Origin of the sequence: Pseudonocardia sediminis, from assembly GCF_004217185.1 — a bacterium.
GTDB lineage: Bacteria > Actinomycetota > Actinomycetes > Mycobacteriales > Pseudonocardiaceae > Pseudonocardia > Pseudonocardia sediminis.
In genome coordinates this window covers 495,001-552,671 of the sequence record NZ_SHKL01000001.1, presented here as the reverse complement: position 1 = coordinate 552,671, position 57,671 = coordinate 495,001, and the positions used below count along the sequence as shown (strand labels likewise).

43 protein-coding genes, 3 tRNA genes and 2 rRNA genes (1 of these 48 running past the window's edge) are annotated in these 57,671 nt (G+C 70.8%); 30 read left to right on the top strand and 18 right to left on the bottom strand.

The genetic code is table 11. The annotated features are described in order from the left end of the window. Window positions 1–813, bottom strand: partial view of an acyl-CoA dehydrogenase family protein gene (locus EV383_RS02715; protein WP_242622857.1) — the 5' portion only. Its footprint begins 423 nt before the window's first position; the window shows 813 of its 1,236 coding nt (coding positions 1–813); the start codon lies at window positions 811–813; its stop codon lies off the left edge, out of view. 110 nt (window positions 814–923) lie between these two features. Between EV383_RS02715 and EV383_RS02710 the strand changes: the two genes are divergently transcribed. Both EV383_RS02710 and EV383_RS02705 read left to right on the top strand, forming a co-directional pair. Next, window positions 924–1,571 (top strand): MerR family transcriptional regulator, encoded by a 648-nt coding sequence (locus tag EV383_RS02710; protein WP_130288441.1) that lies wholly within the window; start codon window positions 924–926, stop codon window positions 1,569–1,571. Then, window positions 1,568–2,566 carry a hypothetical protein gene (locus tag EV383_RS02705; RefSeq protein WP_130288440.1) on the top strand — a complete coding sequence of 333 codons (999 nt, stop codon included), beginning with the start codon at window positions 1,568–1,570 and terminating at the stop codon, window positions 2,564–2,566. Before EV383_RS02710 ends, EV383_RS02705 begins: the two co-directional genes overlap by 4 nt. On the opposite strand, the gene EV383_RS02700 is transcribed toward EV383_RS02705, so the two are convergent. After that, window positions 2,538–3,512, bottom strand: a complete 975-nt coding sequence (locus tag EV383_RS02700; RefSeq protein WP_130288439.1) for an endonuclease/exonuclease/phosphatase family protein — start codon at window positions 3,510–3,512, stop codon at window positions 2,538–2,540. The two genes, EV383_RS02705 and EV383_RS02700, sit on opposite strands and share 29 nt — an antisense overlap. Window positions 3,513–3,785: 273 nt before the next feature. Here EV383_RS02700 and EV383_RS02695 point away from each other — a divergent pair, with 273 nt between their 5' ends. The 3 genes from EV383_RS02695 to EV383_RS02680 all read left to right on the top strand — a co-directional run bounded on the left by EV383_RS02695 (window position 3,786) and on the right by EV383_RS02680 (window position 10,143). Beyond that, complete coding sequence (locus EV383_RS02695; protein ID WP_207223412.1) at window positions 3,786–4,250, top strand: SSI family serine proteinase inhibitor; 465 nt, start codon at window positions 3,786–3,788, stop codon at window positions 4,248–4,250. Between the two features lie 821 nt (window positions 4,251–5,071). Continuing rightward, window positions 5,072–6,055, top strand: coding sequence for a rolling circle replication-associated protein (locus EV383_RS02690; RefSeq protein WP_130288437.1), 984 nt, complete (start codon window positions 5,072–5,074; stop codon window positions 6,053–6,055). Window positions 6,056–8,181: 2,126 nt separating this feature from the next. Beyond that, the gene (locus EV383_RS02680; RefSeq protein WP_130288436.1) at window positions 8,182–10,143 is read left to right on the top strand and encodes an AAA family ATPase; all 1,962 of its coding nucleotides are present in this window, start codon (window positions 8,182–8,184) and stop codon (window positions 10,141–10,143) included. Here the strand turns inward: EV383_RS02680 and EV383_RS02675 are convergent. Continuing rightward, window positions 10,140–10,592 carry an NUDIX hydrolase gene (locus EV383_RS02675; RefSeq protein WP_242622856.1) on the bottom strand — a complete coding sequence of 151 codons (453 nt, stop codon included), beginning with the start codon at window positions 10,590–10,592 and terminating at the stop codon, window positions 10,140–10,142. The genes EV383_RS02680 and EV383_RS02675 overlap by 4 nt on opposite strands. 55 nt (window positions 10,593–10,647) lie before the next feature. Between EV383_RS02675 and EV383_RS02670 the strand changes: the two genes are divergently transcribed. The 5 genes from EV383_RS02670 (at window position 10,648) to EV383_RS02650 (ending at window position 14,760) form a co-directional block, all read left to right on the top strand. Then, window positions 10,648–11,424, top strand: coding sequence for a GntR family transcriptional regulator (locus EV383_RS02670; RefSeq protein WP_130288435.1), 777 nt, complete (start codon window positions 10,648–10,650; stop codon window positions 11,422–11,424). A 113-nt stretch (window positions 11,425–11,537) separates the two neighbouring features. Next, on the top strand, window positions 11,538–11,924 hold the full coding sequence (locus tag EV383_RS02665) for a hypothetical protein (protein WP_130288434.1): 387 nt from the start codon (window positions 11,538–11,540) through the stop codon (window positions 11,922–11,924). Window positions 11,925–12,129: 205 nt separating this feature from the next. Beyond that, window positions 12,130–13,332, top strand: coding sequence for a hypothetical protein (locus tag EV383_RS02660; RefSeq protein ID WP_130288433.1), 1,203 nt, complete (start codon window positions 12,130–12,132; stop codon window positions 13,330–13,332). 1 nt (window position 13,333) lies between these two features. After that, entirely contained in the window at window positions 13,334–13,516 is a 183-nt protein-coding gene (locus EV383_RS02655) for a helix-turn-helix domain-containing protein (RefSeq protein ID WP_130288432.1), read from the top strand. After that, window positions 13,513–14,760, top strand: coding sequence for a site-specific integrase (locus EV383_RS02650; RefSeq protein ID WP_130288431.1), 1,248 nt, complete (start codon window positions 13,513–13,515; stop codon window positions 14,758–14,760). The genes EV383_RS02655 and EV383_RS02650 overlap by 4 nt, the downstream gene beginning before the upstream one ends. A gap of 77 nt (window positions 14,761–14,837) precedes the next feature. Here the strand turns inward: EV383_RS02650 and EV383_RS02645 are convergent. From EV383_RS02645 to EV383_RS02630, 4 genes are all read right to left on the bottom strand, one after another. Further along, window positions 14,838–14,911 (bottom strand) — tRNA-Phe (locus tag EV383_RS02645). Between the two features lie 38 nt (window positions 14,912–14,949). Further along, window positions 14,950–15,023 (bottom strand) — tRNA-Asp (locus tag EV383_RS02640). Between the two features lie 24 nt (window positions 15,024–15,047). Then, window positions 15,048–15,120 (bottom strand) — tRNA-Glu (locus EV383_RS02635). 141 nt (window positions 15,121–15,261) lie between these two features. After that, a complete protein-coding gene (locus tag EV383_RS02630; RefSeq protein WP_130288430.1) occupies window positions 15,262–15,489 on the bottom strand; it encodes a hypothetical protein in 228 nt (75 codons plus the stop codon). 275 nt (window positions 15,490–15,764) lie between these two features. Here EV383_RS02630 and EV383_RS02625 point away from each other — a divergent pair, with 275 nt between their 5' ends. Together EV383_RS02625 and EV383_RS02620 are read left to right on the top strand one after the other, a co-directional pair. Then, complete coding sequence (locus EV383_RS02625; RefSeq protein WP_130288429.1) at window positions 15,765–16,046, top strand: metal-sensitive transcriptional regulator; 282 nt, start codon at window positions 15,765–15,767, stop codon at window positions 16,044–16,046. 34 nt (window positions 16,047–16,080) lie between these two features. Continuing rightward, a complete protein-coding gene (locus tag EV383_RS02620; protein WP_479725231.1) occupies window positions 16,081–16,299 on the top strand; it encodes a heavy-metal-associated domain-containing protein in 219 nt (72 codons plus the stop codon). Window positions 16,300–16,316: 17 nt separating this feature from the next. Here the strand turns inward: EV383_RS02620 and EV383_RS02615 are convergent, their stop codons facing one another. Further along, complete coding sequence (locus tag EV383_RS02615) at window positions 16,317–17,609, bottom strand: GDSL-type esterase/lipase family protein (RefSeq protein ID WP_130288428.1); 1,293 nt, start codon at window positions 17,607–17,609, stop codon at window positions 16,317–16,319. Window positions 17,610–17,826: 217 nt separating this feature from the next. Here EV383_RS02615 and EV383_RS02610 point away from each other — a divergent pair, with 217 nt between their 5' ends. The 7 genes from EV383_RS02610 to EV383_RS02580 all read left to right on the top strand — a co-directional run bounded on the left by EV383_RS02610 (window position 17,827) and on the right by EV383_RS02580 (window position 25,547). After that, a complete protein-coding gene (locus EV383_RS02610) occupies window positions 17,827–19,746 on the top strand; it encodes a propionyl-CoA synthetase (RefSeq protein WP_130288427.1) in 1,920 nt (639 codons plus the stop codon). A gap of 174 nt (window positions 19,747–19,920) precedes the next feature. Further along, window positions 19,921–20,208 carry a hypothetical protein gene (locus EV383_RS02605; protein WP_130288426.1) on the top strand — a complete coding sequence of 96 codons (288 nt, stop codon included), beginning with the start codon at window positions 19,921–19,923 and terminating at the stop codon, window positions 20,206–20,208. Between the two features lie 83 nt (window positions 20,209–20,291). Beyond that, complete coding sequence (locus tag EV383_RS02600; RefSeq protein WP_130288425.1) at window positions 20,292–20,486, top strand: ferredoxin; 195 nt, start codon at window positions 20,292–20,294, stop codon at window positions 20,484–20,486. A gap of 92 nt (window positions 20,487–20,578) precedes the next feature. After that, complete coding sequence (locus EV383_RS02595) at window positions 20,579–22,189, top strand: acyl--CoA ligase family protein (RefSeq protein ID WP_130288424.1); 1,611 nt, start codon at window positions 20,579–20,581, stop codon at window positions 22,187–22,189. Between the two features lie 240 nt (window positions 22,190–22,429). Then, window positions 22,430–23,650 carry an MFS transporter gene (locus EV383_RS02590; protein ID WP_242622855.1) on the top strand — a complete coding sequence of 407 codons (1,221 nt, stop codon included), beginning with the start codon at window positions 22,430–22,432 and terminating at the stop codon, window positions 23,648–23,650. Between the two features lie 98 nt (window positions 23,651–23,748). Further along, window positions 23,749–24,738: an ATP-binding cassette domain-containing protein gene (locus tag EV383_RS02585; protein ID WP_130288422.1), complete on the top strand. Its 990-nt coding sequence runs from the start codon at window positions 23,749–23,751 to the stop codon at window positions 24,736–24,738. Continuing rightward, window positions 24,735–25,547, top strand: a complete 813-nt coding sequence (locus EV383_RS02580) for an ABC transporter permease (RefSeq protein ID WP_130288421.1) — start codon at window positions 24,735–24,737, stop codon at window positions 25,545–25,547. Before EV383_RS02585 ends, EV383_RS02580 begins: the two co-directional genes overlap by 4 nt. Window positions 25,548–25,695: 148 nt before the next feature. Here the strand turns inward: EV383_RS02580 and EV383_RS31555 are convergent, their stop codons facing one another. Both EV383_RS31555 and EV383_RS02570 read right to left on the bottom strand, forming a co-directional pair. Then, entirely contained in the window at window positions 25,696–26,937 is a 1,242-nt protein-coding gene (locus EV383_RS31555; protein WP_207223411.1) for a DUF4190 domain-containing protein, read from the bottom strand. Between the two features lie 135 nt (window positions 26,938–27,072). Next, on the bottom strand, window positions 27,073–27,861 hold the full coding sequence (locus tag EV383_RS02570; RefSeq protein WP_130288420.1) for an alpha/beta fold hydrolase: 789 nt from the start codon (window positions 27,859–27,861) through the stop codon (window positions 27,073–27,075). A 120-nt stretch (window positions 27,862–27,981) separates the two neighbouring features. Between EV383_RS02570 and EV383_RS02565 the strand changes: the two genes are divergently transcribed. The 5 genes from EV383_RS02565 (at window position 27,982) to EV383_RS02540 (ending at window position 36,403) form a co-directional block, all read left to right on the top strand. Next, window positions 27,982–28,803, top strand: a complete 822-nt coding sequence (locus EV383_RS02565) for a serine hydrolase domain-containing protein (protein ID WP_130288419.1) — start codon at window positions 27,982–27,984, stop codon at window positions 28,801–28,803. Window positions 28,804–28,927: 124 nt separating this feature from the next. Continuing rightward, the gene (locus EV383_RS02560; RefSeq protein WP_130288418.1) at window positions 28,928–29,776 is read left to right on the top strand and encodes an SDR family NAD(P)-dependent oxidoreductase; all 849 of its coding nucleotides are present in this window, start codon (window positions 28,928–28,930) and stop codon (window positions 29,774–29,776) included. A gap of 896 nt (window positions 29,777–30,672) precedes the next feature. Then, window positions 30,673–34,644: an ATP-dependent RNA helicase HrpA gene (gene hrpA / locus EV383_RS02550; protein WP_423213625.1), complete on the top strand. Its 3,972-nt coding sequence runs from the start codon at window positions 30,673–30,675 to the stop codon at window positions 34,642–34,644. Between the two features lie 87 nt (window positions 34,645–34,731). After that, window positions 34,732–35,106, top strand: a complete 375-nt coding sequence (locus EV383_RS02545) for a VOC family protein (protein WP_130288417.1) — start codon at window positions 34,732–34,734, stop codon at window positions 35,104–35,106. 103 nt (window positions 35,107–35,209) lie between these two features. After that, on the top strand, window positions 35,210–36,403 hold the full coding sequence (locus EV383_RS02540) for an acyl-CoA dehydrogenase family protein (RefSeq protein WP_130288416.1): 1,194 nt from the start codon (window positions 35,210–35,212) through the stop codon (window positions 36,401–36,403). 31 nt (window positions 36,404–36,434) lie between these two features. On the opposite strand, the gene EV383_RS02535 is transcribed toward EV383_RS02540, so the two are convergent. The 3 genes from EV383_RS02535 to EV383_RS02525 form a co-directional block, all read right to left on the bottom strand. Then, window positions 36,435–36,830 (bottom strand): rhodanese-like domain-containing protein, encoded by a 396-nt coding sequence (locus EV383_RS02535; protein WP_130288415.1) that lies wholly within the window; start codon window positions 36,828–36,830, stop codon window positions 36,435–36,437. Beyond that, window positions 36,827–37,408, bottom strand: a complete 582-nt coding sequence (locus tag EV383_RS02530) for a cysteine dioxygenase (RefSeq protein ID WP_130288414.1) — start codon at window positions 37,406–37,408, stop codon at window positions 36,827–36,829. Before EV383_RS02530 ends, EV383_RS02535 begins: the two co-directional genes overlap by 4 nt. A gap of 274 nt (window positions 37,409–37,682) precedes the next feature. Further along, window positions 37,683–43,220: a SpoIIE family protein phosphatase gene (locus EV383_RS02525; RefSeq protein ID WP_165438209.1), complete on the bottom strand. Its 5,538-nt coding sequence runs from the start codon at window positions 43,218–43,220 to the stop codon at window positions 37,683–37,685. A gap of 172 nt (window positions 43,221–43,392) precedes the next feature. Here EV383_RS02525 and EV383_RS02520 point away from each other — a divergent pair, with 172 nt between their 5' ends. Next, entirely contained in the window at window positions 43,393–44,121 is a 729-nt protein-coding gene (locus EV383_RS02520) for an acetoacetate decarboxylase family protein (RefSeq protein ID WP_165438208.1), read from the top strand. A 12-nt stretch (window positions 44,122–44,133) separates the two neighbouring features. Here the strand turns inward: EV383_RS02520 and EV383_RS02515 are convergent, their stop codons facing one another. Both EV383_RS02515 and EV383_RS02510 read right to left on the bottom strand, forming a co-directional pair. Further along, window positions 44,134–44,982, bottom strand: coding sequence for an alpha/beta hydrolase (locus EV383_RS02515; RefSeq protein WP_130288411.1), 849 nt, complete (start codon window positions 44,980–44,982; stop codon window positions 44,134–44,136). Between the two features lie 33 nt (window positions 44,983–45,015). Then, window positions 45,016–47,661 carry a carboxypeptidase regulatory-like domain-containing protein gene (locus EV383_RS02510; protein WP_130288410.1) on the bottom strand — a complete coding sequence of 882 codons (2,646 nt, stop codon included), beginning with the start codon at window positions 47,659–47,661 and terminating at the stop codon, window positions 45,016–45,018. A gap of 247 nt (window positions 47,662–47,908) precedes the next feature. Here EV383_RS02510 and malQ point away from each other — a divergent pair, with 247 nt between their 5' ends. Together malQ and EV383_RS02500 are read left to right on the top strand one after the other, a co-directional pair. Beyond that, on the top strand, window positions 47,909–49,906 hold the full coding sequence (gene malQ, locus EV383_RS02505) for a 4-alpha-glucanotransferase (protein WP_130288409.1): 1,998 nt from the start codon (window positions 47,909–47,911) through the stop codon (window positions 49,904–49,906). Between the two features lie 34 nt (window positions 49,907–49,940). After that, window positions 49,941–50,759, top strand: coding sequence for a 2-keto-4-pentenoate hydratase (locus EV383_RS02500; protein WP_130288408.1), 819 nt, complete (start codon window positions 49,941–49,943; stop codon window positions 50,757–50,759). 4 nt (window positions 50,760–50,763) lie between these two features. Here the strand turns inward: EV383_RS02500 and EV383_RS02495 are convergent, their stop codons facing one another. Next, complete coding sequence (locus tag EV383_RS02495) at window positions 50,764–51,639, bottom strand: diacylglycerol/lipid kinase family protein (protein WP_130288407.1); 876 nt, start codon at window positions 51,637–51,639, stop codon at window positions 50,764–50,766. Between the two features lie 95 nt (window positions 51,640–51,734). Here EV383_RS02495 and EV383_RS02490 point away from each other — a divergent pair, with 95 nt between their 5' ends. From EV383_RS02490 to EV383_RS02480, 3 genes are read left to right on the top strand one after another with little or no spacing between them, the layout of a single operon-like run. Continuing rightward, complete coding sequence (locus EV383_RS02490; RefSeq protein WP_130288406.1) at window positions 51,735–52,535, top strand: SDR family NAD(P)-dependent oxidoreductase; 801 nt, start codon at window positions 51,735–51,737, stop codon at window positions 52,533–52,535. A 47-nt stretch (window positions 52,536–52,582) separates the two neighbouring features. After that, window positions 52,583–52,954, top strand: a complete 372-nt coding sequence (locus EV383_RS02485; RefSeq protein WP_130288405.1) for an RNA-binding S4 domain-containing protein — start codon at window positions 52,583–52,585, stop codon at window positions 52,952–52,954. Window positions 52,955–52,974: 20 nt separating this feature from the next. Next, window positions 52,975–54,078 (top strand): quinone-dependent dihydroorotate dehydrogenase, encoded by a 1,104-nt coding sequence (locus tag EV383_RS02480; RefSeq protein WP_130288404.1) that lies wholly within the window; start codon window positions 52,975–52,977, stop codon window positions 54,076–54,078. A 125-nt stretch (window positions 54,079–54,203) separates the two neighbouring features. Here the strand turns inward: EV383_RS02480 and rrf are convergent. After that, window positions 54,204–54,320: ribosomal RNA gene (gene rrf, locus EV383_RS02475) — 5S ribosomal RNA — on the bottom strand. Window positions 54,321–54,459: 139 nt separating this feature from the next. Next, window positions 54,460–57,545, bottom strand: a 23S ribosomal RNA gene (locus tag EV383_RS02470). Between the last annotated feature and the right edge of the window lie 126 nt (window positions 57,546–57,671).

Sequence of the window (57,671 nt, the reverse complement as noted above, 5' to 3'; positions counted from 1 at the left end):
GCCGCCCCGGCACAGCCGCCGCCAGTTGATCCACGACATGGCCAGCGCGAACCCGTCGCCGACCTCGCGCACCACGTTCTCGGCCGGCACCCGGACGCCGTCGAATCCGAGCTCGCCGGTGAGCCCGTCGCCGAGCATCGTGGGGATGTCGCGGCCGCGGGTGACGCCGGGCGCGTCCGCGTCGACCAGGAACATCGTCAGCGAGCGGGTCCCGGCTCCGGGCTCGGTGACGGCGACGACCTGCAGGACGTCGGCGAAGTGCGCGTTGGTGATCCAGGCCTTGTTCCCGTCGAGGATCCAGTCCGAGCCGTCGCGGCGCGCGGAGGTCTCCATCGCGAGCACGTCGGTGCCGACCGAGGTCTCGGTGTTCGCGAACGCCGCGGAGATCTCGCCGGCCATCAGCGGGTCGAGGTAGCGGCCGCGCGCGGCGTCGGAGCAGTGCTCGATCGCCGGGTTGGCGCCCTCGGTCCAGGCCAGCCCGCACAGGCCCAGCCCGAGCCCGGCGGTGCGGTAGACGTACTCCTCGACGTGCTGCATCTCGACCCGGGTGAATCCGCCACCACCCACGTCGGCGCTCACGTGCGGGTTGTAGAGCCCGGCCGCGGCGGAGCGGCGCTGCACCTCGCGCCGGGTCTCCCAGACGTCGCGGTGCATGCGGCCCGCGTCGTCGAGCGCCGGCGCCCAGACGGTGCCGAGGCCCTTCGTGGCGAGCTCGGCCTCCAGCGGTTCGACCTGCTCGGCCAGGAACCGGCCGAACCGGGCCGTGTAGTCCTGCACCCGTTCGCTCGGCCCGAGGGCCCGCTCGCCTGCCATCGTCGGCGTCCTTCCCCGGAGACTGGAATGTCGATCCCGCCCCATCCTGCATGCTCGATCGCCGGAACGATGAGTGGACATTCTCACTATCGGATAGTTAAGGTATCCGTATGCGCGTGTCCGAGCTCTCCCGCACCTCCGGCGTCCCCGTCGCGACGATCAAGTACTACCTGCGCGAGGGGCTGCTGCACCGGGGCGAGACGACGTCGCCGAACCAGGCCCGTTACGACGACACCCACGTCCGGCGGCTGCGGCTGATCCGCTCGCTGGTCGAGGTCGGCGGCCTGCCGATCGGGACCGTGCGCGAGGTGCTGGCCGCCGTCGACGACCCCGGGCTCCCGGTGCACACCATGCTCGGCCGGGCCGTCTACGCGGTCACCCCCGACATCGAGGACGAGCACGACCACCACCACGACCGGGCCCTCGGCGAGGTCGAGGCGATGCTCGCGCGCACCGGCTGGCACGTCAGCCAGCACGCCCCGGCCCGCCGCTCGGCGGTCTCGGTACTGGCCCGCATGCACCGGCTCGGGCAGGACCGCTTCACCGACGACCTCGACGACTACGCCCGTGCCGCCGAGCGCATCGCCGAGACCGACCTCGCCCCGGTCGCCGGCCTCCACGGCCGCGAGGAGCGGGCCGAGGCCGTCCTCGTCGGCGGTGTCCTCGGCGACGCACTGCTCGCCGCCCTGCGCCGGATGGCCCAGGAGAGCTTCTCCGCCCAGCACTTCCCGCCCACCATGCTCCGGGAGTCGCCATGACCGTCCTCGCTCCGCCGATCCGGAACCTCCCCTCCGTCCGGGACGCCCTGCGCTGGCACCGGCCGTTGATGATCCTCGCGGTCGCGATGGTGGCGCTGACCGTCGTCGGGCTGGTCGGGATGGTCGTCGACCCGCGCACGATCACCGGTCTCGCCGCGTGGGACAAGCCGACCAAGTTCGCGATCTCGATCGCGATCTACGCGGTGACGTGGGCGTGGCTGGCCGACCAGATCCGGTCCCGCCGGGGACGTGCCCGTGGGGTGCACGTCGCCGGGACGGTGGCCGCGGTCCTGCTCGGGGTGGAGATGGTGGCGCTCGTCGTGCAGGCGACACGGGGTACGACCAGCCACTTCAACGTGTCCACACCGTTCGACAGCGCCCTGTGGACCTCGATGGCGGTCTCCATCGTCGTCATCTGGCTGGCCACGATGTACCTGGCCGCCGGCCTGTTCGGGCTGCGCGGCGGCGACCCGGCCCGGGCACTCGCCATCCGGGCCGGTGCCGTCGTCGCGGTCGTCGGGATGGGCCTCGGGTACCTGATGACGAGCCCGACGCGCGCCCAGCTCGCCGACTTCCAGGGCGTCATCGGCGCGCACACGGTCGGTCTGCCCGACGGCGGACCGGGCCTGCCGATCCTCGGCTGGAGCACCGTGGGTGGGGACCTGCGCGTGCCGCACTTCCTGGGCATGCACGCGCTGCAGGCGATCCCGTTGCTGCTGATCGTGCTGGAGCTGCTGGCGGCCCGGTTCGGGGCGCTGGGCTCGTCGGTGACGCGGCTGCGGCTCGTCGCCGTCGGCGCCCTCGCCTACGTGGCAGTGGTCGCGCTCGCGACCTGGCAGGCGCTGCGCGGGCAGTCGATCGTCGCGCCGGACACCCTCACGCTCGTCTGTCTCGTGGCGATCCTGGTCGCCTCCCTCGCCGCGGCGGCCCTGGTCCTCCGTGCGCCCGGCCCGCGACCCGAGCAGGTCAGCCCGGCGGCAGGTGGACGGTCGTGAGCACGGCCCGATGATCGGTGCCCGGGAGGTCGAGCACCTCGAACCGGGCGGTCACGGCGTCACGTGGGACGAGCACGTGGTCGATCTGGATGCCGAACCAGCGCGGGGCCGACGACGGGTACGTCCCGACCAGGCCGAGCCCGGTCCCCTCGGCCGCGCTGCGGCAGCGCCCGAGGGCCGCCCGGAGACGGGAATGGTCGAGCGTCGCGTTCAGGTCTCCGACGACGAGTGGTGCGACCGGCCCGGTCGTCCAGCCGCGGATGACGTCCATCTCCCGGCACCACGCCGTGGTGAACCGCGGCTGCACCGGCGCCGAGGTGTGCACCGCGAACAGGCGCCGCCGCCCGAGGATCCCGCCGGACACCTCGAGGTGGCGCAGCCGCATCGCGTGGTCGGCGACGACGGCGACGTCACCCGCCCGCCCCGAGACCAGGACGGTCACGCCCCGGCCGTCGTCCGTGCCGGGTGCGGTGGAGGTCCAGGACCGGTAGTCGGTCTCGCCGAGCATCGGGACGAGCTTGTCCCGGAAGTCCGGCCCGGCCTCGGGCAGCACCACGACATCGGGTCGCTCGCGGGCGATCACCGCGGCCAGCGCGCCGGTGTCACCGCGTCCGACCAGCACGTTCGCGGACAGGATGGTGACGGGCTCCCCCACCGGCTCCGGACGCCGGCGGCGCAGCGCCCGTCCGGCCACCGAGGCCAGGCCCGCCAGCCCGACCGCGCCCACCGCCGCCGCGGCCGGCCGGGTGGCCCTCGCGAGACCGAGCAGGCCCGCACCACCGAGGGCCAGGACCGAGGCCTGCGGGCGCCACGCGACCATGTCGACGATCGGGAACCGGTGGTCGATCCGCAGGTGGTCGGGGACCACGACCCCGGCGGCCGCCCCGCCGAGCACCGCGGCCAGCGCAATCCGTCCGGGGTGGCGCCGGCTTCCTGATCGGGGCATGGACGAGCGGTCCTTCCGTCGTGGAGCCGGTGCAGGTGTACCTCCGGCGTCTGGATGTCCAACGCGTCGCGCGACGGACTGGTTCCGCACGGCGACCCTCCCCAGCTCAGCCGCCCACCAGCGCGCACATGCCGCCCCGAGGGGATCCTTCGGGACTCCTCGAGGAGCGAGGGGACCCTTCCGGACGTCCCGGCCGTCACCGATCTCCGTGCGCCGACCGGTGATGCCCGATCTGTACGGTTCGGGCATGACCACCCGAGCCGTCCGCGTCCCGTGTCCGATGTTCCGGGGCGGGTGCTGACGGTGCTGCGACGTCGTGGATGGATCACCGTGGTCGCGCTCCTGGCCCTCGTCGGGCTCGTCGCCGGCCTCCTGACCTACCTGGTCCCGCTCGCCTTCGCCGCGACGTCGGCCGCGGGCGGCACCCGACTGCAGGTGGTCGTCGCCGGGTCCGGCACGCAGGACGGCACCGTCACCCTGGACTGCGCCGACGACGACGCCACGGACCGCGCCGCGTGCGACCGTCTCGACGAGATGGCGCGGACCGGCGGCGCCTCGGCGTTCGAGCCCGTCCCGGCCGACGCGATGTGCACGATGCAGTTCGGCGGCCCGGAGACCGCGGAGATCACCGGGACCTGGGACGGACGACCGGTCGACGCGTCGTTCACGCGGAGCGGTGGATGCGAGATCGAGCGCTGGGAGGCGCTGGAGCCGGTACTGCCGACGGTCGCGTCGTAACCGGGACACCGGGGAGTGTGCGGAGAAGCCGCTGATCAGAAGGTGTGGCCAGGGGCGGGGTCGAACCGCCGACCTTCCGCTTTTCAGCCCGATTCTGACTCGCACGCACGACTGATCCGGCCGGTCAAGGCCCTTCACGCACTCGCGCTGTCCCCCATCGTCGCCGTCGCGTTGCCGTCAACGTAGCCGTCACCTGACGGCCCGGCGGCGACGCTCGTTCCGGTTCCACCGCTGAGCACAACACGTGCTCCAGCGGCGGTTCCGCATGTCCGGATCCGGTCTGACCGGGCGCCATCGCCACGGCTCCGACGGCCTCTCGCGAGAGGTCGCCACTGTTGCCCACTCCCCCGCACGTTTCCTCGTCCGGCTGCGCGCCGGCGTCCCTGTCCGATCACACATCACTAACCCTCGGGCCCGCCCTGTCGTCGGTGGCGGCCGTGGGAGCCGTGGCCGGCCCGCCGGCGCGGGCCGGAGGCAGGAGCGCCGGAGGGCCGGACGCGAGCGAGTCGGCCGCGGCCCCGGCGTCAGCCGGCGGCCCGCCTGGGCTTGTTCTATGTGCCATATCGGGCCGGGACCCCGAACCGCCCCGGACTCCGGACACTCTTGCAGGGCTGTGGTCCCCGGCGTTCCCCTCGCCCGAGCTCGTCGACGCGGCGGCCGCCCTCCTGCCCGCGATTCGGGAGCAGGCGGGAACGCTCGCGGAGGGTCCGCGCTGGGAGCTGACGGTCGGTCCGGGCATGTTCGCCGTCGCTGCGCACGACTGGTGCCGACAGGAGCGCACAGCCGAGCGGCAGCAGGACGCACGGCGCAAGGACGTGGACATGGCCGTCGTGCATCACATCGCCACCGGGGAGTGGAGCGACCCGCCGCCTCGGGCACCGATCACCGGATGGTCCCGGCGGTCCCGGTCCCGGATGGTGCGACGACTGTGCGAGCTGGACTACACACCTCTGTACGAGTCGGGCCGGCTCCCGGCGATGGTCACGCTGACCTACCCCGGCGACTGGGAGACCGTCGTCCCGACCGGGCCGGTGCTGAAGCAGCACATGAAGGCGCTCCGCAAGCGCTACCTGCGGGCCTGGGGCGAGGACTGGGCCTGCGTGTGGAAGCTGGAGTTCCAGCGTCGCGGCGCTCCGCACGTGCACATGCTGTGCACCCCGCCGCACGGCGTGAGCGGCACCACCGGCGAGCGCTTCCACGTATGGCTCTCCCACGCCTGGGCGGCCGTCGTCGACCACCCGGACCCGGAGCACCGGCGGCGCCACGAGCTGGCCGGGACCGCGCTGGACTACAGCGAGGGCCTGCGGGCCACCGATCCGCGCCGGGTCGCGGCGTACTTCTGCAAGCACGGCATGTTGGCGGCCAAGGAGTACCAGCACCAGGTCCCGGAGGCGTGGCAGGAGACCGGACGCGGGCCGGGCCGGTTCTGGGGGGTCTGGAACCTCGCCCGCGCGACCCGCACCCTGCACGTCTCCCCGGCCGACGGCGTCGAGGCCGGCCGGATCGCTCGGCGCTGGGCCAGGGCGCAACGGCGGGCGCAGCAGACCTGGAAGGTGCGGGTCGAGCAGTCCACCGGACGCGTCCGTTATCGGCGCTCCCGCTCGCGGGTCCGGCTGATGACCAACGGCGGGCGGGGCTGGATCGCGGTCAACGACGGGCCGGCGTTCGCATCCGCCCTCGCGCGTTACCTCGCACAGCTCGACACCAGTTCAACAGGAAGCCGGCTGTCTTCTGTCTCCCCGTCGGCCAGGTCCCCCGAAAGCGCCTTCGGTGGGCGGGTCCAGGTGGAGCACCCGACGCGCTGAACGACCTGGACCCGCCCACCGGAGGTGCTATCGCCTTCAGGTGGCCGGCGGGGAGACACCCCTCCCCGGAGGTCGCCCGGGGTGTGGGGCGCGGCGAGCGCCCCGCCTAGATAGCACTCCCGAAAACGAGCGCGATCTGACAGGATTGGGACAGTCTGTTTCAGTGCCCAAAGCTGGCCACGAGACGCAAGGAGTTCGATTGTCGGTCTCGCGATTCTTGGGTACACCCCCACCTGACAAAGCTGGTAGTTCGACAGCCGGTTTGTTTCACTGGCAAGCAGGAGTAGCGGCGACTGATTCATTCGTTGAGCTTGCCCTCTCACTTCAAGCTCAGACCGAGACAGATCAGACGTCGGAGTTTTACTGCGAACACCATGAAGATTATGCGGTCTTTCGACCATCGAGCGGGATCGAACTCGTATCCGTTAAGCATCGCGGGCGACCTAGCGGAGCATGGACCTGGTCCTCAATCCTCAAGGATGGTGGAATCATCCACCTGTACGAACGCTGGCTTAGCCTGGGTTCGGCTTATCGAACTAGATTGGTGAGCAATGGCGGCCTCAGTCCATCCACGCCGAATGGCGCTAAGCGGCTTCAAACTGCTGCCGATGTTCTCTCCGGTCGTCACGAGCAACCTACCGCACGTGAACTTGAACTAGCGGAGGAGTCAGTCTCGCGACTCGCACGCGACCTCGTCGGCAATCTATCGGCAGACTCGCTACCCGAGAAGTGGCGTAGGCTCGACGAGACGGGAAACGCTTGCCTCGAATTGGCCGAGTCCGCGAGACGATTCTTATCAGCGCTCTCGCTAGACTGCGAACGGTCACACGTTGATGATTTACGGTACTCCGGTCCGGAGCGATACGTCGAACCAGTACTAGAAATACTTGATCTGCCCCCCCACTTGGCGAAAGCCGTGTGGGGAGCCGTCCACGACGTCTTCGCCGAGAGAATGAGATCCGAGGGAAAGGGGCAATCCTCTGGGCTGGACACCTTGATCAGCATCGCCCTTAACGAGGATCGATCTGCAGCTCAGCGCCGAGTCCTCTCAAAGCAGCGAGTAAGCTGCAACGAAGTTCTCTCAATTATCAGACGTGTCGCCGCCGATCCATCCGGGTTTGCCATTTCGCCCTCTAGGCTAGCGCCAACAACTTTAGCCATTAAACTACTTAAGGGCGGCTGCACACCGACAACCGTCAGATCAGCAGAACGGTTCGCAGAGAGTTGGCGAGACAATAGACGACGGAGAACTGCTGACGTTCCCGGCAATTCGGTCGAGTTTGCTCGAGCGGAACGCCTCCTCCTTAGGACTGCCAGTATTGCCGCAGAAGATGCCTCGCGCGAGACCACTGAACGGTACGGCCCTGAAATGTGGAAGCTTCTTAACGAACGTATTACACCTCAATTAATTCACGAACTTCCCCTGCAGCGAGACGAAACCCTTGCAGTCGGCGGGATATGTGACCTGACTAGCCGGTGCGAGGTCTGGTTCAGTGATGTCTTTGACATCGACCTTGAGCGGGCACACCTCAACCGTGAGGGAATTTTTGGCGGAGGTGTTCGATGAGCGATCTCTCGGAGGACGAAGCTCTACGCCGGAGACTTCTGCGTGACGATCTCGCCTACCACCAATCTCGGGTCCTCCTTATGCTGGAAGCTATCTGTCAAACATCGGGCACCGGTCGAAAACTCGATGGCCTTACAAAACTAGCTAAACTCGACTTCCTTGTCCGGTACCCTGTTCTAGCTCAAAGGGTCATCCCGGATGCAGCCAACGATCCACGACTCAGAGCGACCGACGACGATCGTCGCGAGGTTGAAGCTCCTATGATCAGGTATAAATATGGGCCGTGGGACGATCGCTATTATCCTATCATTGGCGCACTTGTCGGCCGGGGACTAGCGGCGTATACACGTGGCCGTAGAGGAAGTGTCGCGCTACGGATCACCCCGGCCGGACGGCGTTTGGTCACCGACCTGGCACAGAGCAGTGCCTGGTCCGACATCGCGGCGCGCTGCGAAGCTGTTGCTGAACACGTTGGCACTTGGAGCGGAAATCAGCTCAAAGAGGCAGTTTACGAACGCCTCCCAGAGGTAGTACAACTTCGCCAACGTGAGGTGATCTAGTGGGAACCCAATTTAGAATTGACCGGATACGGCTTGAGACTTCGAGGGGCGACGTTAGCTACGATTTCGCGGGCCCGCTAACCGTATTCACAGGACCGGTAGGAACCGGCAAGAGCACCCTACTCGAACTGATCAAGTTTGGACTTGGCGGGAAAGCGCTCCTTAGCCCTGTGGCACAGCAAAACGTCAGCGGAGTCGAGCTAAGCGTAACACTAGAGAGTGAACGATTCAGTCTTGCGCGAAAACTTCCCTCCGGTGACTCAGTTCAAGTTCACGACCTATTGACATTAGACTACGTGGGCTCGTACTCAACCGACGTATCAAAGCGCGAAACATCTATCAGCTCGTTTATCATGAAATACCTGGGGTTGCCGACAGATGTTCGAGCATCGTCGCAGCGTCGTTCAGCAACGAGCACGCCGTCACCAATAACATTCAACGACGTTTACAATCAGCTCTATGTCGATCAGCCTGAGATCGACCGTAGCATCGCACACCACTCGGAGCCCTACCGTGAACCAAAACGTCGTACCACGTTTGAGCTGCTATTCGGCTTGACCGACCCTGAACTGCTCAGGCTAAGGGAGCAAGCACAGCTAGCAAATCAGGAACTGCGCTCGGCAGTTCATGATGAGGAACGAATATCCGAGTTCCTCGCCAATGCACGTATGGGGACCGCCGAAGAAACAGAGCGTGAAGAGCGAGATCTCCGTCAGAGCCTCAGAGACCATCAGGCCATATTGGCAAGACTACGCGCCGAAGTCGATCCTGAAGATATGGAAACGGACCTGGCCCGTGACCTCCTTATATCTCGACGTGCTCGGCTTGACGAGGCCAATGAGCATCTTCGACACATTAACGAGTCGATCGAGAGCCGAGAATCGCTCCTCGCCGGGCTCCGCCAGGACGCCAAGAGGCTTAATCGACTTCGCGACGCTACTAGTCGACTCGCTGACATCGAGTTTGTCGTGTGCCCTCGATGCAGCCAGTCCCTCAGGAATCGAGAGGTCCCACCGGGCGCCTGCCCCGTTTGTGTGCAAGACGATCTGCCATCTACGAGCTCTCCTGACAATGTCGGAAACAACCCTGACTCTTACGAGCTGCGACAGCTGGAGTCACAGACCAATGAGACACTCCACCTGTTGGAGTCGGCGAGGACTGAACGGGCAGAGGTCGAAGAACAGGTTCGAGCGCTCGCCCTACGGGTTGACAAATTGTCACGAGAGGTCGACGAACGAACGAGAGAACTTATAAGCCCGAGGCTTCAAGCGTTTGCCGATGCGAGCTCCGAAATCGCAAGAGCAGAGACCCGTCTTGCAGCTCTCAACGAAGCTTTTCGAGTGTGGGACAGCTTTCGCGATGTCGAAGCTAGGACCTCGCAAGCAGAGGAAAATCGACTAGCTATCGAGGCGAACATTGCTCGACTTGTGGAAACACTGGCACAACGTCGAGACACGTTCCTGGCTGAATTGAGCGACGATTATCAAAGAATGGTCCTAGCTCTGGGGATTCCCAGTGTGCGCGAGGCATGGATCAACGATCGAAACTACCTGCCCGTTGTTGACGGTAAGCCATTCGACTCCATTAGCACGGGCGGAATTCGAACGGCCCTAATCGTTGCCTACTGGGTAACGTTACTAGCGACTACTTTGCGTGAAACTGAGGTCTCACATCCATCATTCCTTATCCTGGACAGTCCGCGTAAGTCGATCGGCGCCGGCGAGGAGCTCGCGGTTAACCTATACCGCCAGTTGGATACTATCGCGGAGGTTTATAGAGATACTGCTCAAATTATTGTGGCCGACAATAATATCAGCGGTGACCGTGCCCCGCGATGGCAAGAGTTTAGTTTCGACTACGACAACCCTTCGATCCCAACGATTTCTCATCCTGGGCCTGCGAGCGTCGAGACGCTTGAGAGCATAGTGGCTCGCGAGGAAAAAGATCGGCGAGACCGCTAGTCCGATCCGACAAGTTCTACGCCGTCATGACATCGAACGTAAACCTCTCTAGACAAGGCATCTTGGACCCGGATGGCGAAGGCCGGGTCCATGTCGTCAACTATCTCCCCGATCGAACGCCATGCTACCGCTCGTGACTCATCGCTTACCGTCGGCTCGCCGGAGACACGTCGGCAACGAAACACAAGTGCAATAATTCCGCGAGTCATATTCTTATAGACGCCACTCAATTCTTCGACAGCGACGGAGACCCCGGTCTCCTCGAAGACCTCTCGACAGACGCCGTCTTCAGGCGACTCGTCAAGTTCGAGGATTCCGCCGGGCGGCTCCCAGTGCGCGTTGTCGCGCCGCTGAATGACAAGCACGCGATCGTCCTCGTCGACGACGATGCCAGCGACACTCACGGAGTGCTTCGGTGTGTCGGCCATCGCTGGAGTCTCCTCGTCCACGAGCGTTCGGTAACGTCAGTGAACCAGCGTAGAGGTCCAGTCGTCTGGAGGAGTTGTGCAGCTCGGGTTCCTCGACCGATCGGACGATCGCGCGCCGTACCGTCAGATCGCGGATCACCTACGCGCGTCGATCGACCGCGGCGATCTGCTGGCCGGCGACAAGCTGCCGTCCGAGGCACGGCTGATGGAGCACTATGAGGTCGCCCGTATGACGGCCCGGCAGGCGATCCAAGAACTCCGTTCCGAGGGCCGGGTCGTCGCCGAGCAGGGCCGGGGCGTCTTCGTACGCCAGCCGGTCCAGGTGCGCAGGCTCGCGTCTGAGCGGTTCGCCCGCCGTCACCGGGAGGCCGGCCTTGCTGCGTTCGGCGTCGAAGCCGAGAAGACCGGCTTCACCCCGCGCGTCGACCAGCTGGAGGTCTCGACGGCCGCACCGGCCGACGAGATCCGCGACCGTCTGCGCCTCGGTGACGGTGAGGACGTGGTCATCCGATCCCGCCGCTACCTGGCCGACGAGCACCCGGTCGAAACGGCAGTGTCGTACGTCCCGGCATCGATCGCAGCTGGCTCCCCCATCGTCGACGACGACAGCGGCCCGGGCGGCATCTACGCCCGTCTGGAGGAGCTGGGCCACGAACTGGACCACTTCACCGAGGAGGTCACGGCGCGGATGCCGACGGCTGACGAGCGGCGCCGGCTTCAGCTCACCGACGGCGTGCCGGTGATCGTCCTGGTCCGCACCGCGTACGACACGGCCGGTCGGCCGGTCGAAGTCTGCGACACCCTCAAAGCCGCCCCGGCGTATGTCCTGGAGTACGAGGTTCCTGCCCGCTGAGCTGCGCTGATCGGGTGGTCGTCGCACAACGACGGCAACTCCTCTAGCCGTCTAGCTATCATCTGCTACCGTTCAACTTGTCTAGAGGACTTCGACGGAGACAGGTGAGACCAGTGCCTCAGATCTACGCCATCGACCAGGCAGCCACGTTCGAGCGCGTGTTGTGGCTGTCCAGTGAGCCGAAGACCCGCTTCGGCTCCGACGACCAGGAGACGACCAAGGACGGCGTTCCGAAGTGGGAGGTGCAGCTCGTCGCGAGCTTCCGCCAGTTCGGGCGCTCCACCAACGAGATCATCAAGGTCGGCATGACCTCGCCGAGCTGGCCGGGCCCGGACCTCGGGCCGGCGGAGCCAGTGCAGCTCGTCGGCTTCGAGATCGGCGTGATGGACAAGAAGAACCGCGAGGGCCAGGTCGTCGGTGCGCAGGTCTGGTACCGCTGCCAGGAGGTCCGTTCGCTGGCAGCGACCGCTCCGCGCGGCAAGTCGGCGGAGGCGAGCTGATGGCCTCCACGATCGACGACGCGGATGCCGTCGTGTTCCTCTGCCGGTCCTGCGAGACGGAGTACCCACCCGAGACCGGGGAGTGCCCGGAGTGCGGTGACTGGGCGTTCATGGCGGCGCTGTCGCCTGCGCTACTTCCGATTCCGCGCTCGGCCGGGAGTGCGTCATGACGGCCGTGACACTCCTCCGTCCCAGGGATGCGGCGGTGACCGCCGACGGCTGGTTCGCCCGGCTGTGGAGGTCCTGGACTGCGCGGCGGGCCCGTCGGGAGCACGAGCGCGAGTGCCTTGTGTTTGCCGAGCACCTGCGCTACGTCTGGCGGGACGCGTGCGAGGGCGTCGGCGCGTGCCGGATGGTCGACACGGCGACCGGCATGACGGTGCGGACGCCGAAGATCGGCCGGATCGTGCTCGGCCCGCCGACGTCGTTCCTGGTCGAGCTGATCCCAGGCCAGGAGCCGCAGGACATCACGCGCGTCGGTGACCGGCTCGCGCACAGCATGTGTTTCGAGCGGCTGCGGGTGGTTCCGTACGCGGGCCGGTGGGTGCGGATCGAGCTGCTTGCGGCGGACCCGCTGGACGAGCAGTTCGGGCTCGACCGGATCTCTGTGCGGACGTGCCGCGAGCGGGTGCTGCTCGGGGTCGACGAGCACGGCCAGGAGCTGCACCACGCGTTCGCCGGCGCGGCGCACGTCGCGTTGCAGGGGCAGAACGGCTCCGGGAAGTCGCAGTTCGCGTACGGCCTGCTGTCCCAGCTCGCGGGCGCGGACGACGTGCGGATCGCCGGTTCGGACATCACGGGCCTTCTGCTCGGCCGACCGTTCGACGGCACGGTTCACCGGCCGTGGCAGATGGCCGGGACTGCCGACATCGAGGGTCACGCGCTCCTGCTGGAGCGGCTCGTCGCGCTGATGGACGAACGGCTGGCCGCGCTACCGGAGCGGGTGGACAAGCTCGAGCCGAGCCCGTCGATGCCGCTGTTCGTCGTCGTGCTCGAGGAGTTCCCTGGGCTGCTGCGGGCGGCCGGTGCGCTGTCCAAGCCGGCGCGGGGTGAGCGGGCCGTGATCGACCGGATCAAGTCGGCGAACCTGCGGCTGCTCTCGGAGGGCCGGAAGGTCGCGTTCCGCGTCGTCACCCTCGCGCAACGCGCGGAGGCCGAAGCGCTCGGCGGCGGGTTTGCCCGCGATCAGTACGCGCTGCGGCTCTCGTTCCGGGTGCCGGGCGACTCGCTCGAAATGCTGCACGGCCCTACTGCCCGCGAGCTGGGCGAACGACATGGCACGGCCGAGCCCGGCATCGCCGTCGTCTCCGCACCCGGCCACGAGCTCGCCCGAGCCCGGGTGCCCTACCTCGGCGAGTACGCCGAGTACTGCGACCGCATCGCCACGACCGCACGGAAGGAGCCCTGACATGGACCCTCTACTGCTCACGGTGCGCGAGGCCGCCGACGTGCTGCGGATGAGCACGAGTCGCGTCTACGACCTCATGCGCACGCGGCAGCTCCGCTCGCACAAGGTCGGCCGGGCCCGGTTGATACCGGCGGACGCGCTACGAGAGTTCGTCGCCTCGCTGGGTGAGGAGGACGCGGCATGACGGGCGACGAGCTGTTCCCGGCTCCGCGCACGGGCAAGCAGCGCGGGAACGGCGAGGGCACGGTCTACAAGCGTCGTGACGGCCGGTACGAGGGCGCCTGCTACGTGCTGATGACCGACGGCACCGTCCGCCGGAAGCGGGTCTATGCCCGCACGCGGAAGGAGGTCGTCGACAAGCTCGCGGAGCTGCAGAAGCACTCCCGAGACGGCGTGCCGATGCCGACGAAGACGTGGACCGTGACCGAGTACCTGGCGTACTGGCTGGAGCACGTCGTCCGGCCGAACAGCAAGCCGAAGACGCACCAGGGCTACGAGGTCGTCACCCGGGTGCACGTCGTTCCGGTGCTGGGTAAGAAGCGTCTGACGGCGCTCCAGGCCGCGGACATTCGCCTGCTGCTCACGCGGGTCCAGCACCGGTGCCGCTGCTGTGCCGAGGAGATCGACGCGGGTCGTCCGGAGAGGGGACGGCGCTGCTGCGCGATCGGCAGGTGCTGCGAGAGCTACCCGTCCGCACGGACGCTCCAGCAGGTGCACGCGGTGTTCCGCAACGCGCTGCAGAACGCGGTGCGCGAGGAGCTGGTGATGCGCAACGTGGCCAAGCTGGTCCGGGTGCCGTCGCCGAAGTACCGGGTCCACCGGGGCATCACGGCCGATCAGGCGCACGAGATGATCGAGGCAAGCGTGAGCGACCGGCTCCACGCGCTCTACGTGCTGACGCTCTACCTCGGGATGCGCCGCGCCGAGCTGCTCGGGCTGCGCTGGGCGGACGTGGATCTGGACGGCGGCCACCTGGAGATCGTGCAGACGCTCCAGCGGGTGGACGGCGAGCTGCGCTTCGTCCCGGCCAAGACGACCGCGTCGGAGCGCACGCTGCCGCTGGTCGGTCGTTGCTGGGAGACGCTGCGCAAGCACCGTGCTGCCCAGGCCTGGGAGACCTCGGAGGCCGGCGACGACTGGACGGACCACGACCTGGTGTTCCCGAGCCGCGTCGGGACGCCGCTGGAGCCGGACAACCTGCGCCGGTCCTGGTACCCGTTGCGGAAGAAGCTCGGCGTCGAGAGCACGCGGTTCCACGACCTGCGCCACACCTGCGTGACGCTGCTGCTGGACCTCGGCGTCCCGCCGCACATCGTCCGCGAGATCGCCGGCCACTCGGACATCGGCGTCACGATGAGGATCTACGCGCACGCCTCGCTGGACGAGAAGCGGGCCGCGCTGCGCAAGCTCGACGGGAGGATCGGATGAACGCGTTGCCGTCAACGTTGCCGTCAAACCGCATGATCGCGGTGAGGCGTTGCGGGGAATCCGCTGGTGAGAACGTGTGGCCAGGGGCGGGGTCGAACCGCCGACCTTCCGCTTTTCAGGCGGACGCTCGTACCAACTGAGCTACCTGGCCCCGGCCCCCGGATGAACCGGGGTGACCAGAGAGTGGAGCGACCCAGACGGGACTCGAACCCGCGACCTTCGCCGTGACAGGGCGACGCGCTAACCAACTGCGCCACTGGGCCTTGCTTGTGAAGCTATTACTACCGTACCCCCAACGGGATTCGAACCCGCGCTGCCGCCTTGAAAGGGCGGAGTCCTAGGCCGCTAGACGATGGGGGCGTGGACCACCCGGAGGCGATCCCTGCCTCCAACGGCTGTCCGTTGGGAGCCAGCAAAGCATAGGACAGGCCCTGCGGGCGACCGCAGCCGCCCCCTCCAACGCGTCGTCGTCGCTGCTCAGACGGCAGACGGGAGTCGATCTCAGCGGGAGACGGGCGGCGGCTGGTCCGGGCTGGAGGAGATCAGGCCGAGCATGTCGAGCATCTCGCGGAGGTCCTCGGTGCTCTGGGCGTTCTTCGCGACCACGAGACGGGCGTTCGCCACCTGCTCGTCGGAGACCCGGAACGCGTCGGCCGCGCTCCGCGGGGCCGGGATCGAACCGGTCTCCTTGTCGTCCACGTTCCGCCTCGTGCTGCTGATCCCGCTCATGACGCCTCCCCGATAGGCCGTCCGGGCATCTGCGCCTCGATCCGCTCGAACCCGGCGACACTGCCGGGCGACGCGCGTTCTCGGACCGCATCCGCCGCACGGCCACCGCCTGTGGCCGTGACCAAGACGTTACCTACCGTGGGATGCGGACGCATGCCCCTTCCCGGGTGACGGGCACCCGAATTCGATCACCGTCCGAACACCGCCTGCTCCGGCCGCGCCTACCCCCGAGGGGTATGATGGGAGCTGTTCGTGGCTGCGCCCGAGGAGGAACGATGCCCGCCTACACCGATCACCGTGACGAGCACCTGCGCAGGCTGCGTCGGATCGAGGGCCAGGTGCGCGGCCTGCAGAGGATGGTCGACGAGGACGTCTACTGCATCGACGTGCTGACCCAGGTCTCCGCGGCCACCCGGGCACTGCAGTCCTTCGCCCTGGAACTGCTCTCCGAGCACATGTCCGGGTGTGTGGCCGACGCCGCGCGCGCCGGCACCGCCGAGGGCGAGGCGAAGGTCCAGGAGGCCACGGACGCGATCGCCCGGCTCGTCCGGTCCTGACCCCACCCCGATCACCAGCTCCCAGGAGGAACCCGTGTCGATCGACACCACGCACCGCACCGACATCATCGTCACCGGCATGACCTGCCAGCACTGCGTCGCCTCGGTCACCGAGGAGATCAGCGAGATCGAGGGCGTCACCGAGGTCGCCGTCGACCTGGAGTCGGGCGGCGTGACCGTCACCTCGGACCGCGAGCTCGACCATGCCGCGATCGCCGCCGCCGTCGACGAGGCGGGCTACGCGCTGGCCTGAGACCGCCCCGGCAGCTCTCAGCGGCCCTCGGCGACGACGGGGGTCGCGCCGTCCCTGGCCAGGCACGGGCTCCCGCTCAGTGCCTGGACGGGGATCGCGTCGGCCAGTGCCCGGTAGCCGGCCGGGGACGGGTGCAGCCCGTCCCCGGAGTCGAACGCCGGGCGCAGCCGTCGCGGGTCGGCCGGGTCGGCCAGTGCGGCGGCGAAGTCGACGACGCCGTCGGCCCGGGTCGCTCCCCGGGTCCGCACCCAGTCGTTGACCTCGTCGCGCACGGCGGCACCCAGCGGCGTCCCGCGGACCGACAGCGTCGACGGCGGGATCGTCACCAGGAACACCCGGCGCCCGGACGCGCGGACGGTGTCGGCGAAGCGCGCGAGGCCGTCGACGATCTCCGACGCGCTCGCGCCGGCCTCGATGTCGTTCGTGCCGGCCTGCAGCAGGACGTCGCGGGTCGCGGGCTCGCCGCCCACGTCGGCGTCGAAGCGGGTCTGTGGTGAGTCGCCGCCGTCGTTCGGGTCGTCGTCGAGGAGCTGGTTACGCGACAGGCCCGCGTTGAGCACCGTCATCGTCCGGTCGCCGCCCGCACCGCGCAGACGGGCCGCGAGCGCGTCGGTCAGGCGGTCCTGCCCGTCCGGGGTGCTGCCGACGCCGTCGACGAGCGAGTCGCCGATGAGGACCACCGACGCGGCCGGACGTCCGGCGAGCACGTCGATCCCGGCCAGCACCGGCCAGGACTGCAGCGTCGTGTCGAACCCGGCGCCGGTCGGGCTCGTCGTCGCGTCGCCGTGCTTCGAGAGGTAGGCCGACTGCAGGGCCACCGGGTGCGAGCTGATCCGGGTCGGGACCTCGACCAGGAACAGGCTCACCGCCAGCGGCACCCCGGCGGTGACGGCGACGGGCACCGGGTCGGTGAGCACGTCCTGCCCGGCGAGGATCGTGACGCCCGCGAGCCCGGCCACCCGCAGCGGCACGACGTCGGTCGCGGACGGGCCGGAGCCGCCGCGGGCGACCGTCATCGCCGCGATCACCAGCGGACCGTCGCCGTAGCGGTTGGACAGCCGCAGCCGCACCTGCGTGCCGTCGGTTTGGGGGCGGGCCTGCATCCGCAGCGTGCGGCCGGCCAGCTGGTCACCCGGGACGGACTGCTCGGAGGCGTGCCAGCCGGTCACCCAGGACGCGCCGCACGACGTCGCGGCCGTCGCGATCGACTGCGCCCGCGCGCACCCTCCGGCCAGGGCGGCCATCGCGAGGGTCGCGAGCACGGCGAGGCCGCCCAGCACACGCGTCCGGCCTCCGGACGTCCCGATCACCGCGCCTCCCGATGGTCGGGGCTCGACGGTTCGGCCCCGCACGGGGGATGTCGATCTCGTTCGTGGTCACGTTACGTCGATCACCGGTGACTCTCGGCCGATCGGTCGCCCGGAAGGGACGAGCGGTCGGGCGGCACTGCCCGATCGACGGGCTGCGAACTGTCGGTGCCAGCCCATAGTGTCGGCGGTCACGAACTCCGAGCCCGGACGGCTCCGGATGCGGACGAGTACAGAGAGGTCGCGGGACGTGGGCACCTACGAGGAGATCTTCCGATCCAGCGTCGAGGACCGTGAGGGGTTCTGGCTGCGCGCCACCGAGTCGCTGGACTGGTACAAGGCCCCGACGCGCGCGCTGGACGAGTCGAACCCGCCGTTCTACCGCTGGTTCCCCGACGGGGAGCTCAACATCTCCCACAACGCGCTGGACCGTCACGTCGACGCCGGCCGTGGCGAGCAGGCGGCGCTGGTCTACGACTCCCCCGTCACCGGCACCAAGCGCACCTACACCTACGCACAGCTGCGCGACGAGGTCGCGACGTTCGCCGGCGTGCTGCGTGACCTGGGCGTCGGCTACGGCGACCGGGTCGTGCTCTACATGCCGATGGTCCCCGAGGCCGCGATCGCGATGCTGGCCTGCGCACGTCTGGGCGCGATCCACTCGGTCGTGTTCGGCGGGTTCGCGGCCAAGGAGCTCGCGGTCCGCATCGACGACGCCGCCCCGAAGGTCATGGTGTCGGCCTCCTGCGGCATCGAGGGCAAACGCGTCATCGAGTACAAGCCGCTGCTGGACAAGGCCATCGAGCTCTCGACGCACAAGCCCGAGCGCAACGTCGTGCTGCAGCGCCCGCAGGCGGAGGCGTCGATGGGCGAGAAGGACGTCGACTGGGCCGAGGCCGTGAGGACCGCGACCCCGGCCGACCCGGTGCCGGTCAGGAGCACCGACCCGCTCTACATCCTCTACACCTCGGGGACGACCGGGAAACCCAAGGGCGTCGTGCGCGACACCGGCGGCTACGCGACGGCCCTGAACTGGTCGATGCCCAACGTCTACGACGTCGGCCCGGGCGAGGCGATGTTCACCGCGTCCGACGTCGGCTGGGTCGTCGGGCACTCCTACATCGTCTACGCGCCGCTGCTGGCCGGGGCCACGACCGTGCTCTACGAGGGCAAGCCGGTCGGCACGCCGGACGCCGGGCAGTTCTGGCGGGTGATCGCCGAGAACGACGTCACGAGCATGTTCACCGCGCCGACGGCGTTCCGGGCGATCAAGAAGGAGGACCCGGACGGGACGTTCACGAAGGACTACGACCTGTCGAAGCTGAAGTACCTGTTCCTGGCCGGGGAGCGCCTGGACCCGGAGACCTACCGATGGGCCTCCGAGCTGCTGGGGATCCCCGTGATCGACCACTGGTGGCAGACCGAGACCGGCTGGCCGATCGCGGCCGACCCGGCCGGGATCGAGCTGCTCGAGATCAAGCCCGGTTCACCGACCCGCCCGATGCCGGGCTGGGACGTGCAGGTTCTCGACACCGACGGCAAGCCGGTCGAGGCCGGCACCGACGGCGCGATCGTGGTCAAGCTGCCGATGCCCCCGGGCTCGCTGCTGACCCTGTGGAACGACGACGAGCGCTTCGTCCAGTCCTACATGTCGGCGTTCTCCGGCTACTACCTCACCGGCGACGGCGGGCACCTCGACGGCGACGGCTACGTGTTCGTGATGGGCCGCACCGACGACGTGATCAACGTGGCCGGCCACCGCCTGTCCACCGGCGGGATGGAGGAGGTCCTGGCCGGGCACGCCGACGTCGCCGAGTGCGCGGTGATCGGGGTCGCCGACACCATGAAGGGCCAGATCCCGCGCGGGTTCGTCGTGCTCAAGTCCGGCGTGGACGCCGACGCCGACGGGTACGAGGAGAAGCTCCGCGGCGAGCTGGTGGAGATGGTCCGCGACCAGATCGGCGCGGTCGCCTCGCTCAAGGACGTCGCGGTCGTCCCGGCCCTGCCCAAGACACGGTCGGGCAAGATCCTGCGCAAGACGATGCGCGGGATCGCCGACGGTCACGACGAGCCGGTTCCGTCCACGATCGACGACGCCTCCGTCCTCGACACGCTGCGCCCGGTGCTCCGTCGCGAGTAGACGCTCTCTCGGTACCGCCGTTCGGTCGTAGTGATACGGCCGAACGGCCTAACTTGCGATCAAGATCAGCTTTTCGGGTAACGCGGCGACCGGACGTCTGCGATGTCGCAGTCGACGACCGCCGCCGCTCCCCACGGCTTTTCCGCGCGGCCGTCGCCGCGACGGAGGAGAGCCATGGACGGCACCCGCAGAGCACGTCTGATCGCCCTGAGCGCCACGCTGGCGTGCGGGCTGACCCTGTTCACGGCCGCCCTCCTGGCCACCGCCCAGCACGGCGGCGGATCCCCGAGCGGCGCCGACACGGTGGCCCGCACGCCGATGACGATCCTGACGAACAGGCCGGTGACCACCGCGTCCGTCGTCGTCCCGCGCACCACTCCGCCGCCCACCAACCCGGCGGCCGGCACCGGTGCCGTCCGGCCGCTCGTCCCGGCCGCGGCGACGACCGTCGAGCGCTCCTGACCGGCTCCGATCAGGCAAGCATTACCGCAGGTCAGGGCACACTCAGTCCGGCGCGGGGTATCGATCCGGTGCACCATGGCGGCATGAAGGTGAATGTGGATTTCGACCTCTGCGAGAGCAACGCCGTCTGTATGGGCGTCGCGCCCGAGGTGTTCGAGGTGCGTGACGACGACTACCTCTACATCCTCGACGAGAAGCCCGGCGAGGAGCTGCGCCCGAAGGTCGAGGAGGCCGCCCGCAGCTGCCCCAAGGCCGCCATCACGATCACCGAGGACTGACGCGTCCCGGCTACGACGCCGGGTGGGTTGCCGGGGCGGCGGGGATTCGTGAGGATCCCTCTCGCCCCGCACCCCCGCGATCGGAGTCGACGATGACCGACGTCTGGACCACGCCCCTGACACCGCTGGCGTTCCTGGGGCGCTCCGCGGACGTGTTCGGGGACAAGACGGCGATCGTCTACGGGGCCCGGCGGCACACCTACGCGGAGTTCGCCGCCGAGGCCACCCGCGTCGCGCGGGCCCTGCAGGCCTCGGGCGTGCAGGCCGGCGACCGCGTCGCCTACCTGCTGCCGAACGTGCCCGAGATGCTGATCGCGCACTTCGCGGTGCCCCTGGCCGGGGCGGTGCTGGTCGCGATCAACACGCGCCTGTCCACCGAGGAGGTCCGCTACATCCTCGACCACTCGGGCGCGAAGACCCTGGTCGTGGACGCGGTCCTCTACGAGACCGTGCGCCCGGTCGCCGACGACCTGAAGACGGTCACCGAGATCGTCACCGTCGTCGACGACGTCGCGCCCGGTGACGGCACCGGCTCCGGCGTGTCCTACGCCGATCTGCTCGCGCGCGGTTCCGACGAGCCGCTGCCCTGGACCGTCGACGACGAGCGCGGCACGCTCTCGATCAACTACACGTCCGGTACGACCGGCAACCCCAAGGGCGTCGAGTACCACCACCGCGGCGCGTACCTGAACTCGTTCGGCGAGATCGTGCACTCCACGCACACCCCGGACTCGGTGTACCTGTGGACGCTGCCGATGTTCCACTGCAACGGCTGGTGCACCCCCTGGGCCGTGACGGCGATCGGCGGCACCCACGTCTGCCTGCGGGAAGTGCGCGGCGACGTCATCTGGGGCCTGATCTCCGAGCACGGCGTCACCCACCTCAACGGCGCCCCGACCGTCGTCACGACGATCATGAACGCGCCCGAGGCGGTCACCCTGGACTACCAGCTGGTGATCACCACCGCGGGCGCCCCGCCGAGCCCGACCACGATCCTGCAGATGGAGCGGATGGGCTTCCGGATCGTGCACGTCTACGGCCTCACCGAGACCTACGGGCCGTACTCGGTGAACCAGTACCAGCACGCCTGGGACGACCTCGACGCCGAGGAGCGCGCCGCGCTGCAGGCCCGCCAGGGCGTCGGGATGATCTGCGCCGACCGCGTCCGCGTCGTCGACGAGCAGATGAACGACGTCCCCGCCGACGGCGCGTCGATGGGCGAGATCGTGATGCGCGGCAACAACGTCATGAAGGGCTACTACCTCGACCCGGAGAAGACCGACGAGGCGTTCGCCGGCGGCTGGTTCCACTCCGGCGACCTCGGCGTCGTGCACCCCGACGGCTACGTCGAGCTGCGCGACCGGGCCAAGGACGTCGTCATCTCCGGCGGGGAGAACATCTCGACCGTCGAGGTGGAGCAGGCCGTCGTGTCCCACGAGTCGGTGCTCGAGGCCGCCGTCGTCGGGGTGCCGGACGAGAAGTGGGGTGAGGTCCCGAAGGCCTTCGTCGTGCTCAAGCAGGGCGCCTCGGCGGAGCCGCAGAACCTGATCGACCACGTGAAGACGAAGATCGCCCGCTACAAGGCGCCGAAGTCGGTCGAGATCGTCGACGAGCTGCCCAAGACCTCCACCGGCAAGGTGCAGAAGTTCGAGCTCCGCGAGAAGGAGTGGTCCGGGCACGGCGAGTCCCGCATCCGGGGCTGAGTCCCCGGGACGGTCCGAAGGGACCCCTCGGGTCGTCATGGTGAGCGAGGGGACCCCGCGGGACGTCCACCGCGGCCGCGCGCGCGGGCGCCGGGCCGCGCGCTCCTGTCGCCGGGGGAACCTTCGGGGCGCCCCGGTGAGCGAGGGGACCCTCCGAGACCTCCGGACAGCGCCCGGGCGGTGTGGGTTCTGTCGCGGGACGGGCCCGGGATCCGGACGAATCGGTTAGCGTTGCTCATCGTGAGCATCGCAACCGAATCCGACACCACCGCCGGACCGACCGCGTTCCGGGTGGCGGCGGGCGCCGTCGCGGTGACGACGGTGTCGGTGCTGCCGGTGTTCCTGACCGGTGCGCTGTCGGTCCAGCTCACCTCCGAGCTGGGGTTCGACCCGTCCGGCCTGGGACTGGTGGTGGCGCTCTACTTCGGCGTCAGCGCGTTCTTCTCGCTGCCGGTCGGCATGATCGTCGAGCGGACCGGCTCGCGGGTGACGAGCCGGATCGCCGTCGTCGGCGCGGCCGTGCTGATGGCCGCGCTCGCGGTCGGGGCGCGCAGCTTCACCTCGCTGGTGGTGCTGCTGCTGTGCGGGGCCTGGTGCAACGTGATGGGGCAGCTGTCGTCGAACCTGACGCTGGCGCGGACGGTGCCCGACCACCGGCTGGGACTGTCGTTCGGCGTCAAGCAGGCGGCCATCCCGACCGCGACGCTGCTCGCCGGCGCCGCCGTCCCGGGCATCGCGCTGACGATCGGGTGGCGCTGGGCCTACGTGATCGGCGCCGTGCTGGCCCTGTGCGCGTGGAGCCTGACGCCCAGGGCGAACACCGAGCCGCCACCGTCGAAGCCGGTCAAGGGTCAGCGGGCGACGGCCGCGCTCGGCGTGATCGGCGCCGCCTCCGGGCTGGCCGCCGGCACCGCGACGGCGCTGGGCATCTTTCTCGTCGCCTCGGCCGTGGACCGCGGCGTCGACCCGGGTCTGGCCGGGCTGGTGCTGACCATGGGCAGCGTCGTGGGTCTGAGCATGCGGATGCTGCACGGCTGGCTGGCGGACCGCCGAGAGGAGGCTCGCCGGAACGAGAATGGGCGCCGCGAGGGGCAGCACATCGCGTTCGTGTCCGGGAGTCTGGCCTTGGGTGCGGCCGGGTTCGGGCTGCTCGCCGTGCCGGGCGCGCCCGCGCTGATCATCGGCACGATCCTGGCGTTCGGGCTGGGCTGGGCCTGGCCGGGGCTGCTGCAGTTCGCGGTGGTGCGGCTCAACCCGTCGGCCCCGGCGGCGGCGACGTCGATCGTGCAGGTCGGGGTGTACGCGGGCGGGTTCGCCGGTCCGATCGTGTTCGGGACCCTGGCCGCGCACGCCTCGTTCCCGACGGCGTGGACGGTCTCGGCGGTGGTCATGCTCGTCTCCGCCGCGCTGATGCTGCTCGGACGACGGATGCTTCTCGCACACGCCGCTCGCACGCGCTGACTCCCTCCACCGAGGACAACCCCGTCGAAAACCGTCGGGGGTCTCGGGCACAGTGGTCACCGCTCCGACGAGGGCGGCGAACACGAGGGGGAACCACGATGGCGGACGCGATCCGCGCCACCGGTCTGGTCAAGCACTACGGGTCGGTGAAGGCGCTCGACGGCGTCGACCTGTCCGTCCGCGAGGGCACCGTGCTGGGCCTGCTCGGCCCGAACGGCGCAGGCAAGACGACGGCGGTACGCGTGCTGACCACGCTGCTGAAACCCGACGCCGGGGAGGCCGAGGTCGCCGGCGTGGACGTCATCGCGAACCCGCGCGGGGTCCGCAGCCGGATCGGGCTCTCGGGCCAGTACGCGGCCGTCGACGAGTACCTCACCGGCTACGAGAACCTCGAGATGATCGGCCGGCTCTACCGGCTCGGTCGCAGGAAGAGCCGTGAGCGGGCCCGTGAGCTGCTCGTGCAGTTCGACCTCGCCGACGCCGGCGACCGCCCGACCCGCACCTACTCCGGCGGCATGCGCCGCCGCCTCGACCTGGCGGGGGCGCTGGTCGCCGACCCGCCGGTGCTGCTGCTCGACGAGCCGACCACCGGTCTGGACCCGCGCAGCCGCACCGACCTGTGGGACGTGATCCGCGGGCTCGTCTCCCGCGGGACGACGGTGCTGCTCACCACGCAGTACCTGGAGGAGGCCGACGCACTGGCCGACGAGATCGTGGTCATCGACCACGGCAAGGTGATCGCGACCGGCACGGCCGACCAGCTCAAGGCCCAGGTCGGCGGCGAGCGGCTGGAGATCACGGTCTCGGACCCGGACGCCCTGGCGCCGGTCGCCGAGCTGATGAGCCCGCTCGGGGTCGGCGCACCGGTCCTCGACGAGCACCGCCGGTCGATGACGATGCCGGTCTCCGGCGGGGTCGACGTGCTGCGCGACGCCCTGGACCGCCTCCGCGACGGCGGGGTCAAGGTCGACGACGCGGGCCTGCGCCGCCCGACGCTCGACGACGTGTTCCTCACCCTCACCGGACGCCCCACCGGCGAGTCCGGCTCCGACACGAACGCGCCGGCGACGGCGGAGGTGCGGTCATGAGCGTCCTGAACACGGCCTCCGACGCGGCGGTCGTCGCCAAGCGGAACCTGATCAAGATCAAGCGGGTGCCGGACCTGCTGGTCTTCACAACGCTCTCGCCGATCATGTTCGTGCTGCTGTTCGCGTTCGTGTTCGGCGGCGCGATCGACCCCAGCGGCGGTGGCGCGGGCTACCGGGAGTTCCTGATCGCCGGGATCTTCGCCCAGACCGTCGTGTTCGGGGCGACGAACACCGGCGCCGGGCTCGCCGAGGACGTCAAGAAGGGCATCATCGACCGCTTCCGGTCGCTGCCCATGTCGCCGTCGGCCGTGCTGACCGGCCGGACCCTGTCCGACGTCGTCAACAACGTGATCGTGCTGGTCGTGATGTCGGTGACCGGGCTGCTCGTCGGATGGCGGATCAACACCTCGCCGCTCGAGGCCCTGTGGGGCTTCGTCCTGCTGCTGGTGTTCGCCTACGCGATCTCCTGGATCATGGCGTGGGTCGGGCTGCTCATCCCCAGCCCCGAGGTCATCAACAACGCCTCGTTCATCATCATCTTCCCGCTGACGTTCGTGGCCAACACGTTCGTCCCGCTCGGGACGCTGCCCGGCCCGCTAAAGGTCTTCGCGGAGTGGAACCCCGTCTCGGCGGTCACCCAGGCCGCCCGGGAGCTGTTCGGCAACCCCGACCCGAACCCGAACGCGATCCCGTCCGAGGCCTGGTCGCTGCAGCACCCGCAGCTCTACACGCTGATCTGGGCGGCCGCGGTGATCGCGGTGTTCGCCCCGCTCGCAACCGCGCAGTACCGCCGCGCGGCCAGCCGCTGAGCCCTGCAACGCCGAAGACCCCTCCCCTGGCGTCCCTGGGGAGGGGTCTCGTGGCCACCGGGCCGCGATTCGTGCGTGACCACCGTGCGCGGCCCGGTGAGAATGAGGGCCGTTGCCGGCCGACTTCTCGACTCAAGCGCGGCTGGTCTCAGTAGCCCATCGAATTGCAGGAGACGTTGGCCGAGGCGTATTCGCTGTCATCGAGGGACTTGGCAGTCTTGGAAGCCATGACCTGCCCCGTCGCGGTGTCGGTGATCGTGCAGGTGATCGAGCCGGGACCGTTGCTGGTGGCAGTCACGCTGGCGTAGGCATAGTCGCCGTTGGTCTCCACCGTCTTACGCCAGGGCAGTGACTGGTAGTCCGAAGCGGAGCTTGTTGCGCTGTCGGTGCCATAAGCGACCATCATCTTCTTCGCATCGCCGGTGACCTCAAGCTGATAGGTGCGCTTGCCGGCGGAGGCCGGGGTGGTGACGTCGGCCGGCACCGCGACTCCGTCGCCCGTGGTGACAGGTGCCGAAGCCGAAGGGATGTTGTTCAGGTCCGTGGCGAGCTGGTTGAGGCCGGTGAACACGATGACCATGCCCCAGATCCCCAGTGCGATCGCGATGAGCGACAGGATCGTGCCGGAGACGGCGGTCTTCAGGTTGGTGGCGACACGCTTGCGTGCCCGGGAGAAGCCGACCAGGCCGAGGATGGCGCCGATCGCGCCGAGTGCGAAGGCCACGAACCCGGTGAACGGAACCAGGCCGAACAGCATCCCGACGATGCCGAGACAGAGCGCGGCGATGCCGAGACCGTTCTTCGGAGCGGTCAGCGCGACGGCCGCGGCCGGGTGTGCCGGCAGACCGGCGGGCTGGCCGTAGTTCGCCTGCACCGGGATCTCACGGGCGTCGCGGGCGTAGGCCGGAGCCTGCTGCGCCGCGGCGGTTGCGGTCTGCTGAGGGGCGGCGGCGTAGCCGGGGGCCTGCGGGTACCCGGACCGGTCGTCACCGATCGGGGCGCCGTACTGACCGGGCACCTGCTGCGGACCGGTGTTCCCCGGGACGCGCTGCTGCGGGCCGGCGTGGCCGGGGATCCGCGGCGGGCCGCTCTGGCCGGCGGGCCGCGGGTAACCGGCGGACGGCTGCCCCGGACCCTGCGGGCCGAAGGCGTGCGGGCCGGACGGCTGCCCGTAGGCCTGCGGCTGTCCGTAGCCCTGCTGCGGGGCCTGTCCGTGCCGGCCGTAGGTCTGCCGGCCGTACTGCTGCTCGCCGTACTGCGGCCGGCCGTACTGCTGCGGGTACCCGGCGCGGTCGTGGACCGGCTGCTCGGGTGCGGCGTGACGGTAGTCCTGCGACTGAGGAGGGGTGGTGTTCTGCGGCTGCCCGTAGGGCGTCTCTGGCGTGGTCACGTGCGGAATGTCGTTCGCCGGGCGCCGCCGTTATCGCCGCACCGATCCGTCTCATCAGCTTTGGGTACGCCTGAATGCCACGTTCACTCGGCCGAATGAACCAGCTTCACGTACAGCGAGCAGACCCTCTGTTGGTCACTCCGACCGGACCAGTGTGCGCAGCGCGGCCGCCGCGGCCGCAGGGTGGGCGACCGGGCCGTCGTGCCCGCCCGGCAGCTCGACCAGATCCCGGCCCAGCCCGCGGGCCAGTGCCTCGGCACAGCGGTACTCCCAGCGTCCGCGCGACTGCACTCCTCCGGTCGGCACCACGGGCACTGCCGATGCCGCGATCCGATCGACCCCGATGTCCGACGTGCGCACGGCGGGGAAGTCGTGATCGAAGAAACGGCGCAGCCCCGCCTCCGGATCACCTGCGGGCGGCGCGGGGCGGTACCCCGGCTCGGCGGTGTCGCCGGCCCCGGTGAACTCCGCCATGTGCCGGATCGCCGCCCACACGTCATCACGGGCGAGCTCGGCGGCGCGGTCCAGTGCGGCCGCCGCGTCGTCGTCGCGCACCAGCGCCGTCATCGGCGGCTCGTGCGCGACCAGGACGGACACCACGTCCGGATGCCGACAGACCAGGTGCAGCCCGAGCAGTGCGCCGATGCTCACCCCGACCACCGCGGCGAGCCCGTCCGCCGTCGCACCGAGCACGGCGGCCGCGTCGTCGGCATGGCGGTCCATCGTCACCACCCCGTCCCCGGCGCCACTGCGGGCGATGCCACGCCGGTCGTAGGTGATCACGCGGTGGGTGCGGGCGAGCTCGGTGGCCAGCTGCGCCGAGGCGCCCGCGTCCCCCATCCCTCCCTGCACGATCAGCAACGGCGGACCCTCACCGACCGTCTCGACGTACAGCTCGGCCCCGTCGACATCCACCGTCGCCATGTCCCCCCGCAGCCTCCTCGTCCCGCCGGCCCGTCACCTCGACCGTAGGGCCCCGGCACCCGGTCGGCGGTGCGACGATGGACCGATGGACATCGACTTCTCCGACCGGCGGTGCGACCGGTGAGCGAGCTCGCCCCCGCCGTACGCCGCGTCCTGGACTGGCCCGTCGACCACGTCGCCGCCGTCGTCGTCGGGAGGGACGGTTCGGTCCTGGCCGAGGCCGGAGACCTCGACCGCGAGTTCGGCCTGGCCTCGGTGACGAAGCTGCTCTCCGCCTACGCCGTGCTGGTCGCGGTGGAGGAGGGCGCGCTCGAGTGGGGCCACCCGGCCGGCCCTCCCGGCTCCACGGTGCGTCACCTCGCCGCCCACGTCTCCGGTCTGGCGTTCGACTCCGACGCCGTCCAGGCCGACCCCGGCACCCGGCGGATCTACTCCAACACCGGGTTCGCCGTCCTCGGCGACGCCGTGGCGCAGGCGACCGGGATCCCGTTCGCCGACTACCTGCACGAGGCCGTGTGCGAACCGCTCGGCCTGACCGGCACCCGCCTGGAGGGCTCCCCCGGCGCCGGTGCGGTGTCGACGGCCGCCGATCTCGCGCGCTTCGCCGCCGAACTGCAGGCACCGACGCTGCTCGCCCCGGACACCGTCGCCGAGGCCACCTCGGTGGCGTTCCCCGGCATGGACGGGATCCTCCCCGGCTACGGCCGGCAGAAGCCGAACGACTGGGGCCTGGGCTTCGAGATCCGCGACGGCAAGGACCCGCACTGGACCGGGCGGAACAGCTCGCCGCGGACGTTCGGGCACTTCGGGCAGTCGGGGACGTTCCTGTGGGTGGACCCGGACGCCGGCGCGGCCGCCGTCGTCCTCACCGACCGCGCGTTCGGGCCGTGGGCGATCGAGGCCTGGACGCCGTGGACGGACGGGGTCCTCGAGGCCCTGTAGCCGCCCGGCCGGTTCACCGGCGGCACCGGTGACCGCGGGGTAGCGTCCGAACCCCGACGGCCCTGTGCCCGCCGACGGAGCATGTTCATCCTGGCGCCACGCGCCGATCGAACGGAGCCCGTCGATGCCGCCCTCGCTGCCCTCCGAACCCGGTGACGCACCGGTCGCCCTGGTCACCGGCGCCTCAACGGGTATCGGCAGGGCGATCGCCCTGCGGCTCGCCGCGGAGGGGTTCACCGTGTTCGGTACCAGCCGCGTCGACCGGGACGACGCCGACGGCGTCACGATGCTGCGCCTGGACGTGACCGACCCCGGCTCCGTGGACGCCTGCGTCGGATCGGTGCTGGCCCGGGCCGGGCGGATCGACGTCGTGGTCAACAACGCCGGGGTGCTGCACGAGGGCGTCGCCGAGGAGACCACCACCGCCCAGGCCGAGGCCGTGTTCGCGACGAACCTGTTCGGCGTCACCCGCGTCAGCAACGCGGTGCTGCCCGGGATGCGCGCCCGGCGGCACGGCCGGATCGTCAACATCGGGTCGCTGGCCGCCTGGGTCGGCGAGCCGGGATCGGGCTTCTACGCCGCGTCCAAGGCCGCTCTGGCCCGCTACACCGAGGCGCTGCACCACGAGGTCGCCGATCTCGGGGTCGACGTCAGCCTGATCGAGTGCGGGACGTTCACCTCCGAGATCGGGCCGTCCGCGTCCGCCTCGAGCGGCGTGATCGCCGACTACGACCACACCCGCGAGGCCGCCCACCGCACGTTGCACGAACGCCTGGACGGCGGCGCGGACCCGGCGGGGATCGCCGCGGTCGTCCTCGACATCGTCCGCAGCCCCGCTCCGCGCCTGAGCTACGGCGCGAGTCCCGAGGCGCGCCGGGTCCCCGCCATGACCGTGATGCTCCCCGAGCGGTTCGCCACCGGGCGTCTGCGCCGCAGTTTCGGGCTGCGTCGGCTACGTCGGCGCACTGCCTGACGACCCGCCGCAGCGGTGGCGACGGTCATACCCGGGGCGCGGGAATGATCCGCAGGGGTCACCCGTTGAGGAGAGAGTCCGAACCGGGCGATGCCGTGTCCCCGGGCCGCAATAACAAGAGCCGCCGCGGAATACCGTTCGGCTGGAACCGCGGTGTGCCACTCGCCGCGAGGCGACCGGCGCCCGGTTCGGACACCTTCACCCACCACCTCACCGGCAAATCCGTTGCGCCCCGCGTGCGAGCCCGATCACCATGGTCGTGGTCCGTTCCGGTGCCGGCGCGGCCCACCAGGCAGACTGAACCCACGATGTCCCCCACTTCGGCCTCGACCGGCGACCGCAGCGACAACGGCGGCCCTACCGGACCCTCCGACACCCACCCGTCCGAGCAGTCCCCGTCCGTGAGCACCGACGCGAGCGCGCAGGGCCCCTCCGACGGGCGACGCACCGACGGACGACGGTCCCGCCGACCCGACCGCCGCCCCGGCGCCCGGTCCACCGATTCCCGGTCCCCTGACTCCCGGTCCACTGACACCCGGTCCCCTGATTCCCGGTCCACCGACACCGACCATCACGCCGCTGCGCAGGCCGCCCCCGAGCCGGGAGGCGCCGCGAGCGGCCGCCCGGCCCGCGGGCGCCGGCCGCGCCGACGCGGGCCGCGGGGCCGGAGCGCGTCCGTCAACGCGCCCGGCCCCGCCCCAACCTCACCGGGAGCCGTGGACGAGAGCCCCTCCCGTCCCACCGGGATGGACGCGAGCAGCTCTCGTGCAACCGGAGTGGACGAGAGCAGCTCTCGTGCCCCGGAGCGGCGGGCAAGGGTGGACGGCCGGGGCTCTCGTGCGCCGGAGCGGCGGGCAGGAGTGGACGAGGGCAGCTCTCGTGCAGCGGAGCGGCGCGTGGACGAGCCGGATGTGCCCCCGCTGGGGCCCGCCGAGCTCGACGCGCTCACCGAGCGGATCGACGCGCTCGGACCGGCCGAGGCCGACCGGCTGCGGCACCGCCTGCGCCGTTCCCGCGACGGACGCGCCCAGCAGCGTGTCGCGTCGTCCGTCGCGGCCGCCGAGCACCGGCTGGCGCGCCGCCGCGAAGCGTTCCCGAGGATCACCTACCCGCCGACGCTGCCGGTCAGCGCGCGCCGCGAGGAGATCGCGGACGCGATCCGGGACAACCAGGTCGTGATCGTCGCCGGCGAGACCGGGTCCGGGAAGACGACGCAGCTGCCCAAGATCTGCCTGGAGCTCGGGCGCGGCGTGCACGGCATGATCGGCCACACCCAGCCCCGGCGTCTCGCCGCGCGGACGGTGGCGGCCCGGATCGCCGAGGAGCTGGGCGTCGAGATCGGTGGCGCGGTCGGCTGGAAGGTGCGGTTCACCGACCAGGTCGGCGACTCCACGCTGGTCAAGCTCATGACCGACGGCATCCTGCTGGCCGAGCTGTCCGGCGACAAGGACCTCACCCAGTACGACACGCTGATCATCGACGAGGCGCACGAGCGCAGCCTCAACATCGACTTTATCCTGGGCTACCTGACCCGGCTGCTCCCCCGCCGTCCGGACCTCAAGGTCGTCATCACCTCGGCGACCATCGACCCGGAACGCTTCGCGAAGCACTTCGGGACCGACACCGAGCCCGCGCCGATCGTCGAGGTCTCCGGGCGGACGTTCCCCGTCGAGGTCCGCTACCGGCCCGTCGTCGACCCCGACGATCCGGACGCCGACCCCGACCGCGAGGAGATCGAGGCCATCGGCGACGCCGTCGCGGAGCTGCAGCGCGAGGGCCCCGGCGACGTCCTGGTGTTCCTGCCCGGCGAGCGCGAGATCCGCGACACCGCGGAGGCGCTGGAGCGCAGGCAGTTCCGCAACACCGAGATCCTCCCGTTGTACGCACGTCTGTCCACGGCCGAGCAACAGCGCGTCTGGCAGGCCCATACCGGCAACCGGGTGGTGCTGGCCACGAACGTCGCCGAGACGTCGTTGACGGTGCCCGGGATCCGCTACGTCGTCGACACCGGCACCGCGCGCATCTCGCGCTACTCGCGCCGGCTCAAGGTGCAGCGCCTGCCGATCGAGAAGATCTCGCAGGCCAGCGCCAACCAGCGCACCGGCCGCTGTGGGCGGACGAGCGACGGCATCGCGATCCGGCTCTACGCCGAGGACGACTTCGACGCCCGCCCCGAGTTCACCGACCCGGAGATCCTGCGCACCAACCTGGCGTCGGTCGTCCTGCAGATGATCGCGCTCGACCTCGGCGAGATCTCGGCGTTCCCGTTCGTGGAGCCCCCGGACCGCCGGTCGATCGACGACGGCCTGGCGCTGCTCCACGAGCTCGGCGCCCTGGAGACGGGACGGACGTCGCTCACCGCCGTCGGGCAGTCCCTGTCCCGGCTGCCGGTCGACCCGCGGCTGGGCCGGATGCTCGTCGAGGCGAACCGGGTCGGCTGCCTGCGCGAGGTGCTGGTCATCACCGCGGCGCTGAGCGTGCAGGACCCGCGCGAACGGCCCGTCGAACAGCGCCAGGCCGCCGACGCCAAGCACGCGCGGTTCTCGATCGACGGGTCGGACTTCCTGTCCTACCTGCGACTCTGGGACCACCTCAACGAACGCCGCGATGCGCTGTCCGGCAGCAAGTTCCGTCGTGAGATCCGGGACGACTTCCTGCACTACCTGCGTGTGCGCGAGTGGTGGGACCTGCACGGCCAGCTCCGCCAGGCCGCGCGCGGGGCGGGGATGAGCGCCGACGACGCGAGTACGGACCGGGCGGAGAGCGCGGACAGGATCCACCAGGCCCTGCTGTCGGGTCTGCTGTCCCAGGTCGGCCTGCTCGACCCGGCGGCGGAGAAGAAGGACCGCAAGGACCCGAAGGAACGCCGAGGGCTCAAGGAGTATCTGGGCGCCCGCGGGGCGAAGTTCGCGATCTGGCCCGGCTCGTCGCTGGCGAAGAAGCCACCGCGCTGGACGATGGCCGCCGAGCTGGTCGAGACGACCCGGCTCTGGGCCCGCACGGTCGCGCCGGTGAACCCGGACTGGATCGAGCCGCTCGCACAACATCTCGTCAAGAAGACATATTCGGAACCGCGCTGGTCACGCAAGCGCGCGTCCGCCGTCGCGACCGAGCGGGTCACGCTGCACGGCATCCCGCTGGTCTCCGACCGGGCCGTCGACTACGGCCGGATCGACCCCGAGGTCTCGCGCGAGCTGTTCCTGCGCCATGCCCTCGTCGAAGGCGACTGGGAGACCCGGCACCCGTTCTTCCACGCCAACCGCGAGCTGCTCGACGACGCCGAGGAGCTCGAGCACCGCGCCCGTCGCCGCGACCTGGTCGTCGACGAGGACACGCTCTACGCCTTCTACGACGAGCGCGTCCCGGCGAGCGTGGTCTCCGGGCGGCACTTCGACTCCTGGTGGAAGAAGGAGCAGCGCCGCGACCCCGACCTGCTCGCCTACACCGAGGACATGCTGGCCACCGAGGCCGCTCGCTCCGTCGACCGCGACGCCTACCCCGACCACCTGGCCGCGGGCGGGCTGACGCTGCCGCTGTCCTACGCGTTCGAGCCGGGGCAGCAGGGCGACGGGGTGACGGTCGACGTGCCGGTAGCGGCACTGCACCAGGTCGACCCGACGCCGTTCACCTGGCAGGTGCCCGGGCTGCGCGAGGAGCTCGTCACCGCGCTGATCAAGACCCTGCCACGGACGCTGCGGCGCAACTTCTCCCCCGCGCCCGACCACGCCCGCGCCGTCCTGAGCCGGCTCCGGCGCGACTCCGCCGAGATGAACGAGCCTCTGCTCGACGGCCTGGAGCGCGAGCTCGGGCGGATGCGCAACGTCGACATCCGGCGCGAGGACTGGGAGCTCGAACGACTCCCCGAGCACCTCACAGTGACTTTCCGGGCTCTTGACGAGAACGGGAAGGAGCTGGCCAGGGGAACCGACCTGGAGGCCCTGCGTCTCCAGCTGGCCCCCCAGGTCCGCCAGGAGCTGGCCGCCGCCGGCACCGACATCGAGCGCACCGGGCTGACCACCTGGGCGATCGGCGACCTCCCGCGCGAGCACCCGATCCGGCGCGGCGACCACGTCGTGACCGGCTACCCGGGACTCGTCGACCGCGGGAAGACGGTCGACGTCCGCGTGTTCGCGACCGCCGCCGAACGCGACCCGGCGCACCGGCGCGGGCTCCGCCGGCTGCTGCTGCTCGGCGCGCCGTCGCCGGTCAAGCAGGTCCAGCGCGGCCTGACCAACGCCGAGAAGCTCACGCTCTCGCGGAACCCGCACGGCTCCGTCGACGCCATGCTCACCGACTGCGTGCGCGCCGCCGCCGACCACCTCGTCGCCCGCGGGGGCGGCCCGGCGTGGGACGAGGCACAGTTCGCGCGGCTGGCCGAGCTGCTGCGGATGCGTCTGGGCGCGACCACCCTGGAGGTGCTCGGTGCGGTGCGCGGGGTGCTCGAGGTGTGGCACCGGGTGCAGCGGCAGCTCTCCGACCTGAAGGGCCCGCTGGTCCGGGCCGGGGTCGCCGACGTCGCCGCGCAGCTGGACCGCCTCGTCGGGCCGGGCTTCGTCACCGAGGCCGGCGCGACCCGCCTGGGCGACGTGAAGCGGTACCTGCAGGCCGTCGAGGTGCGGCTGGACAAGCTGCGCAACGGAGCGGAGCGGGACGCCGTGTGGACGGCCGAGGTCCGCAGCGTCGCCCACGAGTACGACGAGCTGCTCGCCGAGCTGCCCTCGGGCGTCGAGCCGTCGCCGGAGCTGCGCGAGATCGGCTGGATGATCGAGGAGCTGCGGGTCTCGCTCTACGCGCACCCGATGCGGACCCGCTACCCGGTGTCGGTGAAGCGGGTCCGCCGGGCCGTCGACGACCTTCCCCGGGGCTGACGGCATCATCCTGTCCCGATCACCGGACGGGGTGGGGCCGCTTCGGGGGACCTCGAAATGTCGGTGTCGGGTCCTACCGTCTCCGCCATGAGCACCCGCATCGCCACGTTCGCCCTGTTCGCCCTCGACTGCCCGGACCCGCTCGCCCTGGCCCGCTTCTACTCCGCGATCACCGGCTGGCCCATCGCGCCGCAGGACGACGGGCACTGGGCCCAGCTCGACACCGGCGGCGCCGGCGCGACGCTGGCCTTCCAGCGCGTCGACGACTTCCGCCCGCCGCGGTGGCCCGGCCAGGAGCACCCACAGCAGGCCCACCCCGACTTCGACGTCCCCGACCTCGACGTGGGCGAACGCGCCCTGCTCGACCTCGGCGCCCGCAAGCACGAGGTCCAGCCGAGGCCGGAGAGCTTCCGCGTCTACCTCGACCCGGTCGGCCACCCGTTCTGTCTGGTCAGGGCCTGACGGTTGTGGCGCGGGACAAAGGTTCCGCACCCAGGACCGGCGAGTCGCGCGCCCGCGCGCCGGGAATGTCAGGATCAGGCTCCGCGACGGCGAAGGAGCCTTCATGACCACCCCGTACACCCATCTCGGCGAGGCTCTGGGCACCGACTTCTTCTCGGTGCAGGACGAGTTCAGCGACGAGCAGTGGCAGCGGTTCATGGACGTGCGCAAGTTCGTCGACCACGAGGTCCTGCCCGACATCAACGAGTACTGGGACAAGGCCGAGCTGCCCTGGCACCTGTTCAAGCGCCTGGGCGAGCTCAACATCGTCGGTGACGACATCGTCGGCTACGGCGCGGCCGGGATGAGCCCGCTCTCGGTCGGCCTGGTGCACATGGAGCTGCACCGCGGCGACGGGTCGCTGGGCACGTTCCTCGGCGTGCACTCGGGCCTGGCCATGCAGTCGATCGCCATGTGCGGCTCGGAGGAGCAGAAGCAGCGCTGGCTGCCGGCGATGTCGACGCTGGACAAGCTGGGCGCGTTCGCCCTGACCGAGCCCGAGCACGGCTCCGACTCGATCGCGCTGGAGACCACGGCGACCCGCGACGGCGACTCCTGGGTGATCAACGGGTCGAAGCGCTGGATCGGCAACGGCAGCGTCGCCGACCTGGTGATCGTCTGGGCCCGCGACACCGAGTCCCAGGAGGTCCTCGGCTTCGTCGTGGAGACCCCGGCCGAGGGCTACACGGCCACCGTCATCCCGGGCAAGGTGTCGCTGCGCGCGCTGTGGCAGGCCGACATCGAGCTGCGCGACGTCCGGGTGCCGGACGAGAACCGGCTCGAGTTCGCCCGCTCGTTCAAGGACTGCGGCCGCGTCCTGGCCAACACCCGCGGCATCTGCGCGTGGATGGCGCTCGGGCACGCGACGGCCGGCTACGACGCCGCCGTGCGCTACGCCAAGGAGCGCACCCAGTTCGGCAAGCCGCTGGCGTCGTTCCAGATCGTGCAGCAGCGCCTGGTGAAGATGCTCGCGGACCTGACCGGCATGCAGCTCTACTGCATGCAGATCGGGCGCCTCGCCGACGCCGGGAAGCTCTCCCCCACCATCGCCGGGCTGGCGAAGATGAACAACACCTCCACCGCCCGGACGATCCTGTCCGAGGCCCGGGACCTGCTGGGCGGCAACGGCATCCTGCTCGAGCACCACGTCGTGCGGCACTGGGCCGACATCGAGGCCATCCACACGTTCGAGGGCACCGAGACGATCCAGACGCTGATCGTCGGCCGCGACGTGACCGGTATCAGCGCCTTCACCTGAGCCCGGACCGGCGGAGCGGGAAGGGCCGGGATCAGGCGGTGGGGAGGCCGGCCGCCTTCCAGGCCCGGAAACCGCCGTCCACGTCGGTGGCGTTGCGCAGGCCCAGGTCCTGCAGCGACGCCGCCGCCAGGCTGGAGCTGTAGCCCTCGGAGCAGAACAGCACCCAGGTGACGTCGTGGTCGGTCGCCTCCGGGATGCGAGCGTCCGACGTCGGGTCCAGGCGCCACTCCAGGTGGTTGCGCTCGATGATCAGCGCGCCGGGCAGCGAGCCCTCCTCGTCGCGCTGCCACCCGGGCCGGGTGTCGACCAGGATCGCGCCGCGCTCGGCCAGCTCGGCGGCACGGGCGGGGTCCGGCCGGTCCAGACGGGCGCGGGCCGCGGTCAGCAGGTCGGTGATGCTCGGCGGAGTGCTCCCGGGGGTGCTCATCCGACGCCCTGACCGGGCTCGACCAGCTCGGTGCGCAGGCGGCGCAGCCGCTGCCCACCCCCACCACCGGGGATCTTCTCGACGTCGTAGTACGACATCGCCGACAGCGGCGGGGAGTAGGCGTGCACGCTGACCGCGGGCTCGATCGCCGGGTTGGCCACGTCGTGCACGTGCCCGAGCGGGAAGCCCGCGCCGCGCTCGGCGCGCAGCGTACGGGTGCGCAGGCCACCGGTGGCGGTCCAGCGGCGCTCGGTCAGCGCCCCGGAGACGACGGTCATCGCGCCGAGCGAGCCGGCGTGGTCGTGCAGCTCGGCGATCTGCTCGGTGGCCCAGCTGATCAGCCAGACGTCGAGCAGGCCGTCGCTGCGCAGCAGCCGGTACCAGCGGCGCTCCGGGTCGATCACGACCTCGTGCTCACCGGCGCGGACCTCGGCGGCGATCCCGCGGGTCAGCTCACGCAGGTCCTCGAGGTCGTACGGCGTCGGTGCGGTGGAACGGAGGGGACGGACGCCGCCCCGGCGCGAGGTGGAGCGGGCGGCGACGGCGGCAGGACGGGACGCACGGACAGGCGCGGACACGGTGGGACACTCCAGAGACGGTCGACGGACGAGCGGTACGGGGACTCAGCTCGGTCGACAGCCCTGGTCGAAGTGGTCAGCACGACGCGACTCCCAGATGGGGCCGAGTAACCATGCTTTAACCACGCCGCAATATCACCATACCTCCGACGCCCATCTCAATCGCCCGTCCAGAGCACGGGACGAGCCGCTCCGACGACGAACGCTGTACGGACAACCTGCAGCGCAGCAGGTCCGCCCGCACGGTCGGCCGAAAAAGAAATATCGCGGCCGATCAGACGTCGTCGGAGAGCCCGATCACGGAGTCCAGGCCGGACAGGACCAGCGCCCGGCGGGCCTGGCTGCCGGCCGGTGCGACCAGCGACAACGTCGTCCCCTCGTCACGTATCCGGCGGGCCACCTCGGAGAGCAGCGCGATCCCGGCGCTGCTGACGAACGCGTCCCGGCTCAGATTCAGCGTCACCGGCAGGCCGCCACCGAGGTGGGCCATCAGCGGGGCACGGATCGCGGCCACGCCCTGCAGGTCCAGGTCGCCGACGACGGTGATCCGCACGCCGTACCGGTCCGGTGCGGCGCGCAGCCGGGTCGCCTCGGACCGGGACCCCGCGTCCCCGTTGGGCTCCGCCCGGTCCGGCTCCGGCTCGCCGGCGACGAACTCCACCGGCGGGCCGCCGCCCGGCGTCCCGACCTCGACCGGGATCGACGGCAGCCGGAAGCTCACCACGGTGCCCGCGGCACCGGGTTCGACGACGAGCTGTTCGGCGAGCTCACGGATCAGCGCGATCCCGCGTCCCCGGTAGCCGGGGTCGGGCGGCGGCGGGCGCCAGCGTCCCCGGTCGGCGACGCGGACCTCCACCGCCCCGTCCGGGAGCAGCGCCAGCCGCAGCGCGACCCCGGGCGTCCCGTCCGGGCCGGGTCCGCCCAGATAGGCGTGCTCGATCGCGTTCGTGACGGCCTCGCCGACGGTGAGCTGCAGGTCGCTGCGCGCGTCCTGGCCCATGCCGCAGGCCTCGCACCAGGACGCGATCGTGCGCCGCAGCGGGGCCAGGCGGGTCGGGTCGGCGTCGAGCTCCAGCGACATCGGCGGCGGCATCATCCGGGCGACGAGCACGACGGTGTCGTCCGGGATCGAGTCCGCGCCCTCGGACATCCGGGTCAGCAGCGCGTCGGCCATGTCCCGGGGCTGCGAGCCGGACAGGTCGCCGAACGCGGTCGCGAGGCGGGCCAGCCCGTCGTCGATCACCTCGCCGCGCCGTTCGAACAACCCGTCCGAGCAGAGCAGGATCGTCTCGCCGGGCTCGATCCGGTCCGAGGCCTCCTCGAACGGGGGCCGCCCGGAGATGCCCAGCGGCACGCCGCGGCCCTGGTCCAGGGTGCGGACGCCGTCCGGTCCGGCGAGCAGCGGCGGCGGGTGCCCGGCGCTGGCGTAGCAGAGCTCGCCGGCGTCGCAGTCGATCACCGCGCAGGCCACCGTGCTGGCCATCGCGCCGCTGACGCGCAGGGCGAAGTGGTCGAGCTGCTCCAGCGCACCGGCCGGGGACTGGCCGTTGACCAGGTTCGCCGCGACCGCGCTGCGGAGCTGGCCCATCACGGCCGCGGCCGCGGGCCCGCGCCCGACGACGTCGCCGACGACGAGCGCGACCCGCCCGTCGTCGAGAGCCAGCACGTCGAACCAGTCGCCGCCGGCCTCGGTGCCCAGGGTTCCCGGCCGGTAGCGGGTGGCCAGCGACATCCGGTCCAGCTCGGGCAGGCTCTGCGGCAGCAGGCTGCGCTGCAGCGTCACCGCGACCTCGTGCTCGGCCTGGTGCAGCTGCGCCCGCACGATCGCCTGCGCGCACTGGCTGGCCAGGGTCTGCACGAAGCTGCGCTGCTCGGCGGTGTAGGTCGGCTCGGCCCCGAACCGGAAGCCCAGCACGCCGATCGGGCGCGCGGCCACCATCAGCGGCACCGCCGTCTGCACCGGGTAGGCCTGCCCCGGCGGGGGTTCGGCGTTCCAGATCGGTTCGCCGGTGGCCAGTGCCCGGGTGAGCGGGTGCCCGCGGCCGGGCACGGCGTCGGCCACGGCGGGGTCCGTCCAGCCGTCGGACGCGAGCGGGGCCGGCACCCCGGCGTCGTCGACGGCCAGCAGCACCACGGCCTGCGCCTGCACCGAGGACCGGCCGTGTTCGACGATCACCTCGGCGACCGACTCCAGGTCGGTGGCCCGCGACAGCGCCGACGCGATCGCGCCGAGTCGCTCGGCCAGGCGCCGGGCCTCGGTCTCCACGTCCAGCATCGACGCGCGGTCGAGGGCCTGTGCGGCCAGCTCGGCGACGGCGACGGTCGCCTCCCGCTCCGCGTCGGACAGCTCGCGCTCGCGGACGAACGCGACGCCGAGCACCCCCAGCGAACGGTCACCGGCGACCAGCGGCATGTAGCCCAGGGTCTTCGCGTGCTCGGGCACCAGGCCCACCATCGACGGGTAGCGGGCGGCCCAGGCCTCGTCGGTGGTCACCCACATCGGGTCCCGGTCGCGCAGGACCTCGCCGAAGGAGGTCGACGGGTCGGCGGACAGACGCCCGGCCCGTCGCCACAGCTCCTCGTCCCAGCCGTGCCCGGTCAGCGCGCGCAGCCACGTCCCGCGCAGCTGCCACACCCCGGCGTAGTCGGCGCCGAGCAGCTCGACGATGTGGTTGGCCGCGATGGCCGCGACGTCGCTGGGGGTGGCCGCGGCGGACATCTGCGCGGTCGCCCGGTGCATCAGGCCGAGCCGCTGCGCGGAGGCGCGTTCCTGCTCCAGCAGCCGGGCGTTGTCCACCGCGAGCCCGGCGCGACGCCCGATCTCGGAGACCAGGTCGAGGTCGTCGGTGGTGTAGTCCTCGCCCGGGTCGCAGCGCGCCACGGTCAGGCGGGCACTGGTGCGTCCGCGCGCGGGCAGCGGGACGACGATCGCGGACCGGACCCGCATCCGGGCCCACACCGCGCGCTGCTCCGGCGGCAGGCCCGCGAGCAGCGCGGTCAGCCGGTCCGGTCCGATCGGCTGGTGCTCGACCGGACCGTCGATCGGCACCAGCGGGCCCAGCGACCAGAGCGCAGGCTCCAGGGACGGCTGGGCGGCCGCGGCGGCGAGGGCCCCCATCGGCTCGTCGGAGGCGGCCTCGTGCACGAGCGCGACGTCGGCCAGCCCTTCGTCGACGACGGCGCGCGCGAGCTGGTCGGTCCGCCCGGTGCGGGTGATCTCGCGTTCCAGCGACTCACCGACCTCGGAGTAGATCCGGTGCCGTCGCTGCTCGCGGTGCTGGGCGTCGATGTCCAGGCAGCCGCCGACGTAGCCGGCGGAGCGCTCGAAGTCCCCGACCGGGGCGCCGCGGTCGAGCACCCAACAGAACCGGCCGTGGCGGTCCTGCAGCCGGTACTCCACCTCGAACGGCGCCGATGAGCGCGCCGCCGCCGTGGTCACCGACAGGTAGCGCTCGCGGTCGTCGGGGTGGATCCGGCGGCGCCAGTCCAGCCCGAGCTCCCCGGCCGGGTCGCTGACGCCGGTGAAGTCGAGCCACCCGCGGTTGACGAACACGCGGTGCCCGCCCGGGTCGTCCACCCAGATCAGGGCCGGGGTGGAGTCGGCCATCGCGCGGAACTGCAGTTCCGCAGCGCGGCGGACCCGGCCCAGCTGCAGGTGGTTGGCCACCCGGGCCAGCAGCTCGCGCGAGGAGAACGGCTTGACGAGGTAGTCGTCGGCGCCGGCGGCGAAGCCCTCGACCGCGGCCTCCTCCCCGGCCCTCGACGACAGCAGGACCACCGGCACACCCGCCGTGCGGGTGTCGGTGCGCAGTGCGCGCAGCAGCTCGATGCCGTCGATCCCGGGCAGTGCGACGTCGGCGACGACGAGGTCGGGCGGGGCCGCACGGGCCGCATCCAGGGCGTCCGAGCCGTTCGTCTCCACCTGGACGATCCAGTGTTCGGAGAGCAGGTCGCGCAGGTAGCCCCGCATGTCGGCGTCGTCGTCGACGACGAGCACCCGGTCCCGGTGCTCGAGCGGCAGCCCCTCGACGCCGAGGTTCGCGGAGCGGTCGGTCCCGTTGCCGGGGGCCGTGGGCAGCCAGCGCAGCGCCTCGGCGACGTAGGGGGCGGCCAGTGCGGGCGTCGACCGTGTGCCGACCCCGGACCGGACCAGCCGATCCGTGGACAGGTGGCCGAACCCCAGCGGCAGCCACACCGTGAACGTGCTGCCGACGCCGATCGTGCTGCGGACCTCGACGGTGCCGCCGTGCAGCCGGACCAGCTGCTGCACCAGCGACAGGCCGAGCCCGCTGCCCTCCTGGGTGCGTCCGCGGCCGTCGCGGACCCGGTGGAACCGGTCGAAGACCTGGTCGACCTCGTCGGCGGGGATGCCGGCGCCGGTGTCGGCGACCCGCAGCACGGCCTGCTCGCCGAAGAGGCGCAGCTCGACCGTCAGCCCGCCGTGGTGGGTGAACTTCACCGCGTTGGACAGCAGGTTGAGGACGATCTTCTCCCACATGTCCCGGTCCACCCAGACGGGACGGTCGGTGGGTGGGCAGTCGACGTCCAGCCGGAGCCCGGCGCGCTCGGCGACCGGGCCGAAGGTCGCGGCCAGCTCGCCGGTGAACGTGCCGAGCTCGGTCGGCGCGTACATCCCCTCGAGCAGACCGCTCTGCAGCGTCGAGACGTCCAGCAGGCCGTTGACCAGCTTGAGGATCCGCTGCGCGTTGCGCTGGGCGAGCTCGACCTCGGACCGCACGGACGCATCGGGGTGCTCGCGCAGCCGGTCCAGGGGGCCCAGCACGAGCGTGAGCGGGCCGCGGAACTCGTCGCCGAGACCCGCGTAGTGGTCCGAGCGGATCTGCTCGTTGCGGACCTGCCCGTCGCGGCGGGTCCGCTCCGCCTCCTGCACGCGGGCCACCGTCATCGCGGTGCCGATGTGCCCGATCACCAGGCGCAGGAACAGGCGGTAGTCGTCGTCCATCGTGATCAGCGGGGACGCGGCGAGCGTCACGCCGCCGGCCACCTCGCCGTCCGGGGAGCGCAGCACGGCGCGGGCGAGGTCGTGGACGGGTGGGCGTGCGGCGCCCACGGCCGTCGGCTCGATCGTGGTGAACGCGACCGGGTCGGTGCCGAACGGGAACGCGGCGGGGACCCAGTCCGCGGGCGGGTCGGTGACGCCGACGGTCGCCCGCACGGACGGGACGTCGCCGCAGTCGTCGTAGACCACGGCACAGCCGATGTCGGCGGTCGCCGGCTCGAGCACCGCGACCAGCCGTTGCGCGACCACGTCCTCGGACGGCGCGTCCCGCGAGATCTCCCCGAGCGCCGCGAGCAGCCTCAGCCGCCGGGCCCCGACGACCTTGCCGGTGGTCTCGGTGTTCATCGTGATCACGCCGAGCACGTCGCCGGACGGGCCGCGGACGGGCGTGCTGGAGTACTGCCAGTAGGTCTCCTCGGGACCGCCGTGGCGGTGCAGGACGACCCGGTCGTCCTCGCGGAAGATGCCGCTGCTGCGACCGGCGAACATCCCGGCGAGGTCAGCGGCCAGGTGCTCGGCGACCTCGGGCCAGCCGTGGTCGAGCGGTTCGCCGAACCCGGCGGGATGCCGCTGCCCGCAGAGCGGGACGAACGCGTCGTTGTAGAGCAGGGTGTGCCGCTCACCCCACCAGACCGTCATCGGGTGGCGGCTCTCGACCATGAACCGGACGGTGTCCTCCAGCTCACGCGGCCACGACGAGCGTGGGCCGACCTCGCGGGAAGACCAGTCGGTCACCTCGAGCAGCGTCCGGACGTCGACGGGTGTGCCCGCCCCGCCGTCGGTCCCGCTCACGTCCTGCTCACCCCGCGTCCCCGGTAGCTGCTGTGTCCCACCGCAGGATCTCACTGCCACCGGGGGTCGGCAGTACGGGCACACCGGCGGGTCACCCGATGGCCCCGGCGGGCCGGGCGGGACCCCTCCGGCGCGTACCGCGGGGCCCCCACGCTGCGGGAGACTCCCGCCCATGGCGACGCGACTCGACGACGGCAGCTGGGAGATCCAGGGGCACCGCGTGACGTTCCCGGTGCGGATCCGCGACGCCGGGGTCGGCCTGTCCACGCACCTGGTCCCGACCCGGCGGGTCCGCGGCGTCCTGGCCGGGGCCGCGGCGCGCCTGACGCCGTTCTCGCTGCTCGGGCGCACTCCGGTGTTCGTGATGTTCGTCGACTACCGGGACAACGACCTCGGCACCTACGACGAGGTCGGCGTCGCCGTCCCGGTCCGCCACCGCGGTCCGGCCGGGTCCCGGTGGGGCGTGCACGTCCTGCAGCTGCCGGTCACCGAGACGTTCACGATGGAGGCCGGTCGCGCGCTGTGGGGCCTGCCGAAGTGGCTCGCCCGCGCCGAGCTCGACGTCTCCGGGGGCCGCGTCGAGTGCCGTCTCGACGACGACGCCGGACGCCGGGTGCTCGACGCGTCCCTGCGCACCCTGGGACTGCCGGCGCTGCCGCTGACCGTCCCGGCGTCGCTGACCGCGCTCGCCCCGCGCGACGACGTGGTGCTCGCCGCCCCGGTCCGGATGCGGGCCCGCGGCACCCGCGTCGGGGCCGGTGGGCGGGTGGTCCCCGGCACCGGGCACCCGATGGCGCAGCAGCTGCGCGCGATGGGCTTCCCGCGGCGTTCGCTGTTCACGACCGTCGTCGACCACGTCGCGTTCGACATGGACCCCGCCGAGGAGCTGCCCGCCCGGTGATCCCCGGGGGCGCTACGCGGCCGCGGCGGCGCGGTGCTCGTGCAGCCAGGTCCGCAGGTCACCGAGCGGACGGGCGCGGTCCGGTTCGTTGTAGATCTCGTGCCAGAGCCCGTCGTACCAGCGCACCGTCATGTCCGGCGAGCCGCATGCGGCCTCGATCCGCTTCGTGCCGGCCGGGTCGGTGAGCGCGTCGTCGGTGCCGTGCTGCACGAGCACCGGCAGGCGCAGCCCGCCGGCGCGGCCGGGCAGGACCTCCATCTGTGCGTAGACGGCGGCGCCGAGCGCGAGCGACGGGTTGCCGTGGTGCACCAGGGGGTCGTCCTGGTAGTCGCGCACGACGTTCGGGTCCCGGCTGATCTTCGTCTGGTCGATGCCGACCGGGCGGATCGTCGGCAGCACGCGGGCGAGCACCTGCAGCGCCGGGATCAACGCGGACGGCACGATGTCGCTGGCCAGCGCGGGCGCGGACAGCACCAGGCCGGCGAGCTCGCGCTCGTGCTCGACGGCGTAGGCGAGCGCGATCTGCCCGCCCATGCTGTGCCCGAGCAGGTACACCGGCAGGCCGGGATGCCGGGCGGCGACGACCCGGCGGAACGTCTCGAAGTCGTCGATCAGGTCGGAGTAGCGCCGGGTGTGTACCCGGGTGCCGCCGGAGCGGCCGTGCCCGCGGTGGTCGAGTCCGTAGACCGCCCAGCCGTCACCGGCCAGCTCGTCGACGACGTTGCCGTAGCGCCCCGAGTGCTCACCGATGCCGTGGCTGATCAGCAGCACCCCGGACGGGTCGCCGTCCGGGAGCCATCCCTGCCAGAACAGCTCGGTGTCCTCGACGCCGCTCAGGCGCCCCTCCACGTGACCGGTCACGCCACTCCCTCGCTGGTGTCCGTCTCCCGCCGGTCAGCGGGCGATCTGCAGGTCCTGCTCGACGTCGGCCTCGGCGGCCACGCGCAGCGACTGCGACGCCCCGCCGGCACCGGTCCCGGCGGCCAGCAGGTAGTAGCCGGCGCCGAGGTCGGCGATCCGGAACGCGCCGTCGGCGCCGGTGTCGGCCCGCCCGACGGTCTCGCCGTCCTGGTCCAGCGTGACCACGACCCCGGCCATCGGGCTCCCCGACGCCGCGCGGACGACGCCGTGCACCGCGGCCGATCGGGTCACGGTCAGCGACACCCGCGCCGTCTCGTCGGCGACCGCGCAGGTCGCGACCCCGGACTGGTAGCCCTCGGCCGAGGAGACCAGGACGTAGCGGCCCGCGCCCGGGACACGCAGCGTCGCGGCGCCGTCCGGGCCGGTCGTGGCGGTGGTGATCTCCTGACCCGTGCCGTCGAGCGCGGCGACCGCGACCCCGCCGACCGGCGCCGCGTCCCGTCCGGTGACCAGGACCTCGACGTCCTGCCCGATCATTCCGGGCACCGGCGTGACCGGCGCGGTCTCCGGGCGGGGACGCCGGAACGCGACCGGCGACTCCTCGACCTCGACGGGGTCGGCCGGGCCGGTGGCGGACGTCGCGACCTCGCCCGTGTCCGTCGGCGATGTCGTGCCCGCCGGTGATGCCGTGCCCGCCGGTGATGTCGTGCCCGTGGGCGACGCCGTGCCCGTCGCGGTGTCCGTGGCCGTCATGGCGGAGATCGTCCCGTCCGTCCCGGGGGTGGTCGCGACCGGGCCGGTCGACGACGGCGTGTCCGTCGTGGACTCGACGGTGGGCAGGACCGGGGACAGGGCCGGCGACGTCGCCGGGTCGATGTCCGGGTCGTCGTCCAGGTCGGGGTCGACGTCGTCGTCCGCGCCGATCACCGGCGTCGCCGAGCGCATCAGGCGCGGGGTGGGTCGCGGGGCCGGCTCGCCGGTGGGACCGAGCGGCGGTCCACCGGGGACGGTGGTGCGCGCGGTCGGCGACGGGGCCGTGCGGTCCTCGTCGGACGACCCCGCGGCGGACGTCGCGGTCGTGGAAGCCCCCGGTCCGGACGCCTCGGCCGTGGGGACGTCCACTCCGGACGCTCCCGGGGCCGTGACGATCGGTCCGGTGATGTCGGGTCCGGTGACGTCCGAACCGGTCGTCGTCGAGGTCCCGGCTGTCGGGGTCGCCGACGTGGAGCCGACGGGCGTCGAGGTGTCCCCTGCCGAGGCGCCGGACGTCGGCGTCGTGTCGTCGGTGGACGACTCCCGGCCACGGGAGGCGGCGATCCCGGCCGCGGCGGCGCCGAGTCCCAGCGTGCCCGCGACGATCCCGGCGCCGGTCACGACCGGTCCGCCGCTCGTGCCGCCGGTGGTCGTGGAGTCGGGGTCGGCCGGATCGGCCCCGTCCGCGCGGTCCCGGTCGGGCACCGGCACCGGCGAGGGCCGCTGCGAGACCGTCGCGCCGACCGGTCCGCCCTGCTCGGGGACCCGCCCGGCCGCGCCCGGCCCGGTGATCCGGTCCCGCGCCTCGCGGAACTCGCGTTCGGTGTCCGGCGTCGTCGTGCGGGACAGCGGGGACCGGTCGGTCGGGACGGCGGTCACGCGCTTGACCAGGTCGGGATCGACCGGCGAGCGGGACTCCTGCCGCGGCGGCGCCGCGGGCCGGGGCGCGGCGGACTCCCCGGAAAAGACGTCCGCAGCCGTCGCGGACGCAGTGGTCGCAGACGTAGTGGTCGCGGACGTAGCGGTCGTGACCGGGGTGTCGGCGTCGTCGGGCTCGTCCGCCGCGACCGGAGTGGTGTGGCCGGACTCCACGATGCCGGAGGCAGCGGTTCCGGCCGTCGCCACGACGGGCGTCGTCCCGGCCGTCGTCTCCGCCGGAGCCGGCGAGGACGGGTCCGCGGACTCGTCGCCGGCCGTCGCGGACGGCTCCTCGCCGGCCGCGGGGCCCGACGTGTCGGCGGTCGCCGCGGACTCCGAGCGGGCGTGCGGCGTGGGCCGGGGACGACGCGGCGACGCCGACGGGGGCGGCTCGATCGGGCGACCGTCGACGAAGCCGCGCGACCAGGGCGGACCGACCGGTCCGGCGTCCACATCGGAGAGATCACGCGCGATCGGCGTCGCCGCGTCCCCGGCGGACGCGGGAGTCGCGTCGGTGTCGGCGACGGCGACGTGTGAGCCGGGCGTCGGGGTGGTGGGATCCGATGTCACGTCGGCGCTCGGCGACGGGTCCCCCACCACGCCGGAGGGGGCGTCGCGGTCCGGGACGTCGTCCGCCGCATCGGCGGTCCGGGCGTCGGAGGAGGCAGCGGCACCGGTCACGGTGTCGGGAGCCGCCGGAGCGTCGTCGGGCGAGACGTCCCCGGCCGGGGCGGTGCCGGCCGGCACGCCGACCGCCGTGTCGGTCGCGGTGGAGCCGGCCCCACGAGGGATCGTCCCGGCGTCGGTGTCCTCGGCGACGCCACCGTCCTCGATGGTGCCCTCGGCGAGACCGCGGCGGCGGTTCACCAGATCGCGGACGGTGCGCGGCGGCTCGTCCGCGGACACGTCGCTCTCGTCGTCGCGCTTGCGTCCCCGCAACAGGAAAGCGGCGATCCCGATGGCCACCAGCAACACCACCAACAGCCCCAGCAGGGCCAACGTCGTCATCTGGAGTTCCTCCCGCCGGAGAAGAGCGGACGCCCGGCACTCGCGTCGTCGCAGCCGGGCCGGAACGAACCCGGCACACCGACCCGGGAACCGCGTCCCCCGGTCGGCGCATCCGGCGACGAACCGTAGCACCCGGTGACCGGTTACCGGTGTGGGTGAACGCGGCCCGCGTGTCGCGTCCGTGCAGCTCACGACGTCCGTCGGGGACCGCCCGGCGGCCGGGCGGGAGATCGGCGAGGATCGGCACATGACCTCTGACGGCGGGCCGGGCACCCGGGTGGACCACGAGCTGGCCGAGATCGCGGACGCCCACGGCGTCGCCGTCTCCTACCTCGACGGCGCGCAGCGGGAGGTGCATGTCGACGCCGACGTGGTGGCCGACGTGCTCGGCCTCCTCGACGTCGACGTGACGACCCCGCAGGCCCGCCGCGACGCCCTCGCGGCGGCCCGGGAGAAGGCGTCGGCGACGACGCTGCCCCCGACGATCGGTATGCGTACCGACGCCGCCCACCCGGTCCCCGGGCGCGGCGTCCTGACCGCCGAGGACGGCACCCGCCGCGACGTCGACGGCGAGATCCCCTCCGGACTGGAGCCCGGCTGGTACGAACTGGAGACCGGGCAGGGCCGCAGCACCGTCGTCGTCGCACCGCCGTCGCTGCCGGACCCGCCGCGCACGTGGGGTTGGATGTTGCAGCTCTACGCCCTGCACTCGGCCCGTTCCTGGGGCATCGGCGACCTCGGCGACCTGGGCGACTTCGTCCGGACCACCGGGCGCGAGCAGGGCGCCGGTGCAGTGCTGCTCAACCCGCTGCATGCGATCACCCCGGTCCCGCCGGTGCAGCCCTCGCCGTACACGCCGTCGAGCCGCCGGTTCGCGACGCCGCTCGCGCTGCGGATCACCGACCTTCCCGCCTACGCCGGCGCCGACCCCTCCACCCGCGCCGAGGTGGACGCGCTGCGCCCGGAGCTCTCCGGCGACCGCATCGCCCACGACCGGGTGTGGGCGGCGAAGCGTTCCGCGCTGGAGGCGCTCTGGCGCGGCGCCGGGCGCCCGGGTCCCGACGGCCACGACCCCGACCTGGACGCGTTCGCCACGTTCTGCGCGCTGTCCGAGCGCCACGGCGGGCTGTGGCAGCAGTGGCCGGAGGCGTTGCGCCACCCGGGCTCCGACGCCGTCGCCGCGGAGCGGGCCGAGCTGGCGCCGCGGGTGGCGTTCCACGGCTGGGTGCAGCAGCAGGTCGCCACCCAGCTCGCCGACGTCCGGACCGCGGCCCGCGAGGCGGGCATGCCGGTCGGCGTCATCCACGACCTGGCCGTGGGCTGCGACCCGCAGGGCGCCGACGCCTGGGCGCTGCAGGACGTGCTCGCGCTCGACGCCTCGGTCGGCGCCCCGCCGGACGCGTTCAACCAGCGGGGACAGACGTGGGGCCTGCCGCCGTGGCGGCCGGACCGTCTCGCCGCGACCGGCTACGCCGCGTTCCGCGACATGCTGCGCGCGCTGCTCTCGCACGCCGACGGGCTCCGGATCGACCACGTGATGGGCCTGTGGCGTCTGTGGTGGGTGCCGCAGGGCCGGTCCGCCGACCGTGGCACCTACGTGCACTACGACGCGGACGCGATGCTCGCCGTGCTGGCGCTGGAGGCGCACCGGGCCGGCGCCGTCGTCGTCGGGGAGGACCTGGGCACGGTGCTGCCGGAGGTCCGGGAGTCGTTGGCGCGCAATCACGTGCTCGGTTCGACGGTGCTCTGGTTCTCCCGCGACCCCGACCCGGAGACCGGCGGCGACGACGGCCCGATCACCCCGCCGGCGCGCTGGCCGGAGGGCTCGGTCGCCACGATCTCCACCCACGACCTGCCCACCGCGCCCGGCTTCCTGCGCGGCGAGCAGGTGCGCATCCGCGCGGAGCTGGGGCTGCTCGACGACGTCGACGCCGAGCGCACGAAGGCCGCCGCGGAACGCGACGAGCTCGTCGCGCTGCTGGTCGACGAGGGCCACCTGACCTCGGCGGGCGCGCCGGAGGAGGACATCGTGGTCGCGATGCACGCACTGCTCGCGTCCTCGCCTTGCCGTCTGGCCCTGGCCTCGCTCTACGACGTGCTCGGCGAGACCCGTCAGCCGAACCTGCCCGGCACCGTCGACGAGTACCCGAACTGGCGGATCCCGCTGCCGGAGACGCTGGAGAAGGCGCTGGCCGACCCGCGGGTGGCCCGGGTCGCGGCCGTCATGGGCGAGCACCGGGGGTGACCGGCGCGGTCCCCCGCCTGGAAGGATCCGACGAATGTCCGCACCGCACGACCCCGATCTCACCGCGGTCGACCTGGTCCGCGCCGACGGCACGGCCGGCGCCCTGTGGCAGGCCTGGACCACCGGCGAACGCCTCGCCGCGCTGCCCGAGCTGCTGCGGCCGCGCACGCTGGCCGAGGGCTTCGCCGCCCAGCAGCGCCTCACCGAGCGCGCCGGGCCGTCCTACGGCTGGAAGCTGGCCGCCACCGCGGCGGCCGGTCAGGCACACATCGGGGTCGACGCCCCGCTGCCCGGCCTGCTGTTCGAGCGGTTCCGGCACGCTCCCGGCGACGTCGTCCCCTCCCACGACCTGCACATGGCCGTGGCCGAGGCGGAGTTCGCGTTCCGGATGCGCGACACCGTCGAGCCGGGTGCGTCGACCGAGGAGCTGCTCGACGCCGTCGACGCGCTGCACGTCGCGGTGGAGCTGCCGGACTCCCGCTTCGCCGCGTTCGAGACGGCCGGTGCGCCGCAGCTGCTGGCCGATGCCGCGTGCGCGAGCCGGTTCGTCCTCGGCCCGGAGATCGGGAGCTGGCGCGACCTGGATCTGCCCGCGACGCCCACGGCTCTGTGGATCAACGGCGAGGAGGTCGCGACGGGAAGCGGGGCCGCCGTCCTCGGTGACCCACGTACGGCCCTGGCCTGGCTCGCCGACGCCCTGCCCACCTACGGGCTGCGCCTGGAGGCGGGCAGCGTCGTGACGACCGGGACCACCACGGTCCCGGCGGCGATCGCGGCCGGAGACGCGGTCCGCGCGACGTTCGGCGTCGACGGCGCCCTCGGCGAGGTCGCGTTCACCCTCGCCACCGGCTGACCCGCTAGCGGACGACGGCGAGCGCTCCGGCGGCGATCCGCACCTGGACCGCGGTGTCGGCCTCCATCTCGGTGACCTCGCCGTCGATCTGCACCGGCATCGGGTCCAGCGCGGTGAAGCGGAAGTCCTCCGACGTCGGCTGGGGGCCGAGCCCGCGCACGGCCGCCTTGATCGCGGTGAACAGCACCCGCCACTTCGGCCGGTGCTCCATCAGGATGACCTCGAACCGGCCGTCGTCCGGGCGCCCCTCGGACAGCTCGGCCACCTTCGCCATCTCCGGGATGTTGGCCAGGAGCAGGTTGTCGACGCGGCGGACGTTGCCGTCGGTGAACTGCAGCCGGAACGGGCTGAACGCCCAGAACGAACGGATCGTGGACACGACCTCGCGGATCGTCCCCTTGCCGCCCTCCTCGATCTCCAGCGCGACGACGGGCGTCAGGCCGAACCCGATGTAGGAGTGCGCGTAGCGGACGGGGGCGTCGCCGAGGGTCATGGCCAGCAGGTCCATCGGCTCGGTGCGCCCGTCCAGGATCGCGTCGCGGAGCGGACGCCGGGAGGTGACGCGGTCGTGGTCGTTGGCGTTGCCCGCGGGCAGTACGGCCGCGGCGGCCTCGGTGCCGGGGACGTCCATGATCCCGTTGACGACCTCGTTGTAGCCGCCGTCGCCACTCGCCGAGACGATGAGCGGACGCCCCGGGGCCGACGCCGCCTCACGGGCGATGTCGCGGGCGTGGCCGGCGTACTCGGTCGGCCTCAGCTCCACCGGGAGCTCGGGACGGATGCCCGCCAGCTCCCCTCGCAACCGGCGCGCGAGCGCGTCGGCGTCACCGGTGCTCCCCGGGTTGAACACGATGAGCACGGAGTCCAGCGTTTCGGCCACCCGTGAAGAGTAGGCCGATCTGCACGAACCGCCCGTTCGGCACCTCGCGGGCACACGGGGGTGCCACCCGACCGGGTATCGGGCACGGTGGCGGCATGGATCTTCAACTGGGTGGGAAACGCGCGATCGTCACCGGCGCGAGCCGTGGGATCGGGCTCGCCGTCGCGACGACGCTGGCGGCGGAGGGCGCCGACGTCGCTCTGGTGGCGCGCGACGCCGCCGCCCTGGACGAGGCCGCGGCGCAGGTCGACGCGGCCGGCCCGGGCCGGGTGGTCGCGGTGCCCGCCGACACCGCCGACGACGCCTCGGTGCGCGCGATGGTGGACACCGTCGCCGAACGTCTCGGCGGGGTGGACGTGCTGGTCAACGCGGCCGCGCGTCCGGCAGGCGCCGGTCCGCTCCCGAGCCTGACCGACCTCACCGACGACGACGTCCGCGTCGAGCTCGAGACGAAGCTGCTCGGCTACCTGCGGTGCGCGCGTGCCGCAGCACCGCTGATGACGGCGCAGGGCTGGGGCCGGATCGTCAACATCAGCGGACTCAACGCACGGAAGTCGACGTCGCTGGTCGGCTCGGTCCGCAACGTGGCGGTGGCCTCGATGACCGCGGCGCTGGCCCAGGAGCTCGGCCCGCGCGGGGTGAACGTGACGGTCGTGCATCCGGGTCTCACGGTGACCGAACGCATCCCGGGGATGATCGCCGACCGGGCGCGCGAGCGTGGCGTCGACGAGACGACGGTGAGCGCCGAGCTGGACGCCACCACGACGATCGGCCGGATGATCACCGCGCAGGAGGTCGCCGACGTGGTCGCGTTCCTGGCCTCCCCGCGCAGCATCGCCATCAACGGGGACACCGTCGCCGCGGGTGGTGGCACACCGGGCGTCGTCCACTACTGAGCACCTAGACGGGTCGCGGTCGCCGCCGGAGCTGGCAGGATGGACGGATGGACTCGACCCGCGTGGACCGCTGGTTGTGGTCGGTGCGTCTGGCCAAGACCCGCTCCGACGCCGCGACGTCGTGTCGCGGCGGGCACGTGCGCGTCAACGACCACCCGGCCAAGCCGGCGACGCTCGTCCGCGAGGGCGACCGGGTCCGGGCCCGGGTGTACGAGAAGACCCGGACCGTCGAGGTCACGAAGGTGATCGAGAAGCGGGTCGGCGCGCCGATCGCGCAGGAGTGCTACATCGACCACACGCCGCCGGAGCCGAGCGGCCCGGCCCCGGTGTACGCCCAGCGCGACCGCGGCGCCGGACGCCCGACCAAACGTGACCGACGCGTCCTCGACCAGCTGGGGCTCTCCCGCCGCAGCAGCTGAACGCCTGTGAAAATGAGGGCATGTACGACGCCCTGTTCCGCCTGGTCCTGCGACGGATCCCGGCCGAGACCGCGCACCACCTCGGCTTCGCCGTCATCCGCGGCCTGGGGGCGATGCCGGCCGTCGGAGCGCGCCGGGGCGGCACCCTCGGGGCGCACGACCCCGTACTGCGCACGCACGCCCTGGGCATCGACTTCGCGACGCCACTGGGTCTCGCGGCCGGATTCGACAAGGACGCACACGGTGTCGCCGCACTGGGGCGGATCGGCTTCGGTGCGGTCGAGATCGGGACCGTCACGGGACGCGCGCAGCCGGGCAACCCGCAGCCCCGTCTGTTCCGGCTGACCGAGGACCGTGCGCTGATCAACCGGATGGGGTTCAACAACGAGGGAGCCCCCGCGGTCGCGCCGCGGCTGGCCGGCCTGCGGGGTCGTCCGGTCTCCGGGACGCCGGTGCTCGGCGTGAACATCGGCAAGAGCAAGGTCGTGCCCGCCGAGGACGCCGTCGCCGACTACCGCACGAGCGCCCGCCTGCTCGGCCCGTACGCCGACTACGTGGTCGTCAACGTCAGCTCCCCGAACACCCCGGGCCTGCGCGACCTGCAGCAGGTGGGCGTGCTCGAGCCCCTGCTGACGGCCGTACGCGACGAGCTCGACGCCCTCCCCGGGCAGGCCCGGGTCCCGCTCCTGGTCAAGATCACGGTAGACCTCGCCGACGACGACATCGACGCGGTCGCCGACCTCGCGGCCCGGATCGGCCTGGACGGCGTGGTCGCGACGAACACGACGGTCTCCCGGGACGGCCTCTCCACCCCCGCCGAGCAGGTCGAGGCCATGGGGGCCGGCGGAGTGTCCGGACGGCCGCTGGCGGAACGGGCGCTGCAGGTGCTGTGCCGTCTGCGTTCCCGCCTCTCCCCGGAGCAGGTCGTCGTCTCCGTCGGGGGCATCGAGGACGCCCACGAGGCCTACCGCCGGATCCGCGCCGGCGCCGCGCTGGTCCAGAGCTACACCGGGTTCGTCTACGGCGGGCTGCTCTGGCCCTCGCGCCTGAACCGGGAGCTGGCCGCTCTCGTCCGCGCGGACGGCCACCGTTCTGTGAACGAGGCCGTCGGCGTCGGCGTCTGAAACGACGACGAGCCCGTTTCCGGGATCACCGGGAACGGGCTCTTCTGTTACTGATTGATCCTGACATGCGAGTGGGGCCCTGTCATGGAATCTCTTCCACGACAGGGCCCCACCCAGACGTTGAATGTCGGCGACGACCTACTCTCCCACACCCTGACGAGTGCAGTACCATCGGCGCAGGAAGGCTTAGCTACCGGGTTCGGAATGGGACCGGGCGTTTCCCTACCGCCATAACCACCGACAACACTATCAACTTATCTTCCAACCCTTAACAGACCACACAACCCACACCCACCAGCCGGCGACCTCCGAAGAGGACACCAACCGAAAAGGTGTCATGGTTGTGTGCTCAGGGTCACACAGTGGATGCGAACAACATGTTGTGGCAAGCCCTCGGCCTATTAGTACCGGTCAACTCCACCCCTCACAGGGCTTCCATCTCCGGCCTATCAACCCAGTCATCTACTGGGAGCCTTACCCACTCAAGGTGGTGGGAGACCTCATCTTGGAACGAGCTTCCCGCTTAGATGCCTTCAGCGGTTATCCCTTCCGAACATAGCCAACCAGCCATGCCCCTGGCGGGACAACTGGCACACCAGAGGTTCGTCCGTCCCGGTCCTCTCGTACTAGGGACAGCCTTCCTCAAGTCTCCAACGCGCGCGGCGGATAGGGACCGAACTGTCTCACGACGTTCTAAACCCAGCTCGCGTACCGCTTTAATGGGCGAACAGCCCAACCCTTGGGACCTACTCCAGCCCCAGGATGCGACGAGCCGACATCGAGGTGCCAAACCATGCCGTCGATATGGACTCTTGGGCAAGATCAGCCTGTTATCCCCGGGGTACCTTTTATCCGTTGAGCGACACCCCTTCCACCAGGTGGTGCCGGATCACTAGTCCCGACTTTCGTCCCTGCTCGACCCGTCAGTCTCACAGTCAAGCTCCCTTGTGCACTTACACTCAACACCTGATTGCCAACCAGGCTGAGGGAACCTTTGGGCGCCTCCGTTACTCTTTGGGAGGCAACCGCCCCAGTTAAACTACCCACCAGGCACTGTCCCTGAACCAGATCATGGCCCGAGGTTGAGACACCCAATTCGACCAGAGTGGTATTTCAACAATGACTCCACAACCACTAGCGTGACCGCTTCACAGTCTCCCACCTATCCTACACAAGCCGAACCGAGCACCAATACCAAGCTATAGTAAAGGTCCCGGGGTCTTTCCGTCCTGCCGCGCGTAACGAGCATCTTTACTCGTAATGCAATTTCGCCGAGTCTGTGGTCGAGACAGCGCCCAAGTCGTTACGCCATTCGTGCAGGTCGGAACTTACCCGACAAGGAATTTCGCTACCTTAGGATGGTTATAGTTACCACCGCCGTTTACTGGCGCTTAAATTCTCCGCTTCACCCCACAAGGGAGTTAACAGGTCCTCTTAACGTTCCAGCACCGGGCAGGCGTCAGTCCGTATACATCGTCTTGCGACTTCGCACGGACCTGTGTTTTTAGTAAACAGTCGCTTGGGCCTGGTCTCTGCGACCACCCACCCCTAGCCCGCAAAGGGGCTTCAGGACAGATGGCCCCCCTTCTCCCGAAGTTACGGGGGGATTTTGCCGAATTCCTTAACCACAGTTCGCTCGATCGCCTCGGTATTCTCTACCTGACCACCTGTGTCGGTTTGGGGTACGGGCCGCAACAGCACTCACTAGAGGCTTTTCTCGACAGCATGGGATCACCCTACTTCGCCTCAATCGGCTACGCGTCACCTCTCACCCTTCATGACCCCCGGATTTACCTAGGAATCGGGCTACAGGCTTACACCACGACAACCAACGCGTGGCGAGGCTACCCTCCTGCGTCACCCCATCGCTTGCCTACTACCGGATCGGATCCCACGCTCCCTCGCCAGGAAACCCGAAGGTTTCAAGACAAGTTCGGATGGTTAGCATCACCGGCCTCAGCATGGACGCACTATCACGAGCACGGGAATATCAACCCGTTATCCATCGACTACGCCTGACGGCCTCGCCTTAGGTCCCGGCTCACCCTGGGCGGAACAACCTGGCCCAGGAACCCTTGGTCATCCGGCGGCAGAGATTCTCACTCTGCATTCGCTACTCATGCCTGCATTCTCACTCCCACACCCTCCACCCATAAGTCACCCCTGGGCTTCACCAGATGCAGGACGCTCCCCTACCCAACAACACACAAAGTGTCATTGCCACAGCTTCGGCGGTGCGCTTGAGCCCCGCTACATTGTCGGCGCAGGACCACTTGACCAGTGAGCTATTACGCACTCTTTCAAGGGTGGCTGCTTCTAAGCCAACCTCCTGGTTGTCTCGGCGATCCCACATCCTTTCCCACTTAGCGCACGCTTAGGGGCCTTAGCTGGTGATCTGGGCTGTTTCCCTCTCGACCATGAAGCTTATCCCCCACAGTCTCACTGCCGCGCTCTCACTCACCGGCATTCGGAGTTTGGCTGACTTCAGTAAGCTTGTCGGCCCCCTAGGCCATCCAGTGCTCTACCTCCGGTGAGAAACACACGACGCTGCACCTAAATGCATTTCGGGGAGAACCAGCTATCACGGAGTTTGATTGGCCTTTCACCCCTACCCACAGCTCATCCCCCAGGTTTTCAACCCTGGTGGGTTCGGGCCTCCACGACGTCTTACCGACGCTTCACCCTGGCCATGGGTAGATCACTCCGCTTCGGGTCTACACCCCGCGACTCAACCGCCCTATTCGGACTCGCTTTCGCTACGGCTACCCCACACAGGTTAACCTCGCCACGAAGCATAACTCGCAGGCTCATTCTTCAAAAGGCACGCCATCACCCCGAAAGGCTCTGACGGCTTGTAAGCACACGGTTTCAAGTACTATTTCACTCCCCTCCCGGGGTACTTTTCACCTTTCCCTCACGGTACTTGTCCGCTATCGGTCATCAGGTAGTATTTAGGCTTAGCGGGTGGTCCCGCCAGATTCACAGCAAATTCCACGAGCTCGCTGCTACTCGGGAACAAAATCCACAACCAGACACACGCTTTCGCGTACGGGGCTCTCACCCACTACGGCCACCCATCCCAGAGATGTTCCGCTAACGCATGCACTGAACTGTCCCAATCACGGCAGTGACTGAACGATCAAGTCCCACAACCCCGCACCCGCAACACCTGCCGGCTTGACACGGACACGGTTTAGCCTCTTCCGCTTTCGCTCGCCACTACTCACGGAATCACTGTTGTTTTCTCTTCCTGTGGGTACTGAGATGTTTCACTTCCCCACGTTCCCTCCACGCACCCTATGAATTCAGGTACGGGTAACGCCCCATGACGGGCGCTGGGTTTCCCCATTCGGACACCCTCGGATCACAGCTCGGTTGACAGCTCCCCGAGGCCTATCGCGGCCTCCCACGTCCTTCATCGGCTCCTGATGCCCAGGTATCCACCATGTGCTCTTAACAACTTGACCACAACAAGATGCTCGCATCCACTATGCAACACTCAACACACAACCACACACCAACACCGGCAAGCACCACACCCGCACGCGGGAGCGTTAGTAAGCCAGGAATCAGAGGTGGTCCAGAAAAGACAA

Bases quoted from the DNA above. Each gene is read 5' to 3' on its own strand.
- EV383_RS02710 (WP_130288441.1), top strand. From the start codon at position 924: ATGCGCGTGTCCGAGCTCTCCCGCACCTCCGGCGTCCCCGTCGCGACG.
- EV383_RS02705 (WP_130288440.1), top strand. From the start codon at position 1,568: ATGACCGTCCTCGCTCCGCCGATCCGGAACCTCCCCTCCGTCCGGGAC.
- EV383_RS02700 (WP_130288439.1), bottom strand. From the start codon at position 3,512: ATGCCCCGATCAGGAAGCCGGCGCCACCCCGGACGGATTGCGCTGGCC.
- EV383_RS02690 (WP_130288437.1), top strand. From the start codon at position 5,072: ATGGCCGTCGTGCATCACATCGCCACCGGGGAGTGGAGCGACCCGCCG.
- EV383_RS02655 (WP_130288432.1), top strand. From the start codon at position 13,334: ATGGACCCTCTACTGCTCACGGTGCGCGAGGCCGCCGACGTGCTGCGG.
- EV383_RS02650 (WP_130288431.1), top strand. From the start codon at position 13,513: ATGACGGGCGACGAGCTGTTCCCGGCTCCGCGCACGGGCAAGCAGCGC.
- EV383_RS02630 (WP_130288430.1), bottom strand. From the start codon at position 15,489: ATGAGCGGGATCAGCAGCACGAGGCGGAACGTGGACGACAAGGAGACC.
- EV383_RS02625 (WP_130288429.1), top strand. From the start codon at position 15,765: ATGCCCGCCTACACCGATCACCGTGACGAGCACCTGCGCAGGCTGCGT.
- EV383_RS02610 (WP_130288427.1), top strand. From the start codon at position 17,827: ATGCGGACGAGTACAGAGAGGTCGCGGGACGTGGGCACCTACGAGGAG.
- EV383_RS02605 (WP_130288426.1), top strand. From the start codon at position 19,921: ATGGACGGCACCCGCAGAGCACGTCTGATCGCCCTGAGCGCCACGCTG.
- EV383_RS02600 (WP_130288425.1), top strand. From the start codon at position 20,292: ATGAAGGTGAATGTGGATTTCGACCTCTGCGAGAGCAACGCCGTCTGT.
- EV383_RS02595 (WP_130288424.1), top strand. From the start codon at position 20,579: ATGACCGACGTCTGGACCACGCCCCTGACACCGCTGGCGTTCCTGGGG.
- EV383_RS02585 (WP_130288422.1), top strand. From the start codon at position 23,749: ATGGCGGACGCGATCCGCGCCACCGGTCTGGTCAAGCACTACGGGTCG.
- EV383_RS02580 (WP_130288421.1), top strand. From the start codon at position 24,735: ATGAGCGTCCTGAACACGGCCTCCGACGCGGCGGTCGTCGCCAAGCGG.
- EV383_RS02570 (WP_130288420.1), bottom strand. From the start codon at position 27,861: ATGGCGACGGTGGATGTCGACGGGGCCGAGCTGTACGTCGAGACGGTC.
- EV383_RS02560 (WP_130288418.1), top strand. From the start codon at position 28,928: ATGCCGCCCTCGCTGCCCTCCGAACCCGGTGACGCACCGGTCGCCCTG.
- EV383_RS02545 (WP_130288417.1), top strand. From the start codon at position 34,732: ATGAGCACCCGCATCGCCACGTTCGCCCTGTTCGCCCTCGACTGCCCG.
- EV383_RS02540 (WP_130288416.1), top strand. From the start codon at position 35,210: ATGACCACCCCGTACACCCATCTCGGCGAGGCTCTGGGCACCGACTTC.
- EV383_RS02535 (WP_130288415.1), bottom strand. From the start codon at position 36,830: ATGAGCACCCCCGGGAGCACTCCGCCGAGCATCACCGACCTGCTGACC.
- EV383_RS02520 (WP_165438208.1), top strand. From the start codon at position 43,393: ATGGCGACGCGACTCGACGACGGCAGCTGGGAGATCCAGGGGCACCGC.
- EV383_RS02510 (WP_130288410.1), bottom strand. From the start codon at position 47,661: ATGACGACGTTGGCCCTGCTGGGGCTGTTGGTGGTGTTGCTGGTGGCC.
- malQ (WP_130288409.1), top strand. From the start codon at position 47,909: ATGACCTCTGACGGCGGGCCGGGCACCCGGGTGGACCACGAGCTGGCC.
- EV383_RS02500 (WP_130288408.1), top strand. From the start codon at position 49,941: ATGTCCGCACCGCACGACCCCGATCTCACCGCGGTCGACCTGGTCCGC.
- EV383_RS02490 (WP_130288406.1), top strand. From the start codon at position 51,735: ATGGATCTTCAACTGGGTGGGAAACGCGCGATCGTCACCGGCGCGAGC.
- EV383_RS02485 (WP_130288405.1), top strand. From the start codon at position 52,583: ATGGACTCGACCCGCGTGGACCGCTGGTTGTGGTCGGTGCGTCTGGCC.
- EV383_RS02480 (WP_130288404.1), top strand. From the start codon at position 52,975: ATGTACGACGCCCTGTTCCGCCTGGTCCTGCGACGGATCCCGGCCGAG.